55 protein-coding genes, 2 tRNA genes and 5 pseudogenes (2 of these 62 cut by a window edge) are annotated in these 55,136 nt (G+C 62.6%); 36 read left to right on the top strand and 26 right to left on the bottom strand.

The genetic code is table 11. The features are described 5' to 3' along the window. Together putA and AC0V8S_RS19495 are read left to right on the top strand one after the other, a co-directional pair. On the top strand, window positions 1-1,875 hold the 3' portion of the coding sequence (gene putA / locus AC0V8S_RS19490; RefSeq protein WP_475432854.1) for a bifunctional proline dehydrogenase/L-glutamate gamma-semialdehyde dehydrogenase PutA. It extends 1,734 nt beyond the left edge of the window; only the last 1,875 of its 3,609 coding nucleotides appear in the window; its start codon lies off the left edge, out of view; it ends in the stop codon at window positions 1,873-1,875. 48 nt (window positions 1,876-1,923) lie between these two features. Next, window positions 1,924-3,024 (top strand): glycosyltransferase, encoded by a 1,101-nt coding sequence (locus AC0V8S_RS19495; RefSeq protein WP_475432855.1) that lies wholly within the window; start codon window positions 1,924-1,926, stop codon window positions 3,022-3,024. A gap of 43 nt (window positions 3,025-3,067) precedes the next feature. Here AC0V8S_RS19495 and hmuQ read toward each other — a convergent pair whose 3' ends face one another. From hmuQ to AC0V8S_RS19515, 4 genes are read right to left on the bottom strand one after another with little or no spacing between them, the layout of a single operon-like run. After that, the gene (hmuQ, locus tag AC0V8S_RS19500; protein WP_475432856.1) at window positions 3,068-3,382 is read right to left on the bottom strand and encodes a heme-degrading protein HmuQ; all 315 of its coding nucleotides are present in this window, start codon (window positions 3,380-3,382) and stop codon (window positions 3,068-3,070) included. A 53-nt stretch (window positions 3,383-3,435) separates the two neighbouring features. Next, window positions 3,436-4,629, bottom strand: coding sequence for an energy transducer TonB family protein (locus AC0V8S_RS19505; protein WP_475432857.1), 1,194 nt, complete (start codon window positions 4,627-4,629; stop codon window positions 3,436-3,438). Next, window positions 4,545-4,988, bottom strand: coding sequence for a hypothetical protein (locus AC0V8S_RS19510; RefSeq protein WP_475432858.1), 444 nt, complete (start codon window positions 4,986-4,988; stop codon window positions 4,545-4,547). Before AC0V8S_RS19510 ends, AC0V8S_RS19505 begins: the two co-directional genes overlap by 85 nt. 5 nt (window positions 4,989-4,993) lie before the next feature. Beyond that, entirely contained in the window at window positions 4,994-7,186 is a 2,193-nt protein-coding gene (locus tag AC0V8S_RS19515) for a TonB-dependent hemoglobin/transferrin/lactoferrin family receptor (RefSeq protein WP_475432859.1), read from the bottom strand. 199 nt (window positions 7,187-7,385) lie between these two features. Between AC0V8S_RS19515 and hemP the strand changes: the two genes are divergently transcribed. From hemP to AC0V8S_RS19540, 5 genes and pseudogenes are all read left to right on the top strand, one after another. Next, window positions 7,386-7,595 (top strand): hemin uptake protein HemP, encoded by a 210-nt coding sequence (gene hemP / locus AC0V8S_RS19520; RefSeq protein WP_027043821.1) that lies wholly within the window; start codon window positions 7,386-7,388, stop codon window positions 7,593-7,595. A gap of 22 nt (window positions 7,596-7,617) precedes the next feature. Then, the gene (locus tag AC0V8S_RS19525) at window positions 7,618-8,679 is read left to right on the top strand and encodes a hemin-degrading factor (RefSeq protein WP_475432860.1); all 1,062 of its coding nucleotides are present in this window, start codon (window positions 7,618-7,620) and stop codon (window positions 8,677-8,679) included. 29 nt (window positions 8,680-8,708) lie between these two features. Further along, window positions 8,709-9,580, top strand: a pseudogene (locus tag AC0V8S_RS19530) (heme/hemin ABC transporter substrate-binding protein). Between the two features lie 5 nt (window positions 9,581-9,585). Further along, window positions 9,586-10,690, top strand: a pseudogene (locus AC0V8S_RS19535) (FecCD family ABC transporter permease). Window positions 10,691-10,713: 23 nt separating this feature from the next. Beyond that, entirely contained in the window at window positions 10,714-11,505 is a 792-nt protein-coding gene (locus tag AC0V8S_RS19540; RefSeq protein WP_183460332.1) for a heme ABC transporter ATP-binding protein, read from the top strand. Between the two features lie 155 nt (window positions 11,506-11,660). On the opposite strand, the gene rirA is transcribed toward AC0V8S_RS19540, so the two are convergent. Beyond that, complete coding sequence (rirA, locus tag AC0V8S_RS19545) at window positions 11,661-12,122, bottom strand: iron-responsive transcriptional regulator RirA (RefSeq protein ID WP_183460330.1); 462 nt, start codon at window positions 12,120-12,122, stop codon at window positions 11,661-11,663. 309 nt (window positions 12,123-12,431) lie between these two features. On the opposite strand from rirA, the gene AC0V8S_RS19550 reads away from it, so the two are divergent. From AC0V8S_RS19550 to AC0V8S_RS19560, 3 genes and pseudogenes are all read left to right on the top strand, one after another. Beyond that, window positions 12,432-13,727 carry a DUF445 domain-containing protein gene (locus AC0V8S_RS19550; RefSeq protein ID WP_475432861.1) on the top strand — a complete coding sequence of 432 codons (1,296 nt, stop codon included), beginning with the start codon at window positions 12,432-12,434 and terminating at the stop codon, window positions 13,725-13,727. 102 nt (window positions 13,728-13,829) lie between these two features. Then, a complete protein-coding gene (locus AC0V8S_RS19555; RefSeq protein WP_095199857.1) occupies window positions 13,830-14,258 on the top strand; it encodes a phasin family protein in 429 nt (142 codons plus the stop codon). A 259-nt stretch (window positions 14,259-14,517) separates the two neighbouring features. Beyond that, window positions 14,518-15,014, top strand: a pseudogene (locus tag AC0V8S_RS19560) (MaoC family dehydratase). Between the two features lie 201 nt (window positions 15,015-15,215). On the opposite strand, the gene AC0V8S_RS19565 reads toward AC0V8S_RS19560, so the two are convergent. Next, window positions 15,216-16,673, bottom strand: coding sequence for an MFS transporter (locus AC0V8S_RS19565; RefSeq protein WP_475432862.1), 1,458 nt, complete (start codon window positions 16,671-16,673; stop codon window positions 15,216-15,218). 129 nt (window positions 16,674-16,802) lie between these two features. On the opposite strand from AC0V8S_RS19565, the gene AC0V8S_RS19570 reads away from it, so the two are divergent. Beyond that, window positions 16,803-17,693, top strand: a complete 891-nt coding sequence (locus AC0V8S_RS19570; protein ID WP_475432863.1) for a LysR family transcriptional regulator — start codon at window positions 16,803-16,805, stop codon at window positions 17,691-17,693. 2 nt (window positions 17,694-17,695) lie between these two features. Here the strand turns inward: AC0V8S_RS19570 and AC0V8S_RS19575 are convergent, their stop codons facing one another. Further along, complete coding sequence (locus AC0V8S_RS19575) at window positions 17,696-19,114, bottom strand: aminotransferase-like domain-containing protein (RefSeq protein ID WP_475432864.1); 1,419 nt, start codon at window positions 19,112-19,114, stop codon at window positions 17,696-17,698. Window positions 19,115-19,219: 105 nt separating this feature from the next. On the opposite strand from AC0V8S_RS19575, the gene AC0V8S_RS19580 reads away from it, so the two are divergent. Then, window positions 19,220-20,083: a DMT family transporter gene (locus tag AC0V8S_RS19580; RefSeq protein ID WP_475432865.1), complete on the top strand. Its 864-nt coding sequence runs from the start codon at window positions 19,220-19,222 to the stop codon at window positions 20,081-20,083. A 21-nt stretch (window positions 20,084-20,104) separates the two neighbouring features. Here AC0V8S_RS19580 and AC0V8S_RS19585 read toward each other — a convergent pair whose 3' ends face one another. Next, complete coding sequence (locus AC0V8S_RS19585) at window positions 20,105-21,145, bottom strand: zinc-dependent alcohol dehydrogenase family protein (protein ID WP_475432866.1); 1,041 nt, start codon at window positions 21,143-21,145, stop codon at window positions 20,105-20,107. A gap of 114 nt (window positions 21,146-21,259) precedes the next feature. Continuing rightward, window positions 21,260-21,721, bottom strand: coding sequence for a winged helix-turn-helix transcriptional regulator (locus AC0V8S_RS19590; RefSeq protein ID WP_475432867.1), 462 nt, complete (start codon window positions 21,719-21,721; stop codon window positions 21,260-21,262). Between the two features lie 196 nt (window positions 21,722-21,917). Between AC0V8S_RS19590 and AC0V8S_RS19595 the strand changes: the two genes are divergently transcribed. Further along, complete coding sequence (locus tag AC0V8S_RS19595) at window positions 21,918-23,162, top strand: MFS transporter (protein ID WP_475432868.1); 1,245 nt, start codon at window positions 21,918-21,920, stop codon at window positions 23,160-23,162. Here AC0V8S_RS19595 and maiA read toward each other — a convergent pair. Together maiA and AC0V8S_RS19605 are read right to left on the bottom strand one after the other, a co-directional pair. Then, window positions 23,072-23,722 (bottom strand): maleylacetoacetate isomerase, encoded by a 651-nt coding sequence (gene maiA, locus AC0V8S_RS19600; protein ID WP_475432869.1) that lies wholly within the window; start codon window positions 23,720-23,722, stop codon window positions 23,072-23,074. The two genes, AC0V8S_RS19595 and maiA, sit on opposite strands and share 91 nt — an antisense overlap. Before the next feature lie 4 nt (window positions 23,723-23,726). Beyond that, window positions 23,727-24,422 carry a fumarylacetoacetate hydrolase family protein gene (locus tag AC0V8S_RS19605; protein WP_475432870.1) on the bottom strand — a complete coding sequence of 232 codons (696 nt, stop codon included), beginning with the start codon at window positions 24,420-24,422 and terminating at the stop codon, window positions 23,727-23,729. A 225-nt stretch (window positions 24,423-24,647) separates the two neighbouring features. Between AC0V8S_RS19605 and AC0V8S_RS19610 the strand changes: the two genes are divergently transcribed. After that, on the top strand, window positions 24,648-25,331 hold the full coding sequence (locus tag AC0V8S_RS19610; RefSeq protein WP_115142973.1) for a response regulator transcription factor: 684 nt from the start codon (window positions 24,648-24,650) through the stop codon (window positions 25,329-25,331). Between the two features lie 120 nt (window positions 25,332-25,451). On the opposite strand, the gene AC0V8S_RS19615 is transcribed toward AC0V8S_RS19610, so the two are convergent. After that, complete coding sequence (locus tag AC0V8S_RS19615; protein WP_475432871.1) at window positions 25,452-26,792, bottom strand: hybrid sensor histidine kinase/response regulator; 1,341 nt, start codon at window positions 26,790-26,792, stop codon at window positions 25,452-25,454. An 11-nt stretch (window positions 26,793-26,803) separates the two neighbouring features. Beyond that, window positions 26,804-27,940 carry an FIST signal transduction protein gene (locus tag AC0V8S_RS19620; RefSeq protein ID WP_183460305.1) on the bottom strand — a complete coding sequence of 379 codons (1,137 nt, stop codon included), beginning with the start codon at window positions 27,938-27,940 and terminating at the stop codon, window positions 26,804-26,806. A gap of 313 nt (window positions 27,941-28,253) precedes the next feature. Between AC0V8S_RS19620 and AC0V8S_RS19625 the strand changes: the two genes are divergently transcribed. The 4 genes from AC0V8S_RS19625 to AC0V8S_RS19640 all read left to right on the top strand — a co-directional run bounded on the left by AC0V8S_RS19625 (window position 28,254) and on the right by AC0V8S_RS19640 (window position 33,451). After that, window positions 28,254-28,757 (top strand): (2Fe-2S)-binding protein, encoded by a 504-nt coding sequence (locus AC0V8S_RS19625; RefSeq protein ID WP_475432872.1) that lies wholly within the window; start codon window positions 28,254-28,256, stop codon window positions 28,755-28,757. 126 nt (window positions 28,758-28,883) lie between these two features. Further along, the gene (locus AC0V8S_RS19630; protein ID WP_475432873.1) at window positions 28,884-31,235 is read left to right on the top strand and encodes a xanthine dehydrogenase family protein molybdopterin-binding subunit; all 2,352 of its coding nucleotides are present in this window, start codon (window positions 28,884-28,886) and stop codon (window positions 31,233-31,235) included. Window positions 31,236-31,353: 118 nt separating this feature from the next. Continuing rightward, window positions 31,354-32,151 (top strand): FAD binding domain-containing protein, encoded by a 798-nt coding sequence (locus tag AC0V8S_RS19635; RefSeq protein ID WP_475432874.1) that lies wholly within the window; start codon window positions 31,354-31,356, stop codon window positions 32,149-32,151. 277 nt (window positions 32,152-32,428) lie between these two features. Next, complete coding sequence (locus AC0V8S_RS19640) at window positions 32,429-33,451, top strand: acyltransferase family protein (protein ID WP_475432875.1); 1,023 nt, start codon at window positions 32,429-32,431, stop codon at window positions 33,449-33,451. Between the two features lies 1 nt (window position 33,452). On the opposite strand, the gene AC0V8S_RS19645 is transcribed toward AC0V8S_RS19640, so the two are convergent. The 3 genes from AC0V8S_RS19645 to AC0V8S_RS19655 form a co-directional block, all read right to left on the bottom strand. Continuing rightward, window positions 33,453-33,950 (bottom strand): SRPBCC family protein, encoded by a 498-nt coding sequence (locus AC0V8S_RS19645; RefSeq protein WP_475432876.1) that lies wholly within the window; start codon window positions 33,948-33,950, stop codon window positions 33,453-33,455. 61 nt (window positions 33,951-34,011) lie between these two features. Next, complete coding sequence (locus AC0V8S_RS19650; RefSeq protein ID WP_475432877.1) at window positions 34,012-34,500, bottom strand: GNAT family N-acetyltransferase; 489 nt, start codon at window positions 34,498-34,500, stop codon at window positions 34,012-34,014. Beyond that, entirely contained in the window at window positions 34,497-35,255 is a 759-nt protein-coding gene (locus AC0V8S_RS19655) for a copper homeostasis protein CutC (RefSeq protein WP_475432878.1), read from the bottom strand. The genes AC0V8S_RS19650 and AC0V8S_RS19655 overlap by 4 nt, the downstream gene beginning before the upstream one ends. 257 nt (window positions 35,256-35,512) lie before the next feature. Between AC0V8S_RS19655 and AC0V8S_RS19660 the strand changes: the two genes are divergently transcribed. Further along, entirely contained in the window at window positions 35,513-35,968 is a 456-nt protein-coding gene (locus AC0V8S_RS19660; protein WP_475432879.1) for a carboxymuconolactone decarboxylase family protein, read from the top strand. Between the two features lie 99 nt (window positions 35,969-36,067). Here the strand turns inward: AC0V8S_RS19660 and AC0V8S_RS19665 are convergent, their stop codons facing one another. Beyond that, a complete protein-coding gene (locus tag AC0V8S_RS19665; RefSeq protein ID WP_475432880.1) occupies window positions 36,068-36,499 on the bottom strand; it encodes a cupin domain-containing protein in 432 nt (143 codons plus the stop codon). A 140-nt stretch (window positions 36,500-36,639) separates the two neighbouring features. Continuing rightward, window positions 36,640-36,933 carry a hypothetical protein gene (locus tag AC0V8S_RS19670; RefSeq protein WP_475432881.1) on the bottom strand — a complete coding sequence of 98 codons (294 nt, stop codon included), beginning with the start codon at window positions 36,931-36,933 and terminating at the stop codon, window positions 36,640-36,642. A gap of 340 nt (window positions 36,934-37,273) precedes the next feature. On the opposite strand from AC0V8S_RS19670, the gene AC0V8S_RS19675 reads away from it, so the two are divergent. Further along, window positions 37,274-37,399 (top strand): type IV toxin-antitoxin system AbiEi family antitoxin domain-containing protein, encoded by a 126-nt coding sequence (locus AC0V8S_RS19675; RefSeq protein ID WP_244571155.1) that lies wholly within the window; start codon window positions 37,274-37,276, stop codon window positions 37,397-37,399. Between the two features lie 28 nt (window positions 37,400-37,427). On the opposite strand, the gene AC0V8S_RS19680 is transcribed toward AC0V8S_RS19675, so the two are convergent. Continuing rightward, entirely contained in the window at window positions 37,428-37,976 is a 549-nt protein-coding gene (locus AC0V8S_RS19680) for a group I truncated hemoglobin (RefSeq protein ID WP_475432882.1), read from the bottom strand. Between the two features lie 195 nt (window positions 37,977-38,171). Here AC0V8S_RS19680 and AC0V8S_RS19685 point away from each other — a divergent pair. Together AC0V8S_RS19685 and AC0V8S_RS19690 are read left to right on the top strand one after the other, a co-directional pair. Continuing rightward, window positions 38,172-38,264: pseudogene (locus tag AC0V8S_RS19685) on the top strand (DUF768 domain-containing protein); the annotation flags it as partial. Window positions 38,265-38,337: 73 nt separating this feature from the next. Continuing rightward, window positions 38,338-38,584: pseudogene (locus tag AC0V8S_RS19690) on the top strand (hypothetical protein). A 201-nt stretch (window positions 38,585-38,785) separates the two neighbouring features. Here the strand turns inward: AC0V8S_RS19690 and AC0V8S_RS19695 are convergent. The 3 genes from AC0V8S_RS19695 to AC0V8S_RS19705 form a co-directional block, all read right to left on the bottom strand. Further along, window positions 38,786-38,968: a hypothetical protein gene (locus AC0V8S_RS19695; RefSeq protein ID WP_475432883.1), complete on the bottom strand. Its 183-nt coding sequence runs from the start codon at window positions 38,966-38,968 to the stop codon at window positions 38,786-38,788. Between the two features lie 432 nt (window positions 38,969-39,400). Beyond that, window positions 39,401-39,550 (bottom strand): hypothetical protein, encoded by a 150-nt coding sequence (locus AC0V8S_RS19700; RefSeq protein ID WP_475432884.1) that lies wholly within the window; start codon window positions 39,548-39,550, stop codon window positions 39,401-39,403. Between the two features lie 369 nt (window positions 39,551-39,919). Further along, entirely contained in the window at window positions 39,920-40,123 is a 204-nt protein-coding gene (locus tag AC0V8S_RS19705) for a hypothetical protein (RefSeq protein WP_095199884.1), read from the bottom strand. Window positions 40,124-40,406: 283 nt separating this feature from the next. On the opposite strand from AC0V8S_RS19705, the gene AC0V8S_RS19710 reads away from it, so the two are divergent. The 3 genes from AC0V8S_RS19710 to AC0V8S_RS19720 all read left to right on the top strand — a co-directional run bounded on the left by AC0V8S_RS19710 (window position 40,407) and on the right by AC0V8S_RS19720 (window position 42,570). Beyond that, window positions 40,407-40,826, top strand: a complete 420-nt coding sequence (locus AC0V8S_RS19710; RefSeq protein ID WP_475432885.1) for a hypothetical protein — start codon at window positions 40,407-40,409, stop codon at window positions 40,824-40,826. Between the two features lie 2 nt (window positions 40,827-40,828). Next, window positions 40,829-41,362, top strand: a complete 534-nt coding sequence (locus AC0V8S_RS19715; RefSeq protein WP_475432886.1) for a hypothetical protein — start codon at window positions 40,829-40,831, stop codon at window positions 41,360-41,362. Window positions 41,363-41,937: 575 nt separating this feature from the next. Then, window positions 41,938-42,570, top strand: coding sequence for a hypothetical protein (locus AC0V8S_RS19720; RefSeq protein WP_475432887.1), 633 nt, complete (start codon window positions 41,938-41,940; stop codon window positions 42,568-42,570). A 142-nt stretch (window positions 42,571-42,712) separates the two neighbouring features. Here the strand turns inward: AC0V8S_RS19720 and AC0V8S_RS19725 are convergent. Both AC0V8S_RS19725 and AC0V8S_RS19730 read right to left on the bottom strand, forming a co-directional pair. Then, window positions 42,713-42,787 (bottom strand) — tRNA-Asn (locus AC0V8S_RS19725). A gap of 29 nt (window positions 42,788-42,816) precedes the next feature. Next, window positions 42,817-43,137, bottom strand: a complete 321-nt coding sequence (locus AC0V8S_RS19730) for a hypothetical protein (RefSeq protein ID WP_475432888.1) — start codon at window positions 43,135-43,137, stop codon at window positions 42,817-42,819. On the opposite strand from AC0V8S_RS19730, the gene AC0V8S_RS19735 reads away from it, so the two are divergent. Next, window positions 43,022-43,282: a PGPGW domain-containing protein gene (locus tag AC0V8S_RS19735; protein ID WP_475432889.1), complete on the top strand. Its 261-nt coding sequence runs from the start codon at window positions 43,022-43,024 to the stop codon at window positions 43,280-43,282. The two genes, AC0V8S_RS19730 and AC0V8S_RS19735, sit on opposite strands and share 116 nt — an antisense overlap. Before the next feature lie 66 nt (window positions 43,283-43,348). Here AC0V8S_RS19735 and AC0V8S_RS19740 read toward each other — a convergent pair whose 3' ends face one another. Beyond that, window positions 43,349-43,504, bottom strand: a complete 156-nt coding sequence (locus tag AC0V8S_RS19740; RefSeq protein WP_475432890.1) for a hypothetical protein — start codon at window positions 43,502-43,504, stop codon at window positions 43,349-43,351. A gap of 296 nt (window positions 43,505-43,800) precedes the next feature. Here AC0V8S_RS19740 and AC0V8S_RS19745 point away from each other — a divergent pair. The 4 genes from AC0V8S_RS19745 to AC0V8S_RS19760 all read left to right on the top strand — a co-directional run bounded on the left by AC0V8S_RS19745 (window position 43,801) and on the right by AC0V8S_RS19760 (window position 47,376). Further along, window positions 43,801-43,874 (top strand) — tRNA-Cys (locus AC0V8S_RS19745). Between the two features lie 91 nt (window positions 43,875-43,965). Then, window positions 43,966-44,634, top strand: coding sequence for a protein-L-isoaspartate O-methyltransferase family protein (locus tag AC0V8S_RS19750; protein ID WP_475432891.1), 669 nt, complete (start codon window positions 43,966-43,968; stop codon window positions 44,632-44,634). 183 nt (window positions 44,635-44,817) lie between these two features. Next, window positions 44,818-46,194 carry a TolC family outer membrane protein gene (locus AC0V8S_RS19755; protein ID WP_280515938.1) on the top strand — a complete coding sequence of 459 codons (1,377 nt, stop codon included), beginning with the start codon at window positions 44,818-44,820 and terminating at the stop codon, window positions 46,192-46,194. A gap of 318 nt (window positions 46,195-46,512) precedes the next feature. Continuing rightward, window positions 46,513-47,376, top strand: coding sequence for a PopZ family protein (locus AC0V8S_RS19760; RefSeq protein ID WP_475432892.1), 864 nt, complete (start codon window positions 46,513-46,515; stop codon window positions 47,374-47,376). A 59-nt stretch (window positions 47,377-47,435) separates the two neighbouring features. Here AC0V8S_RS19760 and AC0V8S_RS19765 read toward each other — a convergent pair whose 3' ends face one another. Continuing rightward, entirely contained in the window at window positions 47,436-48,068 is a 633-nt protein-coding gene (locus AC0V8S_RS19765) for a bleomycin resistance protein (protein WP_475432893.1), read from the bottom strand. Window positions 48,069-48,235: 167 nt separating this feature from the next. Here AC0V8S_RS19765 and AC0V8S_RS19770 point away from each other — a divergent pair, with 167 nt between their 5' ends. The 6 genes from AC0V8S_RS19770 to ilvD all read left to right on the top strand — a co-directional run. After that, window positions 48,236-48,553, top strand: a complete 318-nt coding sequence (locus tag AC0V8S_RS19770) for a zinc ribbon domain-containing protein (protein ID WP_183460275.1) — start codon at window positions 48,236-48,238, stop codon at window positions 48,551-48,553. 116 nt (window positions 48,554-48,669) lie between these two features. Next, the gene (locus tag AC0V8S_RS19775; protein WP_475432894.1) at window positions 48,670-51,453 is read left to right on the top strand and encodes a valine--tRNA ligase; all 2,784 of its coding nucleotides are present in this window, start codon (window positions 48,670-48,672) and stop codon (window positions 51,451-51,453) included. Between the two features lie 356 nt (window positions 51,454-51,809). Continuing rightward, window positions 51,810-52,391 carry a hypothetical protein gene (locus AC0V8S_RS19780; RefSeq protein WP_475432895.1) on the top strand — a complete coding sequence of 194 codons (582 nt, stop codon included), beginning with the start codon at window positions 51,810-51,812 and terminating at the stop codon, window positions 52,389-52,391. Next, complete coding sequence (locus AC0V8S_RS19785; protein ID WP_475438659.1) at window positions 52,312-53,031, top strand: outer membrane protein transport protein; 720 nt, start codon at window positions 52,312-52,314, stop codon at window positions 53,029-53,031. Before AC0V8S_RS19780 ends, AC0V8S_RS19785 begins: the two co-directional genes overlap by 80 nt. Window positions 53,032-53,427: 396 nt before the next feature. Continuing rightward, entirely contained in the window at window positions 53,428-54,693 is a 1,266-nt protein-coding gene (locus AC0V8S_RS19790) for an OmpP1/FadL family transporter (protein ID WP_183460263.1), read from the top strand. 291 nt (window positions 54,694-54,984) lie between these two features. Beyond that, window positions 54,985-55,136, top strand: the start of a protein-coding gene (gene ilvD, locus AC0V8S_RS19795) for a dihydroxy-acid dehydratase (protein ID WP_095199892.1). 1,573 nt of this gene lie beyond the right edge of the window; only the first 152 of its 1,725 coding nucleotides appear in the window; the start codon lies at window positions 54,985-54,987; the stop codon falls past the right edge of the window.

Raw genomic sequence — 55,136 nt, forward strand, 5'->3', positions numbered from 1 at the left:
CAGGTCGCGATCGCCGTGCGCATCGCGGTGGAAGCGCAACCGGCCTGGGCAAAGCGCCCCGTTGCCGAACGCGCCGCCATCCTCAACCGTGCCGCCGATCTCTACGAAGCCAATGCTGTCGAGTTCTTCGCGCTCGCCACGCGCGAGGCTGGCAAATCGTTGGCCGACGGCGTGGCGGAAGTGCGCGAAGCCGTCGACTTCCTGCGCTACTACGCCGCCGAGGCGGCAAACGCCGAGATAGGCACGCAAGCGCGCGGCGCCATCGTCTGCATTTCGCCGTGGAACTTTCCGCTCGCCATCTTCACTGGCCAGATTGCGGCGGCACTCGTCACCGGCAATTCGGTGATCGCCAAGCCGGCCGAGCAGACGCCGCTGATCGCCTTCCGCGCCGTCGAACTGCTGCGCGAGGCCGGCGTGCCGGAAGACATCATCCAGCTTCTGCCCGGCGACGGCCCCTCGGTGGGCGCGCCGCTGACGGCTGACCCGCGCATTGCCGGCGTCTGCTTCACCGGCTCGACCGAGGTCGCCAAGCTGATCGAAAAGCAACTGGCCGAGACCGCGGCACCCGACGCCATGCTGATCGCCGAGACCGGCGGCCTCAACGCCATGATCGTCGATTCCACCGCGCTGCCCGAGCAGGCGGTGCGCGACATCCTGGCCTCGGCCTTCCAGAGTGCCGGCCAGCGCTGCTCGGCGCTGCGCGTGCTCTATGTGCAGAAGGATGTCGAGAAGAAGATGCTGGAGATGCTGAAGGGCGCCATGGAAGCGCTCAACATCGGCGATCCCTGGCGGATTTCGACCGATGTCGGTCCGGTCATCGACGATGAGGCGCAGGCTTCGATCCGCGACTATTGCACGAAGAAGGGCCTCGAAGGCCGGCTGATCGCCAAGCTCGAGGCGCCAAAGGATGGCCGCTTCGTCGCGCCGCATGTCTTCCGGGTCAAAGGCATCGAGGAGATGGACCGCGAAGTGTTCGGGCCGGTGCTGCATGTCGCCACCTTCGACGCCGATGAAATCGACGCGGTGATCGCCGCCATCAACCGCAAGGGCTATGGCCTGACCTTCGGCCTGCACACCCGCATCGAAGGCCGCGTCCAGCATTTCGTCGATGGCATCCATGCCGGCAACATCTATGTCAACCGCAACCAGATCGGCGCCGTTGTCGGCTCGCAGCCCTTTGGCGGCGAGGGTCTGTCCGGCACCGGGCCAAAGGCCGGCGGGCCGCATTATCTGCGCCGCTTCCGCAAGGGGCCGGAAGCTGGCACGGAAGTTGGCGAGGGCCACAAGGTGACGGCGACCGAATTGGCCGACAATCTGCCCGATCCAACGCTGGGTGGCTGGTCGACCCGCCCGGACCGGATCGCCATCCTGAGGAAGCACCTGCGCGGCAAGGGCGCGGCGGCAATCGGCGCTGCCGCTGCAATCGATTTCGGTCAGGTCGACCTGCCCGGACCGACCGGCGAGGCCAACACGCTGTCGCTGTCGCCGCGCGGCCGGGTGCTGTGCCTGGGGCCGGATGCCGACACGCTGCTTGCCCAGACGATCCAGGCGCTCGCCGCCGGCAATGCGGTGCTGGCCGTGGCACCGGGCGCACCGGCGGCTCTCTCCGCATTGACCGGCAAGGGACTGCCTTTGGCTGCGATCGACGGACGCCCCGATCCGGTCGAAGCGCGCTCGCTGCGCGTCGACGTCGTCGCTTTCTCCGGCACGCCGGAGGCGGCGCGCATCGTGCGCAAGGTCATCGCCGACCGGATTGGCCCGATCGTGCCGCTGGTCAGCGAGGTGCTCAACCCGGCCGCCTATGCGCATGAGCGGGCCGTCTGCGTCGACACGACTGCCGCGGGCGGCAATGCCAGCCTGCTCGCTGCGGCATAAAGACTATTCACACCTCGCTTGCCTTGTGTCGAGTTGCCGGGGATAAGCATGGGCGGCAATTCGAGCGGGGCGACCGATCAGATGGAAGACAAGTCCCCACCGTTTGAGCTGCCGCGCGTGGCGGTGGTCATCACCTGCTACAATTACCGGCCCTACGTCGAACAGGCGATCCGCTCGGTGTTGGCCCAGACCTACCGGAACTGGGACTGCGTCATTGTCGACGACGCCTCGACCGACGGCTCGGCCGACCATATCCGCCAGCTTCTGGCAGCCATAGACGATCCGCGCCTGCGCCTGCTGGCGCGTTCGCAAAATGGCGGGCAGATCTCGGGATTCCGCGATGGCTTTGCCGCGACTGACGCGCCTTTCGTGGTATTTCTCGATTCCGACGATGCGTGGCTGCCGGATTTTCTCCTGGCGCATCTGTCCGCCCACCTCAACGCAACATATTCGGCCGCGCTGTCGAGCTCCGATGTGTTCCTGGTCGACGGCAGCGGCACCTTGCTGAGCAGCACTTTCCTTCCCTTGCGCAAACCGCGCTCCGGGCCCGATGGCGATGGCGTTGCCATCGCGCCTGGTGGCCAGCTTGCCGGCATAGCGCCCGGGATTGCCTACGCATCGGAGCATCCAATGACTTATTTCGCGCCTGCGACAACCGGCTGGCTATGGTCACCATGCTCGGCGATCATGTACCGGCGTGGCGCGCTGGAACCGGTCTTGTCCTTCCCGTTCAAGGCCAAGATGGGGGCGGACTATCTGACGGTCACATGTGCGCATCTGGCCGGCGGCAGCCTCATCCTGTCCGAAGGCCTCAGCCTCTATCGCCTGCACGGGTCGAACATGTCCTCCACCGGCATTGCCTTTGCCGGCGGCCATGTACCGCAGACGCCTGCCCACCGAGCCCACAAGAGCATATTGGCGGCGGATGTCGTCGACTATGTGTTGGAGAATTCAGCCTGGCTCAGTGATGTCAACGGGCGCAGTTTCATACCCGCATTCCTGACGCAGCATGTGCGTCAGTTCAGGGAGCTGGCCGATGATCCGCGGCTGATGCGATACCTGACCCGGGGACGGCCCTGGCAGTGGCTGCGCATGCATGTTGGCCACTGGCTGCGTCGGCTGGGTGGGCGCGGTTCGACGCGATCATGACGAGGATGCCCGAGGTTCTCGCATTTGCTCGGGCAAAGCCACGTCAGGCGCCCTCGACGACGGAAAAGCCCTCGAATTGCGGGTGGCCGAGATAGTGGACCTTCGTCGTGCCGACATTCCTGTGCGCGGCGCGGAAGTTTTCCGATTTGGTCCAGGCGACGAAATCATCCTGGCTCGCCCACACCGTGTGTGAGGCAAACAGCGTGTAGCCTTCGGTCTCGTTGACCGGGCCGCGCAGCAGGTGGAATTCCCGAAAACCCTTCATCTCGGCAAGGCTGGAATCACGGTTCTTCCACACGGCCTCGAAATCGGCTTCCGAGCCTTTCTGCACCTTGAAGCGGTTCATGGCGATGTACATGGGGTTCCTTTCGGCTATTCGCGAGCGTTGATGTTGGGTGGTTGCTTGATCGGTCAAGGCGAGAAGGGGCCGATTGGCGCTTTGAACCGCCAGCTCATCAGCCCGGTCTCGGGAGGAATCGGCGGGAACGGTGCCTGTTTTCGCACCAGTTCCAAAGCGAATTGATCGAGTTCGGCCGAGCCTGAGCTTTTGGCAAGCTGCAGGTCGGCAATGTTTCCATTGGCCAGCACGACAAATGCCACCAATGCGTTGTTGCGGGCTGTCGTCTGCGCAGATTTCGATACGCGGCGATTGGCGCGAGCCAACTTGCTGGCTACCTCGCCGCTATAGCGGGACGCCGCCGCGTTCCCGGTATCGGCTCGCTTTCGGCCCTTGCTCGCAATTGCCGCCTTGGTTTCGTTGCCGTCCGCTGTGCCGCGCTCCTCATATGCTTCGCTTGCAGTTGCCGGGACGGCTGTCGGAGTTGGCCTTGCACTGGGGATCGGTGGTTGCTCGGGAATGGCGACAGGCATCTGGGCGCTCTCAGCCTGGACACTCGGCTCTGCCGACGTTTCGGCCTTGGCAGCCACGCTCTGGTTATCAGGACGCGGGGTTGCCGCCACCAGTATGTCCGGCGTGACCGCTGGCTGTTTGACAGCTTCCGGCAAAGGCTTGGCTGCTTCCTGGGTGGGTTCGGCAGCTTGCTTCACAGCTTGCCGCTCAGGCTGCGAAGGTTTTGTCGGTGGCCTCGGTTTCGGCTCCAGCGTGACATTGATTGCCGCCGGATCCTTGTCCAACGCACTGCCGGCCACCTTGTCTCCGATCTGATCGCTGCCTTCCGATTGCACCGCATCCCTGGAATTGAATGGGCTGGAAGGCGAGATCAGAAAGAATGCCGCCGCAGCGCCATGGAGCAGGCCGGAGACGACGATGGTAGCGGGCCATTTGCCGTTACGGGCCGCTGGCCGTGCGACTGCAAGCGGCTCGGCCGGCGCTATCGCCAGCTCGCTGCCAGCGTCGGGGAGGGGGCTGATTTCCTGCATGTCGCGGGCCGGAAATTGCAGCGACCAGCGGGCAAAAGTCAAATCAAGATCGTTTGCCCCGCACGGCAGCAGACTGGAGCCGGCCAGAGGCCAGGCCACGGCATTTCCTGTGAATGCGGGATGCAGTCCCAACGCCGGTCTCAGACGCCGAAAGCGATGCCGGTCTTGGTGTCCGTCTTCAGCTTGCGCATGCAGGCGGCCGGTTCGACGCCGGTGCCGGCACACTCGGTCGCGCTGTTGATCAGCACACGGCTGACCTTGGTGCAGTCGGTGCCGGCGAGATCAAAGCGCGTCACCTTGGTCTTGCCTGCCGGCAAGTCCTTGAAGTCGAGCACGGTGAGCCGGTCGACGACGCCGGCCGCGTTGAACAGCGCGATCTCGAACGCCGCCTTGGAGAGGTCGGCGCCAAGATTGTTGTTGACCAGGAAGGTCAGCCGGCAGCCCTTGTCGGAAGGCTGCGCGGCATTGAGTTCCAGGGTCAGCGCGGGTACCGGCGCGGACCCTTCAGCCCACGCCGGAACCATCGCCAGCGACACCGCAAACGCCGAGGTCAGCAGACGAAGGGATGTCGTCAAGCTCGTCATGATCATCAGCCTCCAAACCGCATGGTTGCCGCCAGTTTCAACGTTATGCTTGGCTCATAGACCGCGATTGTCGTGCTGCCGTTGAGCGGATTGGCGTATTTGACGTCGAACAGATTGTCGGCGCGGAAATCGACCTTCAGATTGTCGGTCGCCTGATAGCTGGCGAAGGCATTGACCAGCGTGTAGTCCTCGGCCACCGCATTGCCCTTCGGCTTGCCGTTGTACTGCACTTCGCCGCCGACGGTCAGCTTGTCCTCGAGGAAGCGCAGGCCGAGTTGGGCGGTGACCTGCGAAGAGGGGATAGTGGCGAGATCGGCTTCCACACCCTTGTAGGAAATGGTGTGGCCATTCGTGATCGAGGCCGAAAGTCCCGCATAGCCCCATCCGGCGTCGTAGACGCTTTCAAACTCAAAGCCGCGGATCTTGGCCTTGGCGAAATTCTGGTACTGATAGCAGATCGGAATGCCTGGGCCGAACGGGCAACCGCTGCCAGGAGCGAACGGCGACAATGTCACGCCTTCGATATAGTCGTCGACGTCATTGTTGAAATATGCCGCCTTGACGCGGAGCGCGTCGCCAGCCTCCAATATATCGTTCTGCTTGTAATTGATGCCGAATTCGGTCGTCTTGCCGATCTCAGGTCGCAGGTTCGGATTGGGCAGGAATGGGAAGGTGACACCTGCCGGATGGTTGCCGCTGATCAGCGTCTCCGTGAGGGAGGGCGAACGGTAGCCCTCTGCGTAAGTGCCATAGAATTGCAAGCCGGCAAGGCTGGCGTTGTCGAAGGGCGAGACGCCGACTGTGATGCGCGGCGACAACCGGTCGCCCGATGTATCGTGGGTGTCATCCTTGAGGCTGTAGCTGTCGTAACGCAGCCCGGCGATCACCTCGAGCCAATCCCAGGTGAGTTTATCCTGGACATAGGCGCCGGACACATTCCGCTTGCCCGACGGCGTGTAGAAACTGTCGCCACCGGCGGTGCCGCCAGTCTTGACGTCGTCATTCACCCAGTCGCCGCCATAGGTCAATTCGTGCGCAACGCCACCGGTCTCGAATCGTGAGGTGTTCCAGATGTCGATTGCGGCCGTGCCGACATCGAAAGTCGATGTCGAGCCTGCTGGCAGCACCACCGGAAGACCTGTGACCGGATCGAAGCGGTTTTGCGGAACGAGGCTGGTCAGATCGAGATTGGTCTTGTTGTAGGAGTTGTTGATGTGGAGATCGAGCCAGCTCTTGTCTTCGTCAGTGACGTTGTAACGCGCCGTGAATGTGTTCGACTTCAGGTCGACATCGTTGACCGGCACACCGCCGCTGGTTTCGTCCCAGCTGTCGCTTGAGCCGACCCAGCCCAGCTTCAATTCACTGTTGTCGGTCGGGCGGATGGTGGTCTTGAGCAGGCCGCTCAGCACGTCGAAGCCGGTGCCGTTGACGGTGTCGCCGCCGCCATCCTTGTAGTCGTCATAGTTGCGGTAGACGATGTTGCCCAAGACGTCCCAGTTCTCGTTGACGCGGTAGGCGCCGGTGGCGCTTGTGGTCCAGCCCTTGCCATTGCTCTCGTAGCGTCCGGTTACCGAAGCGCCCCACGTTTCCTCCGGCTTGAGGAAGTCTGCGGCGTCCTTGGTGTCGAAGAAGACGACGCCGCCGATGGCGCCGGAGCCATAGGTGTTGGCGACTGGACCGCGGATCACATCGACGGATTTGATGAGCTCGGGATCGATGTAGAAGGTCGACTGGGTGCCGTGGTCGGAGCGCTGGAAATCCTGGCGCGCGCCGTCGACGATCACCGCGACGCGGCCGAAATCCTGCAGGCCGCGTATGTTGATGCTGGTGCTGACGCGCCTGGCGTCGGCTTGTGCTGCGACCCCGGGCACGCCGAAGAGCATTTCGTTGGGTGTCGTTGCCATGCGGCGGTCGAGCTGTTCCTTGTCGAGATGGCTGGCCGAGGCCAGCGATTCGATCGCCGTCTCGCCGGTGCGGCTGAGCACCAGGATCTTGTCGAGCAGCGTCGCACCCGCGGAGGTCGCTTTATACTGGTCAGCTTTCTTCGATTGATCCGTCTGCTCGCCCGCCGGTTGCGTTGCTTGTTGGGCATGCGCCGATGGCGCGGACAGGGCGATCGCCGCCACGCTTGCCAACAAAGCCGCCACACCGCTCGCCGCCGACCGGCCGCGCCATTCCCAGTTTACCAACAACCCCATGCCCCAACTCCAGATTCCAGGTTTCGTGCTGGCTGGCCCGTGGCTCGCTGGCATTTTTGATCGTGTCCGGCGTGTTAAATGTTGACTCATTTAATCCGGTATTGCACTGACTAGTAAACATGATTATTCAAGTCAAGAAATGAATCGGATCTTCGCAACGCCTAGCCAGACGCCCGGCACAGGAAAGGGATCGACCCAGATGAACACCCACAATCCCAATGACTTTCGCTACCGCGTCCGCCGTTCCGACGAAGCCCCCGTCACCCGTTTCGACCGGGTTCCGCTGGCGGTCAGAACATTGTCCAGCAACACGCTGTTCCAGGGCGAGCATGAGATCGGCATCGAACATCATGGCGCTCTCTACCGGCTGAAGATCACCCGTCAGGGCAAGCTCATTCTCAACAAGTAAGGCAAGGCAGTAGGGACGAGACATGGACCAGCGCGTAAAACCCGCCCCGCATGAAATCCGGCGGGCACGGACGGAAAATCCGAAAGCGCGCGAGCGTGACCTGGCCGCCCAGCTCGGTATTTCGGAAGCCGAACTGGTCGCCGCGCATTGCGGCGACGGCGTCGTGCGCATCGAGCCACGGGTCAACGATCTCCTGACCGGCCTCGAGGCCGTCGGCGAGGTGATGGCGCTGACCCGCAATGAAAGCGCCGTGCACGAGAAGATCGGCGTCTATGACAAGGTCGTCACCGGCAACCACAATGCCATGGTGCTTGGCGAGAATATCGACCTGCGCATCTTCCCAAAAGTCTGGGCTCACGGCTTTGCCGTGGAGAAGCGCGACGGCGACGAGATCCGCCGCAGTCTGCAGTTTTTCGATGCGGCGGGCGAGGCGGTGCACAAGGTGCATCTGCGGCCGGCCTCCAGCCTCTATGCCTACCAGAAGCTGGTCGCCTCGCTGGAATCGTCCAACCAGGAGCCGACGGTCGCCATCTCCGGGCAAGCCTTAGACGATGAGGGCGAGGCCACGGCGACGACCGCCAACCTCGACGATCTGCGCGACCGTTGGAGCCGGCTGACCGACGTGCACCAGTTCTTCGGCATGCTGAAGACCTTGAAGCTCAGCCGCCGTCAGGCGGTGCGCATGGTCGGAACGGACTATGCCTGGCTGCTCGACAATGACGCGGTCCGCGCCATGTTCCATCACGCCGCCGAAGGCGAGATGCCGATCATGTGCTTTGTCGGCAACCACGGCTGCATCCAGATCCATTCCGGCCCGGTCAAATCGATCAAGCCGATGGGGCCGTGGATCAACGTGCTGGACGAGACCTTCCACCTGCACCTGCGCACCGACCACATCCATGAAGTCTGGGCGGTGCGCAAGCCGACCAAGGACGGCCATGTCACCTCGCTCGAGGTGTACGCCGCCAATGGCGAGATGATCATCCAGTTCTTCGGCAAGCGCCACGAAGGCGAAAGCGAGCGCGACGACTGGCGATTCCTGGCCGAGGACCTGCCGCGCATCCCAAGCCCGACGGCAGCCTGAGGAGAACGACAATGGGCTGTTTTTCCAGGATGGTCGCCGGCCCGATGGTCGGCCTCGCTTTGGCTTTCACCGCGCTGCAGCCGGCTGGCGCCACAGAAGGCGTCTCCGTTTTTCCTGATCCGTCGAAGATCGCCGCCATAGGCGGCTCGATCACCGAAATCGTCTATGCGCTTGGCGAGGAGAAGCATCTGGTGGCGCGTGATTCCACCAGCCGCTATCCCAAGGCGGCGTTCGCTCTGCCCGATGTCGGCTATATGCGCGCGCTGTCGCCGGAAGGTGTGCTGTCGGTCAATCCGACCGGCATCCTGGCGCTGCAGGGCAGCGGCCCGAAGGAGGCCGTCGATGTGCTGAAGAAGACGAGCATACCCTTCATCGAAGTGCCGAGCATTTTAGCCACGAAGGCATCCTCGAGAAGGTCCGCATCGTCGGCAAGGCGCTCGGCGTCGATGCCAGGGCCGAGCTGCTGGCCAAGGAACTCGATGCCAAGCTGACGGCCGCCGAGAAACAGACGGCCTCGATCAAGCAGCGCAAGCGCATCCTGTTCGTGCTGTCGATACAGGGTGGCAAGATCCTGGCGGCCGGCAGCGATACCGCGGCCGACGGTATGGTCAAGCTGGCGGGCGGGGTCAACGCGGTCGAGGGCTTCTCCGGCTACAAGCAGATGTCCGACGAAGCGATCATTACTGCCAGGCCTGACGTGATCCTGATGATGAGCAATGCCGGGCTGCCGGTGTCGGACGACGAATTGTTCGGCAACCCGTCTGTTGCCTCGACGCCGGCCGGAACCGCGCGCAAGCTGATCCGCATCGATGGCGGCTATCTGCTCGGCTTCGGGCCGCGCACGGCTGAAGCCATCCACGAGCTAGCCGTCTCGCTCTATGGCGCTGAAGTCACGGACTGAGCGTCATGGTCGATCAATCGATCGCCGGCCCGGTGAAGGTGATGGCGAATGCATCCGAAGGCGACCGCTCGGGCCGCGCGCGCATCGTCATCCTGCTGCTGTGCCTCGGCCTCGCGGCCGCCATGCTTTTGTCGCTGACGTCAGGGGCATCGGATGCTTCGGCCGTCAACGTCCTCAGCGACTGGCTGCTTGGAGCCGTCCCGAATGATGCGGCGCTGAGCGCCCGTGACAGCCTGATCGTCTACGACATCCGCTTGCCGCGCATCATCCTCGGCATGCTGGTCGGCGCGGCGCTCGCGGTCTCGGGTGCCGTCATGCAGGGGCTGTTCCGCAACCCGCTGGCCGATCCCGGCCTGATCGGTGTTTCCGCTGGCTCCAGTCTCGGCGCGGTGGCCGTCATTGTGCTTGGCGCCACGGTGCTGGCGCCGGTGACGACCATGTTCGGTACGCTCGCGCTGCCGCTGGCCGCCTTCTTCGGTGGTCTCGCCACGACGCTGGTGCTTTATCAGGTCGCGACGCGACGCGGGCAAACCTCGGTTGCCACCATGCTGCTCGCCGGCATAGCGCTGGCGGCCCTTGCCATGGCCCTGACAGGTGTCCTCATCTTCATGGCGGACGATCGCCAGTTGCGCGACCTGACGTTCTGGTCACTCGGGTCGCTCGGCGGCGCGACATGGGCGAAGATCGGTTCCGTCGGGCCGATCATCATACTGGCACTGGCGGCGATGCCGTTCCTGGCGCGCGGCCTCAACGCGCTGGCGCTGGGCGAAACGACCGCCGGCCATCTCGGCATTCCCGGTACAGCGGTTGAAATACACGGCGATCATCGGTGTCTCGGCTGCGGTCGGTGCGTCTGTCGCCGTCAGCGGCGATTGTCCGGACCGATCAGCAGGCGCAGCAGATGCGGCACGACGATGCCGACGAAGCCGATACCGCTATCTGCTGCCGGCCTCGGCGCTGCTCGGTGCCTCGCTGCTGCTGTTGGCAGACGCGGTCGCCCGCACCATCGTGGCGCCGGCGGAATTGCCGATCGGCATCGTCACCGCGATATCAGGCGCGCCATTCTTCCTGTGGATCCTGCTGCGCAAGCGCGGCGTGGTCGATCTCTGAGATCTGGGACCTGTGAGGCTTTGATGATCGAGGCAAGGGATGTTTCCGTTGATATCGCCGGCAAGCGTATCGTCGGCGGTGTCGATTTCGAAGCGCGGCCCGGCGAAGTGGCGGCCATCGTCGGCCCCAACGGTTCCGGCAAGACGACCTTCCTGAAGGCGTTGTCGGGCGAGCTTGCCTATACCGGGCGCGTCACCCTTAACGGCCGCGATCTCTCGGCCATGAAGCCGGTCGAGATTGCCGTGCATCGCGCGGTGCTGCCGCAGGCGACGACACTGTCGTTTCCCTTCACGGTGCGCGAGATTGTCAAGCTCGGCCTTGTCGGCGGCCGCTCGGGTGCCTTGCCGGGCGAGGATGCGCGGCTGCCGGAGCGGGCGCTGGCCCGCGTCGACCTCGACGGTTTTGCCGGACGTTTCTACCAGGAGCTTTCGGGCGGCGAGCAGCAGCGCGTCCAGCTAGCGCGCGTGCTGTGCCAGGTTTGGGCGCCGGTGCTCGACGGCAAGCCGCGCTATCTGTTCCTCGATGAGCCGGTCTCCAGCCTCGACATCAAGCACCAGCTGATCATCATGAACATCGCCCGCGACTTCGCCAGAAGGGGCGGCGGCGTGGTCGCCATCCTGCACGACCTCAATCTGACTTCCATGTATGCCGACCGCATCTTCGTCATGCATCGCGGCCGGCTGGCCGCGACCGGTTCGCCGCAAGACGTGCTGAGCGATGAGCTGATCGAGAAAGTGTTCGACTGCCGGCTAAAGGTCGGCGTGCTGCCGGCGGGCAATATGCCGTTCGTGCTGCCGCAATCGTCGGTCGGTTGATATTCAGGTGAGGCCGGCCTGCGAACGGCGGCTTCCTGCGCTTCCGGTACTCACGTGCCCGAAAGTACGCTCCGTTCCGGTTCTCGGAACCAACCGTTCTCGACTCGGCCTGACCTGAATCTCAACCGACCGAGCCTAAGATGACACGGTAGGGATCAGGCGGCTGGGGCGCGGCGCTCCAGCATGTCGATGCCGAGCAGGTTGCGCACATTCGGCCTTGCCGCCACCATATCGGCAACGGTGTAGCGGGAAAGCACGGCGAAGAAGGCGTTGAGCGCCTCGCGCAGCGCCGAATTCAGCGCGCAGCTGTCGACCAGCGGGCATTCGGCGGCATCGTTCTCGAAGCATTCGGCCATTGCGAAGCTTTCCTCGGTGACGCGCACGACGTCGAAGAGGCTGATCGCTTCGGCTGCGCGGCCAAGCCGGACGCCGCCATTCCTGCCGCGCACCGTTTCCACCAGGCCATGCTCGACCAAAGGCTGCAGGATCTTGAACAGGAACAGTTCCGACACCGAATAGGCGGCTGCAATTTCGGGGATACGGCTCAACCGGTCATTGTTGGCGGCACAATACATCAGGATGCGCATGGCATAATTGGTCTGGCGTGTAAGCCGCATTTTGTCCTCACTAGGCGCCGGCGCGGTGCAACCACGCCAGATTCCTGCACTTTGCTGGCGCGGCTCTGAGCCGGGATTTCGGATTCGCCGCACTGGCCTCGACCGAATATGGCCTATACCTTGGAACAATTCCAGACTAGCCTCGCATGATAGATGAATATTCTCGTCAACTTTATGTGCGCAACCCGGCAAAACGTCGGGAAAACCCGCGGTCACGGGTATTTTCGCGGTCGAGGCACTAGATAGGTCCGAGATCGCCCCCGAGATCGACCAGAGGTCGACCAGAGTTCGACGAGGAGCAGTTCATCCATGTCACAATCGGCTCCGTCCCTGGCGCCTGTCCGTTTCGATGCCGACGCGGCCGCCAAGCTCTCGGCGTTGCGCCGCACCAAGTTCATCGCCGCCGCCGCGCTGGCGCTTTGCGTGCTGGTGTTTGCCTTGGCCAAGTCGTTCGAGACCTCCCATCCATGGCTGGGGTTTGTCGCTGCCTTCGCCGAGGCGGCGACCATTGGCGGCCTCGCCGACTGGTACGCAGTGGTGGCGCTGTTCAGGCGGCCGCTCGGGCTGCCGATCCCGCACACCGCCATCATCCCGGAAAACCAGAACCGCATCGCCGACAACCTCGGCCGCTTCATCGAGGCCAATTTCCTGGCGCCGGAGCCGGTGCGGGAAAAACTCGCCGAGGTCGATTTTGCAGCACTCGTCGCTGACTGGCTGGCCGACGCCGAACGTGCCGCCGGCCTGTCGCGTTTCGTCGTGCGGCTGGTGCCGCAGACGCTGGCCGCGGTCGAGCAATCCGGCCTGCGCGGCTTCGTCACCAGCCGCATGCTGGAGCAGATCGAAAAGGTGCCGCTGGCGCCGCTGGCGGCTGAACTCTTGTCGGCGCTTACCGACGACCGCCGCCACCAGAAGCTGTTCGACGAGTTCATCAAGGTCGTCGGCCGCTTTCTCAACGACGAACAGGCGCTGGCGACGATGCGCGAAAAAATCCGCGAGGAACTGCCTTCGCTGTTCAACCTGTTTCGCGCCGACGCCTATCTCCTGAAGAAGATCGTCGCCTCGGCGGGCTCCTTGCTCGACGAGGTGCGGGCCGATCCCGACCATCCGATGCGGGCCGAGTTCGACCGTTTCGCGCAAGGCTTCGTCGAGCGGCTGCGGACGTCCAAGCAATATGCTAAGCGCGCCGAGAAGATGAAGCGTGATTTCCTCGCCCGACCCGAAGTCAAGGCATTGGCGGGCGACATATGGGAGAGCCTCAGCCTATTCATCGAGCAGGACGCCAAGGCGCCGAATTCGGTGATCCGCGCGCATCTCGCCAACATGTTCGTCGAGGTCGGCCGCCATCTTGCCGGCGATGCGCAGATCCGGGCCGACATGAACCAGGGGTTCGTCGTCGCGCTCGGCTCCTTCGTCGAAAGCCAGAAGAGCGGCGTGTCGAAATTCATCGCCGACCAGGTCAAGCGCTGGGACCTGGCGCAACTGACGCGGCTGATCGAGATGAATATCGGCCGGGACCTGCAATATATCCGCTTCAACGGCATGATCATCGGCGGGCTGGCGGGTATCGTGCTCTATACGATCGAGCTGCTGCTCCCGGTCAATTGATGCGCATCGAGCGCCGGGCCTGTGTTCGAAATGGACAGGCGGCAGCCGAGTGCTATGCTCCCTGCGAGGGCGCCGCATCCGCGGCAAAGGGGAGAAGACAGCATGGCAAAACAAACGGAATCCGATTCCTTCATGGACATGTTCGGCAGATTCGGCCGCGACCTGAAGGTGCCCAATGTCGATGTCGAGGCGATCCTTGCCCATCACCGCAAGAACCTCGAAGCCTTGGAGAAATCGGCGCGAGCCGGCGCCGCCGGCGCGACCTCGCTGTTATCGAGGCAACGCGAAATGCTGCAGGACACGCTGCGCGAAATTGCCGACATGGCGCAGAGCTATCGGGCGCCGGGTAACCCACAGGAGCTGATGGCCAAGCAGACGGAGTTCGCCAGGAAATCCTTCGAGGTCGCGCTCAAGAATGCTGGTGAAGTGGCTGAACTGGCTCGCAAATCCGGAACCGAATCGATCGAAATCCTGCGCGCGCGCATCAAGGAAGCGATGGAGGAAATCCGCGCCGGCTACGGGCAGAAATAGGTTTTCGTGGCCAGTCGTTCCGCCTTCGGCAGGACATACGGGTTTGCAATTCCGCGACCTTGCGCATAGTTGCATCCGCGCCACGCGATAAGCTCCCGGCAAACTCGGAAGGTTGGAAAATCCGAATTCGCCCTGCCATTGCATGGCGAGGCGTGGCACGATTCAGCCGGAATACGGCGGAACGGATTCGCGCAAAGCGAATTGACAGGGGCCGTCCGTTCGTGGTCCGGAGGCGCTGCAAGCGATCGGGAAAGCAGGAATGAACGAAGTACGGCCTAAAACGCCGCCGACCTACGAGCAGTTGAGGACGATGTCCGGGCAGGAGCTTGGCGTCTCGGAATGGACCACTGTCGACCAGGATCGTATCAACAAGTTCGCCGAATGCACCGGCGACCACCAATGGATCCATGTCGACCCGAACGGGCGCGGCGGCAAAGCCCGTTCCGCACGACGATCGCGCATGGCTATCTGACATTGTCGATTATCGGCGCCCTGGCGCTCGGCATGGGCATTGTGCCGGAAAACACCCAGGCCGCCTTCAACTATGGCTTCGACAAGGTGCGTTTCCTTGCGCCGGTCAAGGTCGGCGCGCGCATCAGGCTGCGCACGGTGCTGCTTTCCATGGAAGACAGAGGCCCCGGCCAATACCTGATGAAGGCAGCCAACACCGTCGAGATCGAAGGCGAGGAAAAGCCGGCACTGACGGCCGAAACGCTGGTCATGCTTTATGAGCGCCGCAAACGGGCAGGGGCCTGAGAGACTGTTTGGAAATTCTACTCCGGCGGCCATCTGATGGCGTTTTCTGCGCTTCCGGTGCTCACGGACCTGAATGTCCGCTCCGCTCCGGTTCTCGAAACCACCACCATATGACTCGCCAGAGCGAATTTCGAAACAGTCTCGGAGAGGTGTGCAACCGGATTTCACGCTTCGATCGCCTATCGCCAAACAGGTGGTGCCTTACGAAACATTGGGTTCTATGCGGGCAGCGGCGCGGGCCGAGAGCAGGGCGAGGATCAGCGCGACCAGCACCAGCGCCGTTGCCGTCTGAAAAGTGACCTGCATGCCCCGGGCGGCGGCCACGGAAGTCAGGATCTCCTGCCCAATGCCTCGCTGCGCCGCGGCCGATGCGACCGCGAATATAGCCCCCATCAGGGATGCGCCAGTGATGAGGCCGAGATTGCGCGACAGGTTGAGCAGGCCCGATATGACACCGCGTTCGCCGGCGCCGACACCGCTCATGACGGCCGCATTGTTGGAGGTCTGGAACAGGGCGTAGCCGAAGCAGGTGACGGTGATCGGAACGACATAGCTGGCGATGCCGAGTTTCGTCATGGCGAGCGAGAGCAGGAATGTGCCCGTGGCGAGGCTGGTCAGGCCGGCGACCATCATCCTGTGAGCTCCGAAGCGGTCGGAAAGCCGTCCGGCCAGCAGCGCCGACAGGGTCGAGACGAGCGGCCCGGTCGAAAGCACCACACCGACCATCGCGGCATCCAGCCCCAGTCCACGCGACAGATAGAACGGTGCGACCACCAGGGTCGCCATCATCACCGTGGCGACGATGAGGCTCATGGCCAGGCTGGCGCTAAGCTGCGGATCCCGGAAACTGGCGAGTTGGACCAGCGGGTTCTTCACCCGCTTCTGGGCGACGGCGAACAAACCGATGCCGAGAGCGGTCGCGGCTAGCAGGCCGATGTTGAGCGCACCGAATTGGCCCCGGCCAAGCGTCATGGCCAGCGCATAGGCGGCCAGCGTCAGGGCCAGCAGCACAGTGCCAATCGCGTCGAACTTGCCTTGAGCAGCCTGCGCGCTCTTATTGCCGGCAGGCAAGGCACGCCAGGCGAGGGCGAAGGTCAGCAGGCCCAGCGGCACATTGACCAGGAAGATCGCCCGCCAGCCGGGGCCGGCGATCAGCAGACCGCCGAGCGAAGGGCCGAGTGTCGTGCCGATCGCCGACATGGCGCCGAGCAGGCCCATGGCGCTGCCGGTCCGTTCCTTGCTCACCGTCTCGGCGACAAAGGCCAGAGTCAGCGCCATCATCAGCGCCGCGCCAAGCCCCTGCACGGCGCGTGCGGCGATCAGCAGCCACAGCGTCGGCGCCAGGCCGCAGAGCACCGATGCCGACGTGAACAGCGCGATGCCGCCAAGCAGCAATGGCCGGCGTCCGAACATGTCGGCCAGCCGCCCGGCGCTGACGATCAACGTGGTGATGGCAAGGAGATAGGCCAGAACCACCCATTGCACGGCCTGGAACGATGCGGCGAACGTCTGCATCAGCGCGGGCAGCCCAACGCTGGCGATGCTGGTTCCGAGCGACGACAGCAGCGTGGCGAGCGACAGGCTTGCCAGCGCCCAGCCGACCGATTGATTCTGTTGCGGGGCTGATATCCCGTCCCGATTTTGCACGGCGACTGCCATGGCGATCTCCTTTCCGTTCGCTCCGAAAACGGAGCCAATGGAGATCTAATCTTCCGGCTGATATGGCGGAAGGCGCAGCATTTGCATCATATCCGTGCATGAGACGCCGCATCATGCTATGAGCCGGCGATGACGCCGCCCGACCTCAATCTGCTGTTCGCTCTCGACGTGCTGCTGGCGGAAGGCAGCGTGGCCCGCGCCGCGCGCCGTCTGCGCCTCAGCCCCTCGGCGATGAGCCGCACGCTGGCGCGGCTGCGCGAGGCAACGGGCGATCCTTTGCTGGTCCGTGCCGGCCGCGGCCTGGTGGCGACGCCGCGCGCGGAAGAATTGCGCCGGCAGGTCGGCCCTGTCGTCCAGGAGGCGGAGGCGCTGCTGCATCCCGCCGAATTGCTTGATCCCTCGATCCTGGACAGGGTGTTCACGCTGCGCACCAATGAGGGCTTCGTCGAAGAGTTCGGGCCTCGTCTGGTCGCCCGCATCGAGGCCGATGCGCCAGGGGTGCGGCTGCGTTTTGCGCCGAAGTCCGACAAGGATGTGATGTCGCTGCGCGACGCGGCGATTGACCTCGAAATCGGCGTTGCCGGCGAAACCGGACCCGAAGTGCGCATCCAGGCGCTGTTTCGCGACCGTTTTATCGGCGCCGTTCGAGCCGGCCATTCCCTGAGCGAGGGTATTGTGACGCCCGAGCGCTATGCGGCTTGCCGGCACATCAGTGTTTCGCGGCGTGGCCGCGAGAAGGGACCGATCGACGAGACTTTGGGCGCGCTCGGCTTGCAGCGGACGGTCGTGTGCATGGTCTCGGGTTTCTCGGCAGCGCTCGCCATGGCGCGCGCCTCGGAGCTGATCGCCAGCGTGCCCGAGCGGCACACCGCCGGCGCGCGCGCCGGCATGCACAGTTTTCCGCTGCCGGTCACGACCGTGGAAGTCACCATTTCGATGCTCTGGCATCCGCGCCTCGATGCCGACCCGGCGCAACGCTGGCTGCGTGACTGCGTGCGGGAGGTCTGTGCTAGTCGCTGAGATCAGCGCGCCATCGCCGCCTCAAGCACCTTGAAAATCCGCGCGTCTTCGCACTGGGCGACGTTGAAGCGCAGGAAACGGCTGGCCGTCTGGGACAGGCTGAACGCATTGCCGGGTGCCAGCACGACATTGTCGGTAAGCGCGCGGCGTGCGACTTCGGCCGCGTCAACGCCATCGGGCAGGCTGCACCAGAGGAACAGGCCGGCCGGCTGGTCGATCCACGGCGTGATGCCGATCGCCTTCAGGCGGGTGCTGGTCTCGGCCATGGCGCGCGCAAGCCTGGCGCGCAGCAGATCCATATGCTTGCGGTAGCTGCCGTCCTTGAGCAGCGTCAACACCAGTTCGGCGGCCAGCCGTCCGCCGCCGAAGGTGGTAGCGATCTTGAGGTCGGTCAGGCCCTCGATCCAGTCGCGGGGTGCGGCGATGAAGCCGCAGCGCACCGACGCCGACAGCGTCTTGGAGAAACTGCCGATCTGGACGACGCGGCTCAGGCCATCGAAGGCCGCCAGCCTCGGGGCAGGGGTGTGCTCGAAATCGGCGAAGATGTCGTCCTCGACGATGGTCAGGTCCGACTGGTCGGCGAGCTTGAGCAAACGATGCGCGGTGACCGGCGACAGGATCGCTCCGGTCGGATTGTGGATGGCGGAATTGGTGATGTAGAGGCGCGGCCGGTGCTCGGCGAGCGCCTGCGCGAACAGGTCGATATCTGGCCCCGATGGCGTGTAGGGAACGCTGACGACCTTGGCGCGGTGGGCGCGCAGCAAAGCGTGGAAATTGAAATAGCAGGGGTCGTCGACCAGCACCGTGTCACCGGGTTCGATCAGGAACCGGCACAACAGGTCAATGGCCTGCGTGCCCGATTCCGTCAGCATGATCTGTTCGGGCGAAACTTCGATGCCGTGCCCGGCCATGCGCCGCGCCAGCAACTGCCGCAGCGGTGGCAGGCCAAGCGGCGTGCCGTAATCGGCAAGCGCGACATCATCGGCGCGCGCCACCGTGCGCAGTGCGCGGCGCAGGCCGGCCTGCGGCATCCAGGCGGCCGGCAGCCAGCCACAGCCGGGTTTCAACACCTCGTCGCCGGCGTCCAGCGACTGGCGCGAGACCCAGAGCGGGTCGACGGCACGGTCGAGCCGGGGACCGATCTCGGCCAGCGACAGCGGCGCCAGCGAGCCGGCGGCATAAAAGCCCGAGCCCGGTCGGGAGCGGATCGTGCCTTCGGCGGCGAGCCGCTCATAGGCTTCGACCACGGTGGACTTAGACACCTGCATGGATTGAGCGAAGGCGCGGATCGAAGGCAGTCGGGCTCCCGGTGTCAAGTTGCGCGCGGCGATCCGCTGGCGGATGGTCGCCATGACAGTCTCGACCAGAGTGGTCGTGATGAGTGCGGGTGCATCGTCCTTTTCCAAAGCGAAGTTCGTCATCTGTACTGCCCAATCGTCCATTACAGTTTCGCCAAATTGTACCCCATTGTCTCTGGCTGCGCCATGGCATCTGCCCGATAGAGGGCGAAAGACATGGAGTCTGGAATGGACAAGACCGCGAGCGGCTGGCTGAACGGATTTATCGGCGTGTTGATCTTCAGCGGCTCGCTGCCGGCGACACGTGTGGCGGTGGTGGATTTCGATCCGACATTTCTGACGTCGGCCCGCGCCGCGATTGCCGGACTGCTTGGCCTGGCGATGCTGCTCTTGTTCCGGCAGAAGCGCCCGGAGCGGGGCGATCTGGTGTCGCTGGCGATCGTGGCGCTGGGCGTGGTGGTCGGCTTTCCCTTGCTGACCGCTCTGGCGCTCAAGCACATCACCTCGGCCCACTCCATCATCTTCATCGGCCTGCTGCCGCTGGCGACCGCGATCTTCGGCGTGCTGCGCGGCGGCGATCGTCCTCGTCCGGCATTCTGGCTGTTCTCGTGCATTGGCAGCGCGCTCGTCGCGGGTTTCGCGCTGACGCAGGGCGTAACGGCCTCGCCGGTCGGCGATGGCCTGATGCTCGCCGCCGTCGTCGTCTGCGGGCTGGGCTATGCCGAGGGCGCCGCGCTGTCACGCAGGCTCGGCGGTTGGCAAGTGATCTGCTGGGCGCTGACGCTGTCGCTGCCGATCATGCTGGTACTGACTTTTGCAACGCTGCCGCCGTCCTTTGCCGCCGTCGGCTCCCACGCCTGGATCGGTCTGGCCTATGTCTCGCTGTTCAGCATGCTGATCGGCTTCGTGTTCTGGTATCGCGGCCTGGCGCAAGGCGGCATTGCCGCGGTGGGCCAGTTGCAACTGCTGCAGCCCTTCTTCGGCCTGGCGCTGGCGGCGACGCTGCTGCACGAACAGGTCAGTCCGCTGATGGTGGTCGTCACGCTCGGCGTGGTGGCGTGCGTGTTCGGGGCGAAGAAGTTTGCGAGGTAGTTCGGGAAGCGACTGCCGCGCCTAGAACTTCGTCACCACACCGATACCAATGCCCTCGAAACCGCCCATCGCCATCAGCGCCGCGGGCGCCTCGTCGAGGCTGATCTTCTTGCCGACCAGCAATTCGGGCTTGAGCTTGCCGTTGCGGATCATGTCCATCATCGCCTGGTAGCGGTAGGCCTGCATGCCGTGGCTACCGAGGATTTCGAGCTCGAAGGCGATGATCTTGTCCATAGGCACTTGCGGGCGGGCATGTTCGCCCAGCATCAGGCCGACCTGCACATGGCGGCCGCGCCGGCGCAGATTGGCGATCGAGTTGAACGAGGTGATGGGGTGGCCGAGCGCGTCCATCGACATATGCGCGCCGCCATTGGTGATCTGCTTGACCGCCTTGACCACATTCGGCGTCGTGGACGCATTGATGGTGGCGACGGCGCCGATCTTTCTGGCGAATTCCAGCTTCTCGTCGGTGAGGTCGATGGCAATCACATTCGCGCCCATGGAACTGGCGATCATGATCGCCGACAGGCCGACGCCGCCGCAGCCATGCACCGCCACCCATTCGCCCGGCGTCACCCGGCCTTGGTCGACGATGGCGCGAAACGAGGTGACGAAGCGGCAGCCGAGGCTGGCGGCGGTGGCGAATTCCATGTCTTCCGGCAAGCGCACCAGATTGGTGTCGGCATGCTCGATACCGACATATTCGGCGAACGAGCCCCAGCCGGTGAAGCCCGGCTGCGTCTGGTGCTCGCAGACCTGATGGTTGCCCGAGCTGCATTCGAAGCAGCGGCCGCAGCCGACGGCAAACGGTACTGTCACACGGTCGCCGGCCTTCCAGCGGCTGACCTGCTTGCCGGCGGCGACGACGACGCCGGCCAGCTCATGTCCTGGGACGTGCGGCAAGGTGATGCCGTCATCATGCCCCATCCAGCCATGCCAGTCGCTGCGACACAGCCCCGTCGCCTCGACCTTGATGACGACGCCATCGGCAGCCGGCTTCGGATCGGGGACGGTCTGGATCGTCGGCGCTTCGCCGAATTTCTCGAAGACGACGGCTTTCATCGGTAACTCCACCTAGGACGGCATGTGCTACCCGAAACGATAGCCGATTCCCCGGCCGGTCAAGCGGAAATCGATTCCGCCAGGCTGACCAGTCCGCCGAACCGGCCAGGGCGGTCAGCTGTTTTCCCGATTGCGGAAATCGGCGAGTCGGGTGTCGCCGGGAGCCAGCAGCCGCCCGTCTTCGGCATGCACTTCCAGGCGCCCGATCGGCCGGCCACTCTGCGTGTCGACCATGAAAGTGTAGGGCTCGCCCGGTCCGGAGAAATAGGTCTCGCCCCATTGCCGCAAGGCGACCAGGACATAGAACAGGCCGCGCCCCTTTTGCGTCAGCACATATTCATGGTGCGCGCTGCCGTCGGGCGCGGGAACCGTTTCCAGTATGCCGTGCGTGACCAGATTGCGCAGCCGTGCAGACAGGATGTTCTTGGCGACGCCGAGGCTCTTCTGGAACTCGCCGAAGCGGCGCAAGCCGTCGAAGGCGTCGCGCACGATGAGCAGCGACCACCAGTCGCCGATCGCGTCCAGCGGTCGCGCAATGAGGCAATCCGCTTCGTGGTGACTCGTTCGTTTCACCATGGCAATCGTTGGTCCAGATCAATCATATCGGTTGCAAGATAAAACTGTTCTGTCTATCCAGCAAGTGGTTTCAAGTTGAAACCTATTTGCGGAGAGCGACATGAACATGCAGGTGGTGAACAGCGCAACGTCAAGCGCGGAGCGGTCCGATGGGCCGCCACAGTTAACACCAGCGTCATCACCGGGACTGTCGGGAATGACAGCACTGGTCTTCGCCATTGCCTGTGGGCTGAGCGTCGCCAATGTCTATTTCGCCCATCCGCTGCTCGACGCCATGGCGCATGATTTTGCCATCGCGCCGGCCTCGGTCGGCATCGTGGTGACGGTCACGCAGATCGGCTATGCGCTTGGCCTGTTCTTCATCGTCCCCCTTGGCGACTTGTTCGACCGCCGCAAACTGATCGCTGGGCAAGCGGTACTTTCCGCGGTGGCGCTGATCGCGGTCGGGATTGCGCCGAGCGCGGCGATGCTGCTGGCAGGCCTCGCAATCGTCGGGCTGCTTGCCGTGGTGGTGCAGGTGCTGGTGGCTTATGCCGCCGACCTCGCCTTGCCGTCCGAGCGGGGGCGGGCGGTCGGCACCGTCACCAGCGGCGTCATAACAGGCATCCTGCTTGCCCGCTTCGTCGCCGGTGTCGTCGCCGACTTCGCCGGCTGGCGCTGGGTCTATCTTGTCTCGGCGGCGCTGACGCTGGTCATGGCACTGGTTCTCTTCCTCGTCCTGCCGCGCCACGAGGCGGAGCGGCCACGCACATCCTATCCGCGCCTGCTGGGTTCGGTGGTGCTGCTGTTCGTGCAGGAGCCGCTGTTGCGTGTGCGCGCTGTGCTCGCCATGCTGATCTTCGCCAGCTTCAACGTGCTGTGGGCGCCGCTGGTGCTGCCGCTGAGCGCTGCGCCATTTTCCCTCTCGCATACCGAGATCGGGCTGTTCGGGCTGGCCGGCGTCGCCGGCGCTCTCGGCGCCCGCTGGACGGGTGGCCTCGTCGATCGCGGGCGCGGCCAACTGGTCACCGGCTTCAGCCTGCTGCTGATGATTGCGGCCTGGCTGCCGATCGCCTTCATGGGCCTGTCGCTGGGGCTGCTTGTCGCCGGCATCGTCGTGCTGGACCTGGCAATACAGGCCGTCCATGTCACCAACCAGAGCTTGATTTTCTCGCGCCGGCCGGATGCGCGTAGTCGGCTGGTCGGCGGCTACATGATCTTCTATTCGCTCGGCAGCGCGCTCGGCTCCATCGCCTCGACCATGGCCTATGGCGCGATGGGCTGGAGCGGCGTCTGTGTGCTGGGCGCCGGCATTGGCCTGCTGGCGTTGCTGTTCTCGGGCGCTGACGCTACGCGTGGGCCGGTAGAGGCTCACTCCGCGTCGATCTGGTTCTGCGGCGCGGCTTTCTGGAAAGCCGGCAGTGCCATGCAGGCGGCGTTGATGCGGGTGATCGTCGGGTAGGGCGTCAGGTCGACGCCGAAGCGGGCGTTGCTGGTGATCTGCGCCGCCAGGCAGATATCGGCCAGCCCCGGCGCCTCGCCGTGGCAGAATGTTCCGGTCTCAGGCGATGACGCCAGGATCTTCTCAAGCGGTTGAAAACCTTCGTTCACCCAATGGCGGAACCAGTTGGTGATGTCCTGGTCACCGGCGCCGAACAAAGTGCGCAGCGAGGTCAGCACGCGCAGATTGTTCACCGGATGGATGTCGCAGGCGATCATCTGCGCCAGCATTCGCACGCGCGCCCGGCCAAGCGCGTCCTTCGGCAGCAGCGGCGGCGTGGGCTGGATCTCGTCGAGATATTCGATGATCGCCAGCGACTGCGTCAAAAGCGTGCCGTCGTCGAGCACCAGCGCCGGCACAAGCCCCTGCGGATTGACCGCGAGATAGGCCGGTTCCAGATGCTCGCCATGGCGCAGATGATGCGGGACGTAATCATAGCTTAGCCCCTTCATCTCCAGCGCGATCCGTGCCCGATAGGAAGTGGAGGAGCGATAGTAATTGTGCAGGATGAGTTCGCTCATGCGCTCAGTTCGGCTGGCCAATGGTCACTTCGATCGTGCCGATGCCGTCGACGCCGCCGGTCATCGTCTCACCCGACTTCACGGCGCCGACACCGGCCGGCGTGCCGGTGAAGATCAGGTCGCCGGCCTGCAATTCTACGCCCTCGCTGCAAATCGAGACAATGTCTGCTATCGGCCAGATCAGCTCGGTGAGGTCGGCGTCCTGCCGGACCTTGCCGTCGACGGCGAGCCAGATGCGGCCTTTCGTCGGGTGGCCGGTCTTTTGTGTCGGGACCAGCGGGCCGCAAGGGGCGGAACGGTCGAACGCCTTCGACCAGTCCCAAGGCCGCGCCGCCTTCTTGGCCTCGTCCTGGAGATCGCGGCGGGTAAGGTCGATGCCGACGCCATACCCCCAGACATGCTCCAGCGCCCGCTCGCGCGCGATGCGGAAGCCGGGTTTGCCGATCGCGGCCACCAGTTCGATTTCATGGTGCAGATTGGCCGTCAGCGGCGGGTAGGGAATTGCGGTGCCGGAATCGACCACCGCGTCGGCCGGCTTGGTGAAGAAGAAGGGCGGATCGCGCTCATCATTGCCCAGTTCGCGCGCATGCGCCGCATAGTTGCGGCCGACGCAGAAGATGCGCCGCACGGCAAAACGCTCGGCCGACCCGCTGATGGCGACGGAAGGCGTTGGCGGCACGGGGAGGACGAAGGCGGTCATGGCGGTCTCTGCGTTGCATGTCGGGTTGCTGGCGGCACCTTCGACCGATTTCGGGGACCGGGCAAGGCGTCGCATTTCATAAAGCACGGGCTTTGCCGAGGCTGTATAAGGAATTCAGGGTTCCCATCACTTTTGCAGCGGCCTATCACTGGCGATAGACTATTTGCCAATAATCCGGCCATGGTTGCGGGGCTATGGTGTGGCCGGTAAACCGGAACGAGCCACATGACAGCATCCAACGATCGCGCCCGGTTCCTGATCATCGACGACCATCCGCTGTTTCGCGAGGCGCTGCACAGCGCCGTGCAGATGGCCTATCCGGAGGTTGACACGGTCGAGGCGCGCTCGATCGCCGAGGCGCTCGATCTCTTGGCCGATGCCAAGCCTTTCGACCTTGCGCTGCTCGATCTCTCAATGCCCGACGTGCACGGTTTCGACGGGCTGCTGCAGCTCAGGACCCGCTATCCACGCCTGCCGGTGGTGATCGTGTCGGGGTATGAGGAGCCGCGGATCATCTCCGAGGCCTTGTCTTATGGCGCTGCCGGCTTCATCCCGAAATCGGCGCGCAAGAGCGACCTGGCCGCCGCCATCCGTTCGGTGATGGATGGCGCGATCTATGTGCCGGAAACCTATGAAGGCCAGCCGGCCGACGCCGACAGCATCGACCGCGCCGACATGGTCCAGCGCCTGTCCAAGCTGACGCCACAGCAGCTGCGCGTGCTGCAGATGCTGCGCCAGGGCCTGCTCAACAAGCAGATCGCCTACGAGTTGCAGGTCGGCGAGACCACGGTCAAGGCGCATGTCTCGGAGATATTGCGCAAGCTCAACGTCTATAGCCGCACGCAAGCGGTGATCGAGGTTTCGAAGCTGGATAATGCGGAGCTGTTCAGGGATCAGGCGGGGTTTTGATCTTACCTCCCCCTTGTGGGGAGGGTCGATCCGCGAAGCGGAGCGGGGTGGGGGAACTTGGCGCCGCACCCCACCCCGGCGCTCCGCGCCGACCCTTCCCATCAAGGGGAGGGTAAGCCCCTAAGCCAGCAAATGCGCCAGCAGCGCGCGCAGCTGCGCCGGCTTCAGCGGTTTGCGCATCAATTCAATGCCGCCGGCGCGGGCGGCCTTGGCGACGGCTTCGGAACTGTCGGCGGTGACGATCAGTGCCGGCACGGCGCGGCCGAGATAGTCGCGGACTTCCGATATGGTAGCGGTGCCGAGATCGCCGCCGTCGAGATGCTGGTCGGCGATGACGATGTCGGGCACCCAATCGGTGTCGCCGAGCAGGTCGAGCGCATCGTCGGTCGAGGTCGCGGCCCGCACCAGGCACTGCCAGCGCTCGAGCAGGAAGGTCATGGCTTCCAGCACCTCGATGTCGTTCTCGACCAGCAGCACTTTGGTGCCGAACAGGCCGTAGCCGCGCGACCGTTCCAGGCTGGTGGCGCTGGCGATGGCGTCGGCGGGCGCGCCGATGCCGACGGGGACATCGATGTGGAAGATCGTGCCGCGCCCGACCTTCGACGAGAAGGTCACGGGATGGCCGAGCGCACCGGCCATGCGGCGTACGATGGCAAGCCCGAGCCCGAGACCGTTGCCGTCACGTTCCGAACCGGCCGGTGAGGTGCCGCGATGGAACTCCTCGAACACCGCCTCGCGCTGGTCCTCGGGAATGCCGCAGCCGGTATCGGCGACATCGATGCGGATGGTGTCGCCGCGATGCCTGGTGCCGACCAAGACGCCGCCGGAACGGGTGTAGCCCAGCGCGTTGGAAAGGATGTTCTGCAGGATGCGGCGCAGCAGCGTGCGGTCGGAGCGGACCACGGCATTGACCGGCCGGAATTTCAGTGACAGCCGCTTCATTTCCGCGACCGGCTGGAAATCCGAGCGCAGCGACGAGAACAGCGCCTCCAGGCTGACGTCGCCAATGTCGGGCTGCACCACGCCGGCGTCGAGCTTGGAGATATCCAGCAGCGTGCGCAGCAGGTCCTCCATCGTTTCCAGCGAGCGCTCGACTTGGCGGACAAGCTTCCTGCCTTCGTCGCTGGTCTGCACCTCGGCGAGCGCCGAGACGGAGAGATGGGCCGCGTTCAGCGGCTGCAGCACGTCATGGCTGGCGGCGGCGAGGAACCTGGTCTTGGACAGGTTCGCCAGTTCGGCATTTTCCTTGGCGGCACTGAGATCGATGTTGGACTGCTCCAGCCGCCGCAGTGTCGAATGCAGCTCCTCGGTGCGCGTACGCACGCGGTTCTCCAGCGAGATCGCGGTCTGGAACAGCGAGAAGGCATTGCCTTGCTGGTCCATCGACCGCTCGACGCGGCTGACCAGGGCGGCGTTGATCTTCTTCAGCTTATCGAGGTCGTTTATGTCCTTGAGCGGCATTCTGCGGCCCCCTATTCCGCCGCTTGCCGTTCGCCGAAGGCGATGCCGGTAAAAGTCTGGTTCAGATGCATCGACCGGTATTGCTCGCCATAGGTGCCGAAGCCGACGACATTGTTGACCCGGTAGAGTTCCGAAATGTCGCGAAAGACCTGCCGGTTGCGTGCATCGAGCCGGCGCAGCACGCAGTCGAAGCCGAGGATCAGGTCGATGCCGCCCAGCCTGTCCTCGACCTCGCGCAAGGCCGCGCGCGTCGATTCCACCATGTCCTTGGGCTGGGCGATCGACAGCACGACACCATCGTCGATGGCGCAGAAGAACGACAGCGAGCCATCCGCGTGCATCCGCTGGATCGAGCGGCAGTAATATTCGCCGCCCACCTTCACCACCACCGGATGCGAGGCGAAGCTCAGCGGCGTCAGGGTCTGCGGCATGATGCCGACGGAAGCTGCATATTCCTCGGCAGCATTGGTGGCGTTGAACTCGCGCACGATGCGGTGATCGGCGTCGGACGCTGTCACCACCAGCTTTTCGTCGGTCGGAACGAAATTGTCGGTCTTGAAGACATGGAACGGAATTTCCGTGGCGATCAGCACGATGATGGCGCTGTCCGAGGTGACCCTGCCATTCGAGATCAGGCGCGTCGTCTCGAATTTCAAATCGTCGCCGGCCGAGCCGCCGAGCAGCGGTATGTCGTCAAGACCCCAGTGGATGGCCGAACTGACCGCTTCCTCGGCATAGGACAGGCCGTCGATGAAGCAGAGCGCGAAGGTGTTCCTGGTCCGCTCCCCGCCCACCCGGACGTGCAGCGCGCGCCGCAAGGCCTCGACCTCGCCGGTGATCCTGTCCATGCCCGACGAGGACAAATTGTCGACCATGGCGCTGACCGCGGTAAAGGCGGCCGAGGGGAGCAGCATCGCCAGCATATGGCCTTCCTCGAGCCCTTGTGGCGTGATCTCGCCGGCGGTGGAGCAGCCGGCATGGTGGAGCCCCGGCGCGTAGGCCGAGAGCGCTCGCGACAGGGCGCCGGCCTCGACAAGGCTCTGGGAAAAGAACACGAGGGCAAAGCCGGCGTTGATTGCGGCGGCCTCGCTGGCTACCGCGCGTGCGAAAACATCCGGGTCGGGCTCGTCCGTGGTCAGCGCCGACAAGCCGCAGGCGTAGCGCGTCCGTGAACTGGTCAGCGGCGTTCTCCCGCGTTTCCTCCGACGCTGTTTTTATGCGCTGTTTTTACAAGGCTTCTGGCGCGCGGGCGTCGAAGGATATTGTTGCTTCCAATAGGCGTTTTGGCAATGGGGCGAGGGGAATGCACCTTTGGGCCTTGGCCATGACCGAAAGTACAATGATACGCCTTTTCCGTCGCGCTGTTTTTTGTGCGTTGTGCGGTGTACGAATAACGCATGGCCGAAGTGCCAGCGGCGCGTCGGCAGCGTGATGACCAAGGTTGATACCCAGGGAGGGACCATGTCGGACGTTTCGTTGATGGTGAACGGCAAGCGAGTCAGCGGAGCTGCCGAGGATCGAACGCTGCTGGTTCACTTCCTGCGCGAGAATCTCGGCCTGACCGGCACGCATGTCGGCTGCGACACCTCGCAATGCGGGGCCTGCGTCGTCCATGTCGACGGCAAGGCGGTCAAGTCCTGCTCGATGCTCGCGGTCCAGGCCTCAGGGTCGACCGTCGTGACGATCGAAGGTCTCGCCAACGGCGCCGACCTGCATCCCGTGCAGGCCGCGTTCAAGGAACATCACGGCCTGCAATGCGGCTTCTGCACGCCAGGCATGATCATGACGGCCACCGACATGATCAACCGCCATCCCGAAGGCCTCGACGAGGCGACGGTGCGGGCCGAGCTGGAAGGCAACATCTGCCGCTGCACCGGCTACCACAACATCGTCAAGGCGATCCTCGCTGCATCGAAGACGATGTCGAAGGGGGCCGCCAAGGCCAAGGCGAAACAAGCTGCATGAGGAACGAAGCGAGTAGCGAATAGTGAGTAGCGAATAGTCAGTTTTCTCTGGCCGAGCTCCAACTCACCATCATTCACTACTCGATATTCGCTACTCACTATTCGCTATTTCTGGGAGGAATTTCTGATGGGCATTGAAGGTGTTGGCGCTCGGGTCGCGCGCAAGGAAGACAAAAGATCCATCACCGGCGCCGGCCGCTATGTCGACGACATGGTGGTTCCCGGCATGAAGCATGCGGCCTTCGTGCGCAGCCCGCACGCGCATGCGCAGATCAAGAAGATCGATGTCAAGAAGGCTCAAGGCATGCCCGGTGTCATCGGCGTGCTGACCGGCAAGGAACTCAAGGCCGACGGCATCGGCAACCTCATCTGCGGCTGGATGATCCATTCCAAGGACGGTTCGCCGATGAAGATGGGCGCATGGTCGCCGCTGGCCTTCGACAAGGTGCGCTATGTCGGTGACGCCGTCGTTATCGTCGTGGCCGAGACCAAGGGCCAGGCGCGCGATGCGGCCGAAGCGGTCGAGATCACCTACAAGGAATTGAAGGCCGTTGTCGACGCGACCAAGGCGCTCGAAAAGGGCGCGCCGCAGATCCATCCCGAGGCCGAGAACAATCTGATCTTCGACTGGGAGATCGGCGATGCCAAGGCGACCGATGCGGCGATCAAGGCGGCGGCGCATGTCACCCGCATGAAGATCGTCAACAACCGGCTGGTGCCGAACGCCATGGAGCCGCGCGCGGCTCTCGGCCACTACGACAAGGCCGAGGACCATTACACCTGCTGGACGACATCGCAGAACCCCCATGTCGCGCGGCTGGTGATGAGCGCCTTCTACAATGTCGCGCCGGAAAACAAATTGCGCGTCATCGCGCCGGATGTCGGCGGCGGCTTCGGCTCCAAGATCTACATCTACCCGGAAGAGATCGTCTGCCTGTGGGCATCGAAGAAAACCGGCGTGCCGGTCAAATGGGTCGCCGACCGCACCGAGAGTTTTCTGTCCGACGCGCATGGCCGCGACCATGTCTCGACGGTGGAAATGGCCTTCGACAAGAACAACAGGATCACCGGGCTGAAGGTCGACACGATCGCCAATCTCGGCGCCTATATGTCGCTGTTCTCGTCCTGCGTGCCGACCTATCTCTACGCGACGCTTTTGTCGGGCCAGTATGACATCGCGGCCATCCACGCCAATGTGCGCACCGTCTACACCAACACGGCACCCGTCGATGCCTATCGCGGGGCAGGGCGGCCGGAAGCCACCTATCTCCTGGAACGCACGATGGAAGCAGCGGCACGGGAGCTCGGTGTCTCGCCAGCCGAATTGCGGCGCAAGAACTTCATCACCTCCTTCCCGCACCAGACGCCGGTGATCATGAATTATGATGCCGGCGACTACGGCGCCTCGCTCGATGCGGCGATGAAGACGTCGGACTATGCCGGCTTTGCCAAGCGCAAGGCCGCGGCGGCCAAGCAAGGCAAGCTGCGCGGCATCGGCATGAGCTGCTACATCGAGGCCTGCGGCATCGCGCCGTCGGCCGCGGTCGGCTCGCTCGGCGCTGGCGTCGGCCTGTGGGAATCGGCGGAAGTGCGGGTCAACGCCGTCGGCACGATCGAGGTGCTGACCGGCTCGCACAGCCATGGCCAGGGCCACGAGACGACCTTCGCGCAACTGGTCAACGAGCGTTTCGGCGTGCCGATCGATCCGGTTTCGATCGTCCATGGCGACACCGACAAGGTGCAGATGGGCATGGGCACTTACGGCTCGCGCTCGGGGGCGGTCGGCATGTCGGCGATATCAAAGGCGCTCGACAAGGTCGAGGCCAAGGCCAAGAAGATCGCCGCCCACCTGCTCGAGGCCGACGAGGGTGACATCGTCATCGAGAACGGCGCACTGAAGGTCGCCGGCACCGACAAGAACGTGCCGTGGTTCCAGGTGGCGCTTGCCGCCTATACCGCCCACAATCTGCCGGCAGGGATGGAACCCGGGCTGAAGGAAACGGCCTTCTACGATCCGTCGAACTTCACCTTCCCGGCGGGTTGCTACATCTGCGAGGTCGAGATCGATCCGGAGACCGGAACCACCGAGATCGTCCAGTTCGTGGCGGCCGATGATTTCGGCAACATCATCAATCCGATGATCGTCGAAGGCCAGGTGCATGGCGGCATCGCGCAAGGGATCGGCCAGGCGCTGCTGGAAGGTGCCCATTATGACGCAAGCGGACAGCTGCTGACGGCGAGCTACATGGATTACACCATGCCGCGGGCGGGCGACCTGCCGTCATTCCAGGTCTCGACCTCGAACACGCCATGCCCGGGCAATCCGTTGGGGATCAAGGGCTGCGGCGAGGCCGGCGCCATCGGCTCGCCACCGGCCGTCATCAACGCCATCACCGACGCCATCGGCATTGCCGATATCGCCATGCCGGCATCGCCGTCCACCGTCTGGGCCGCGATCCGCGCCGCGACGAAATATTGATCAGCGAATAGCGAATAGGGAGTAGCGAATAGGGAAGGGAGAGGGCGGTGCGATTGGACGGTTCCTATTCGCTATTCGCTACCCCCTATTCGCTCTTTCCCCAAAGGGAGAAAGACAAATGTATTCAGTCAACTATCACCGTGCCGCCTCGGTCGCTGACGCCGCCAAACTCGTGAAGAGCGGCGACGCCAAGCTGCTCTCCGGCGGCATGACGCTCATCCCCGCCATGAAGACGCGGCTGGCGGCTCCTTCCGATCTCGTCGATCTGTCACGCATCAAGGATCTGCAGGGCATCAAGGTGTCGGGCAAGACGGTCACCATCGGCGCCGCCACCACGCATTTCGACGTCTCCAATCACGAGAAGCTGCGCAAGGCCTGTCCGGCGCTTGCCCATCTGGCGTCGCTGATCGGTGATCCGGCGGTGCGCCACAAGGGTACGATCGGCGGCTCGATCGCCAACAACGATCCGGCGGCGGATTATCCGGCCGCACTTCTGGCACTGGGCGCCACCATCGTCACCAACAAGCGCGAAATACCGGCCGACAAGTTCTTCAAGGGGCTGTTCGAAACGGCATTGAAGGATGGCGAGATCATCACGGCAGTCTCCTTCACGGCTCCGGCAAAGGCTGCCTACGAAAAATTCCGCAACCCGGCCTCGCGCTACGCGATCGTCGGCGTGTTCGTGGCCAAGGGCAAGGACGGCGTCAGCGTTGCCGTCACCGGCGCCGGCGACGACGGCGTCTTCCGTTCGAAGGAGATCGAGGCAGCGCTTGCCAAGAGCTTTGACGCTGCCTCGCTCAATAGCGTGAAAGTGCCGGCGAAGAACCTGATGAGCGACATCCACGCTTCCGCCGACTACCGCGCCAATCTGATCACGGTCATGGCCAAGCGTGCGGTGGCGGCAGCCAACGCCTGACGCCTGCTAGCAGTTGTGGACAAGGAAAGGGCCCTTAGCGGGCCCTTTTTCGTCTGTGGCGGCCGGTATCCGCCCAATTCCCTATGGAATCGCCGCAGCCCACCATCCCTTTGCTTGAAGCAATTCCGGTCCGTGCTCGCCTGCAAACTGCATCGGCGGCAATCTCGCACTTGCACAAACATATATTGCACTGCAGTATGGGTTGGGGCGGGAATGCGAGCCGGGTTCGGACTGCGTACCGCCGTGCCCGTTCGCATGCCAATGCGAAGGGATCGGCATGTCCGAAATTTCCGCCACCGAGATGGTTCCGTCCCGATCCGTCGTCGACAGATCGGCCAGGACAAGGTTGGCCTATCTCGACGGCTGGCGCGGCCTGTCGATCGCACTGGTGCTGATCGGCCATTTTTTCCCGGTTCCCGGAATCAATCTCGGCGTGCTCGGCGTCGAATTCTTCTTCGTGCTCAGCGGCCGGCTGATGGGCGAAATCCTGTTCATCGAACGCTATCCGCTGAAGAAATTCTTCAAGCGCCGTTTCTCGCGCATCTACCCGGCGCTTCTGGTGTTCGTCGTCATTGCCATGGTCGCGCTCTCCGGCACGTTCATCGCCTACAAATGGAAGGCGGCACTGACGGCGCTGACATTCACCTACAATTACGCCGGAATTCTCGTCACCCGCGCCGGGGCGCTCGACCATATCTGGTCGCTCTGCGTCGAGGAGCATGCCTACATCATCCTGGCGTTGATCAGCGCGCTCGTCTCCAGCCGCAACCGCGTCATCCCGCTGCTGTTGGCGCTGGCCTTGCTTGCCATGGCCAATGGCGCGGTGTCGTACTGGGTCTTCAAGCTGGACTACGAGGCCACTTACTGGCGCACCGACGTGCACATCGCCTCGATCCTGCTGTCGGCTTCGATCTGTCTGCTTAAGGCCGAAGGCCGGCTGCCGGCGGTGTTAAAGGGCCCCTATGTCGCCCTGGCGGCGGCTGCGGTTGCGGTTCTGTTGTTCATCGACCCGGTGCCGACGCCGATCCACTATCTGCTGGCGGTGCCGCTGCTGGCGCTCGCCGTCAACGCGCTCGATTTCAGCACGCCAATTTTTTCCAATTTGCTGTCGTCCTGGCCGATGGCGACGTTGGGCCTGTGGTCATACTCGCTCTATCTGTGGCAGCAGCCCTTCTACAAATTCGTCTATGAGCAAGGCAGCAACCCATGGCCGATGCTGGCCGCGGTCTTTGCCTGCGCGCTTTGCAGCTACTACCTCATCGAGCGGCCGGCGCGTGAATGGTTGAACCGCAACTGGTGATTCAGGACTTATCACGCCGAGACACTGTTGTTCCGAGCCTCAGATAGCGCCGCAGGCCGGCTTCGCCGCGCGGTGTTGTCCAGCGATGGTTCCAGGCGAAGGCCGGCCGCAGCAGCGGTGCCAGGAATTTGAGGATCGGCCGCTCGACCGTGACCTGCCAGGTCAGCTGGACATGGGTGCCGCTGCCCGACGGCGACAGTTCGGCCCGCCACAGCCCGTCGAAGTCGCCAAAGGTTTTCACCACGACCAGCCGGCCAGGCTCGAGTTCGGCGACCTCGATGATGAAGTTCAGTTCATAGGGCAGGGCGCCACGCGCCCGTGCCCTTGCCCGTGAGCCGACCGATGGCTTGCCCTTGCCGCTGATCGGCACCACTTCCTTGTAGACATCGCCCCACCACAGCGGCAGCAATTCGGCATCGGAGAGCACATCCCACACTTGCCGAGGCGTGCCCTCGGGAATGTCCCAGCTTTCGTCGAAGCGGAAGACGTTGCTTGGCATCGCGGTTCCTCCATTTGGTGGAACGCTTATATTAGGGGCGTCTTCTTTATGTGGCCAGCAATCAGGCGACGATCTGCTTGACGTAATAACGCACCGCTTTCTTGCCGCCATGGATCACCGCGTCGCCGACCTCAGTGAAGCCCAGCGCGGCGTGGAAGGCATCCGAGGCGGGGTTGGGCGGATCGGCGTTGACCTCGCAGGTGACCAGCGTGTGGCCGGCGCGCTCCGCATGCTCGAACAGGTCCTGATAAAGCCGGCGCGCATGGCCGCGGCCCCTTGCGTGCGCCGCCACGACGACGCGGTCGACATAGATGAAGCGTTCGTAGCGTTCGCAAAACCAAAGGAAATTCGGGCTGTCGTAGTTGGCCTCCTGGTCGAAGGTCATGATGAAGGCTTCGAGATCGCCAATGCGCCGCGCGTAAAAAGCCTCGCCGAGCAGGAACGACAGCCGCTCGGCTTCGAGCCAGGACAGTTCGGCGGCATGTTCGTTGTTGAGCGCCAGTATGTCCGCTTCGTCGCTCTGCGCTATGCGGTCTATCGGAGTGGTCATGCCTTGGCCGCCGTGATCGTTGCCGCCACCAGCGGTGTGTCGGTCAATGTGTTGCGGTATTCGCGGTCGAGATCGGAGCCGCCCATGCCGACCTTGGGATTGCGGTAGCGCATGACGCTCGGCACGTCCTTCAGTGCTGCAAAATGCATTTCGGCCAGCCCGGTTTCTTTGCGCACCTCGGCGATATTGCCGAGATCGAGCCCGCCGCAACCGAGGATGATGATGCGGTCGCCGGCCTGCCGCACCAGATCCGCCAGTAACGGCAGGCCTTCAATCGCGGTGTCGCGCTGGCCGCTAGTCAGCACGCGGCCGACCTTGCAGCGGATCAGCGCTTCCAGCGCCTCCGTGGGATCGCGCGTCATGTCGAAGGCCCGGTGGCAGGTGACGTTCAGCGAGCCGGCGGCCTCGGTCAGCTCGCCCATGCGCTTCTCGTCGATGGTGCCATCGGCGTTCAGGCAGCCGAACACCACGCCGGGCACGCCGAGTTCGCGGAGTGCCGCGACATCGGCGAGCATCGAGCGGTATTCGGTCTCGCTGTAGAGAAAGTCGCCGCCGCGCGGCCGCACCATGACGTGAAACGGCACGGTCGCCTGGTCGAGCGCCGCGTGTATCGTGCCGAGGCTCGGCGTGATGCCGCCTTCGACGAGGCTGGCGCAGAGTTCGATCCGGTCGGCCCCGGCCGCCTGCGCGGCCAGCAGGCCATCTATGCCTTCGACACAGATTTCGATCAGCGGCGGGCGGGTTTGTGTGGTCAAGGGGTCTCCATGATGTTGCGCAAAGCCCTAGCACCGGGGCGGCTGGCGCGAAAGCGTGAACGGCGCACCGCCATTTGGACCAGACGACATTTCCCGGCTTGACAGTATTATAACTGAATGGTTATGAGTTAACCCATAGCTAGCGGGTTATTGATTGACCGTTGGCGGCGCGGCGGCAGCCGAAAAATCCATCAGCTAATAACCCGGAAGCGCTGCCTCCGGGCTCGGCAAAACACGCCCTCGAAAGGAGAAAGATCATGCAAGCGAGAATCAAGAACCCAGTGATGCTCATCCCAGGCGCCCTGCAGGCGCTGCTGGCGCTGGACAAGTCGACGGAGGCGGCTGATGTGCCTTATGTGACGCGCAAGCTGATCCATCTGCGCGCCAGCCAGATCAACAATTGTGCCGTCTGCGTCGACATGCATGCGCGCGAACTGAAGACGGCCGGCGAGAAGGACGAGCGCATCTTTGCGCTCGCCGCATGGCGCGAGACGCCTTACTTCACCGACGCCGAGCGGGCGGCCCTGGCATTGGCGGAGGCCGGCACGCGGCTCGCCGACCGCCCTGACGCCGTACCGGACGATGTCTGGGACGAAGCCGCCCGGCACTATGACGAAAAGGCGCTTGCCGCTTTGGTCGTCCAGATCGCCCTGATCAACGCCTTCAACCGACTGAACGCGACGACACGACAGATGGTCGGCGCCTGGGGTTGAACGCTGGGTTCCGCGTTTGGTGCAGGGCGATTGCTCGAACGGGAAGGCGGGGGCGGCACACGGCCTCCCGCCTCCTGGGTGCGAGCGCAACCTAATTGGCTACTGGCGCAATTCGGTGTTCTTGGCGCCTTCCTCGACCTGATCGATCACCAGGAGCTTGACCGGACCGTCGCCGATATTGGTGGCCTGATGCCATTGCCCGATCATTTCGATGATGAAATCGCCCGTCTTGTAGGTGTTGCTGTTGCCGGTCTCGACATTGGTGACCTTCAGCGTTCCGGCCTCGACATAGGCGTAGCGCGGGAAGGGGTGCCGGTGCACCGGCAAGGTCGCGCCCACCGCGATGTCATAGGTCGACACCAGCACCTGCACATTCTTCTGCGGCAGCGTGATCGGCTGGCCGGACGCGGTGGTCGTGCGCGATGCCAACGGGGTGACGACGACAGGCGTGCTGCTGCTGTCGAGTGCCAGAGCGCAGTTTGCATAAAGTGCAGCCGCGGCCAGCAGCGCTGATACCAGGATTTTGCGCATGATTCCTCCCTGAACGGACGCATCTATCGCGCGACGGACAACCGCGCGCAAGCACTGCAAGAGGTGCTGGCAGATACTTTCAGTCTCTCTGCTGAAGGCTGGCGGACGTTCTGTGCGAGGCTCCGCCGCGAATCCGCCGATTAGTTCGGAACTTCGGCCGAGGGCTCATCGCATCGATAGACCATGCATTGACCGCCACTGGTCGGAACATAGGCAACCATCGGCACGGAAGGCGCGTCGCACTCATTGCCGAATTGGCGGACGTAGCGATCATAGGTGTTCGGCCCGGTGCTCAGCACCGCTGCATGCTGGCTCTGGATCAATGCCTGGGTCTGCGCGCAGGTCATCTTGCGCGTGTCCGGCCGGGCGCTGGCAAAGCTTGTAGCGGCAACCGTCATCGCAGCGGCGCAGAGCGAAATCTTGCGTATGGGCATGGCGGCATCCTTGCGAAACATCGGATCAGCAAATTCGCATCTTGTGATGCGGTTCCGCAATGGTCGCGCTGTCACGATGCAGCGAGCCAAGTTACCATAAACACCGGCCGACAAACGGTAACCGTTCCGCCGAAAAACTCTCAGACGCTTGGAAATGTTGGCTCCCCGGGTCGAATGAAACCGCGAACTACGTGCTGCCGATCCCCTCGATGCTACGCCAGAACCTTCCGTCGAGATTCGCAAACGCGACCGCGAGCGAGCTGAGCGCGTCCGATTGGCCGGCGGGCCTAAGCCATCCCTCCGAGAGCGCGCTGTCGCATTTGCCCGCGAAAAGGGTGAAGTGCGGACGCGCGACTTGACTGAGATCGGAATTCCCCGCTGCTATCTGGCCCGCATGTGTGGTGAGGGGCTGCTCATCAAGGTTTGCTACGGAACCTATCGCGCCACAGATCGCGAGCCGGCATGACTCGGGATCGCCGCATGCACCGGCGGCTTCAGCCCCGTTTGTAGCCGGCGGTAACCTCATCCTTGTGGGCGGCGAAGGCTGCCAGGACCTCTGCCTTCTCGGGCTTCGGAACCTTGAAGTGGTCCAGCGTCCGCCCGAGTTCCGCTGCGACCTCATCGAACTCGGCGGGAGAGATCCGCAAGTCCCGGTGGGCCTCTTCAAGACCGAGCGGCGTCGTGCCGGGCTTGGTGGCGACGAACTTGAAGGGGCCACCGGAAACGTCGCAGACCCACAGTGTGCGCATAAACTCGAGGCCGGGCAGCCTGCCAAGGTTCTTGGTGTGCCATTTCCGCAGCTGTGGGTTCTTGGACTTCTGGCCGACTATGGGGTTTTTCACGACTGCATCGCTAAAGTGGTCCACCACCGCTGCGATGGCGAACACGCCTCCCAGCCGCTCGTAAAGACTTTTCTCAGGCGTGGTTTGCTTGGCCTGCGCTTGCGCGCTGTCTGTAGCCAATACGGCCGTCGATGCGGCGGCTACCGCCAGTCCTGCGACGACACTTCGTCTTGTGAAAGAGGTCGAAACAGCCGTTTTCATCTCTGGGGTCCTTCGAGTTGAGCCAGAGCAAGCCGCAGCCTGTCTGGCGGCTTCAATGAAGTATGTTCCTACTTTGCCTTAACCCGGCACCGTCTGAGGAATTAACGAAGCCTCCGCCCGAATTATTCCGATTAATCGCATTCCCGCCGTCGAGATGTGTCAACGATGAAGACCCACGCCACGCTTCGCTGCTGGATCAAGCGCGGCGAAATCGACGAGGAGGTGGACAGCCTCTATCGAACGATCCTCGACGCGATTGTGCATTACGACCCCGGTCTGCCCGAATAGGCCTTGCCATCTAGATCGAGGCGAGGAATATAATCCTCCCGTTGCGGCGAACCCCTCAAAACGGAGTCGCCAAATGGCCAGTTCAAAACCGTCAAAGCAGTTATCGCCGGCAGAAATCGAGAGCTTTCTGGTGGCAGCGGAAGCGCTGCACACGAGCATTATCAAGCCGTTTATATCGCCACATTGCGACCACTACCGGGCAACGCGGACCCTGCATGAGGTGCTGTTGAAGGCCGTGCGGGAACTGACCGGGAAGGAAGTCGAGTTCATTCAGTCAGTGGAACACCACGGGGCCGGTGCGGCCCCCTACGGCTGGGTAGCCAACGCAGGCAGCCGGATATATCTTTCAGCCGGCGGAACGTTTGTAGCCGTCCCGGTGTTATCACCATGGTCCCCGCATAGGGATCATAAAGGGCCTTGCCCCCTCTTGGCCCTAGTTCGAGTCCGCTGTCTCCCCGGCAGCGGACCCGACCCATTCAGGTGATCGCCGGCATCCCTCAAAACGCAAAATGCCCAACGACTTAACTGCCTCCAGCTCGACTGAATACAACCGTGCCATCGTCTTTGCGAACTTCCACCGCCACGATACCGGACTTTCGATCTGGAAAGGTCAATAGCGCGTGGTCCCGTGCCGCTTTCTCGGTATCGAAGGGCGTCTTCTCCACGATGCCCTTTTTCCCGTACCAGATCACCGTGTAGGCCACAGCTGCGACGCTCCTTTCTCCAGGCGCTTGATTTTGCTGGCCAGCAATTCAAAGGACGCGTCTAGCCCCTTGACGGCGGCGTGAAGGGCAGCAGTAGCCGCTGCCAGATGGTCTTCAGGTTTGCCATTGTCGTTCGCTAGATCGGTGCGTTGAGGCAGCGACATGAGGGAACTATGCGCCTAGTCGGGGTGTCAGTCTACGGGGTCGGCGAGGGCGCCAAGATCGAGGAGATCAAGCCCAAGAATCGCTAGATCCTGCAGTGAATGGAGGGGTGGGTCATTTTGCCTCCTGTCCCATTTCAGGACTAGGGTGCTGGCATCGCTCTTGCTTCGGAGAAGGTGCCGGCTAATCCCGGCCCTGATCGCGTACCTGATCAGGTAGTAGGCTCGCCGGGCTTGAGGTGGTTGGGGTCTTCGCCCGGCGGGTTTTCTCTTAGGCCTTTTGTTTTGTGGCCCTGTATTCGGCTTCCCACGGCAATGCGTCAAAGTCCGGCTTGTGGTTGCCGGAACGGTAGGCGTCCTGGCCGATATAGCTGCATTTGCCGCTCTCCAGGATGCAGGCAAGGGCGGACTTCCTGGGCATCGGTAAAGGCCTACTGCTCTTTCCATGCGAGAAGATGTCCCACGGAGGGTCACGCGTGTCGCCGTTCATTGTGATGAAGGCAACAGGGACGCGCGATTGCAGCGGCCCGGCGCGCACTTGTTGGGCAGTAGCGCGCCGGGCCTAACCGGCGAGGCTTCGAGGGGCGGGCGCCGGCTGGCGAATATATGTGCCAATGCTAATATATAAGAAGCATGCGAATGAAGGAACCAAAGGCAAAGGCCAGCAGATGACCGACAAGCCGGCCACAACCTACGTCGTAAGCGTGTTCGAGAAACCGCATTGGCGCACCATCCTCACCACCAAGGACAGAGCCAGCAGTCATCGGGCCTTGCGTACGTTGCGGAAAGGCTAGCGCGCCGACTGTTTCTTGGCCTGTGCGGCGATAGCGCAGAGGAAGGCCAATGCGGCGGCATCGCATGCCTCCCGTGATGGCCCCTTTGCGAAAAGGACTGCGTCCGCGGCTGGTATTGTCAAACCATGCTTTCTGGCGAATGAGGCGACTTCGTAAGGCTGATTTTCTGGTTGATTGCCGGCGTCGAAATCGTAATCCATAGATTGAATTCCTCCCAGTTCGCGACCTTTTCCCTCTCCGTCTGAGGTAAAATTAACTGCCGGGGTGTCGCGCGAGTCTAGCAACTGAGGATTGCGTAAATCGATATAACTCCGAAACCCGCCTACGTCTTGTTGTTTCCAAGCATCTAAGGACGCGGGATCCTGCTACAATCCCCCATGGCCGTTCGAATGGCGGTTGTCCTGGCACTTATTTTCGCCTTCGCTTACGGATTCGCAAAACTCGTGGAACGTTATGGCGGTTTGGGCGATCGGCCCTCTCCGTGTGCTGGAAACCCTGATTGCACACACCCGAAGGTGCCATCTCCTGAGCCTAAGCCTTCCTAAGCCTCACCCCAGCGCCGCCGCCATTTTCGGGAATGAACTCGACGCCAGCCGATTCGAGGGCTACGCGCATTTTGTCCACGCTGCTGACTCGTGCATCCTGCCCAGCTTCGAGACGGTTCACAGTATTGCCTCCAACGCCTGCCGCTTTGGCAAGGAAGCGGCGGCAAAGGCCCTCATCGACGCAATCGACGGCATAATGGCGCAGACGGAAGCGACCATGGCCGGCGTGATGATCAAGGCCCCGGCGTTGGCGGCGTGGGGCCTCGTCCAAGACCGGCAACGGTTATTGACGCCACAGGCGGCGGCGTGGGGGCCGGCGCTTGGTGCATCGGTCGTTCGCATGGCAGGGGAGGCATGACCATGGCTGACGCAATAAACAAGGTAACCTTCACCGGCCTGGAAAGCCAGATCTGCGACGCGTTCAACATGGTCGACGTTCTCATGGACATGTGCGAGACGCATTTCTGCAAGTCCGGCGATGACAACATCATCGTCACCAGCACGGAAGCAGCCCGGCTTTTCTTCATCGCCTGTCAGGCAGAGGCGATTACCCACAAACTGAAGAAGGCCTATTACGAGGCTTGGGACAACGGACGGGGCGAGGGTGGTGCGCCCGGTATTGGTCAGCTCGGCGCCCTGATCGCTGCGCACACAGCGGCTCTGGCTGACTACGATGCGATGCCGGATGAAGACACCAAGTCAGCGGCCTTCAGGCGCGCTAGTGCGGCGGTCACCAAGACGCGCCAAGCCCCGTTCGCCCATCGGCCTGTCAACATCGCTGAAGCCACGCGCAAAGCCGAGTTCATGGCGTCGTGCAGGACGTTCATCGAATGGGACGACTTTGACCAAGTCAACTTGATCAACGCTCTGACGCCGGGCGGGGGAGCGCATTAACGGCACAGACACGATTCGCAAGGCAATCGGCCCGCTGCCTCACGGTGGCGGGCTTTTGCATGCGACTGCGGAAACTGATCCAGAGCCCGGTCGCGGGAGGAACGAGTCGGCCAGCCTTCGCGTTGTTCACGATCGAACCGATGGAGGTAACCGTGAGGAAGCTGATACTCGCGTCCGTGCTCGCGATTGCTGGCACGGCCGCTGTAGTCGAACCGACGCAAGCGCAATTTCTCTTTCGCCCTTTGGGGGCTATAACGGTGACTTTTTTGGTGGCTTCGGAGGATCTCCGCCCCCTATCGCCACTATTACAACCGAGATTACTATGGTGACCAGTACTATGCGGAGCAATATCGCCCGTACTATCGATACCATCACCGGCACTATTACCGGCACTACCGGCACCACAGGCATCACCACCATAGGCACTACTACCACTATTGAAATACGACGACCTGTCGCATTTGGCCCGCTGCCTCACTGTGGCGGGCTTTCCGCTTTGTAGGGGCTAATAGCGGGATCAACGGGCATAATTCAGCCGCTCAACTTGTGCCGCGCGTAGGCGAGTGCCATCATCCTTGATGGCTCGCGACCCAATTAAAGTCATTGAGGCAAGGCGCCGTTACAACGCCAAGCACCGCGAAGAACTCCTAGCGAAGGGACGTTCTCCTGCTGCGTTGGAAAAACAGCGGAAACGGCGTGCCGAGAATCCAGAGAAAGCGGCCGAACATAGACGGCTGTTCAAACTGAGGCATCCAGACCGCGTCAAAGCCGGCTGGAAAGCCTATCGCGTGGCCAACAGCGAAAAAATCGCGGCGTACCAAGCAAGCTATTCAGTCGAACATAAAGCCGAGATCCTAGCTACCAAGCGCGTATATTGGGTGAAGAACCGCGACAAGGTCGAAATGTGGCAGGAGCGGCGCAAGCTCAGGGAACGATCCATAAATGCCATTCGCCACAATCCAGAGGATGTCATTCGGGTTGTGAGCAGGGCAGTCAGCGCAGCGCTCCCACGCTTCATGCGCGATGATGTCATCAACGCGATGCTCGAAGCGGTGCTATTGGGTGATCAATGTCGGCATTCGCATGAAGGATTACGTCAGGGGGTACAACCGAGAATACGACACGTTCAAAATGCTTTCACTCGACGCGCCCATGGGAGGGACGGACCTCAGGCGAATCGATTTGCTGGAAGCGCCGGCTTCATATGAGCCCGAAGAGGACGAGGAAGACCCGGACAAAGTGATGCTCAAGGGTGGATATTCCCGCTGGTGAGCTGTTCGCCGCGTGCCTATTGCGTGCCATTCTCCGATGGAGATGGGGAGCGCAGATTCGCTAAGCTATTGGAAATATTGGCTCCCCGGGCCGGATTCGAACCAGCGACCAACCGGTTAACAGCCGGTTGCTCTACCACTGAGCTACCGGGGAACGGAGGCTCTTTGAGCAAGTGGCGCAGCCTATAGCAAACACCTTTCGGCTTTGCAAAGAAGCATTTCGCTTTTTTCCGAGACTTTTTCGCTCAGGCGTTTCTCGCAATCGGTCGGCTCCGTCCTCATATTAGCCGTCTTGGCGATGGGCGCGGAACCGAAATGGCGGTCGCGGCTTTCGTAAACAGGCATTTTCGAGTCACGAGACAAGCGACCATACAGGCAGCCATTGGCGATGACGGCAGCAGGCGAAAACCGGATACCAGCACGAAAGATCTCGATTTTCGGGCGCGATTTCGCCATGCCGCAATCGCGCGGCCTCAGAATCACGATCGGCATTCTTTTGACCATCGGCGGCATTCTCGGCTTCCTGCCGATTCTCGGCTTCTGGATGGTCCCGATCGGATTGTTGGTGCTTTCCTACGAATTCGCCATGGTGCGGCGCCACCGGCGCCGCTTCGTCGTCTGGGGGGAGCGGCGGCGGCGACCAAATTGAGTGACAGGCGCCAAGCCGCATCGCTGACCGCGCCGTCCTTCGGCCGCGTTATGCCCTTGTTCGGGTTCAGGATTTTTGTGTATCGGCTTTTCGGCCCGCACTTCTCTCCAGATCCTCGCGGATTTCCTTGAGAACGGCGGCAGCCGAGGCAAGGCGCGCACGGTCGCGCGGCGAAAGCCTGGCAGTGCCGTCTATCGCAAGGCAGTCGATGGCATGGCGCAACAATTCCTCGCATCCCGATCGCGACAAGCCGTCCCAGGCATTCGTTGCGTTGTTTAGGCTTGCCAGCCGCATGGCGCAGTCCTCCTCGTTTCTCAACGGTGGCCGGGGCGTGGAGTTTCTCATGATCTCCTGCTATACTTAACGCTCTGCTAATATGTGTTGTGGCCAATATGGCTGCGACGCTTGATTCGGAGGGTTGGATTCTTGCAGAGGAAACCGCGTGGAATGCGTGGTGGCCGCTTGACGCCATTTTCGCCGCAACCTATTGGAACCGGGTGGAACGCCGGGAGCAACGAGGCCTCGTGGCGGAGTGGTTACGCAGAGGACTGCAAATCCTTGCACCCCGGTTCGATTCCGGGCGAGGCCTCCAATGCCCCAGGCTCCCGCGCGCAAGCGCCGGAGCCTGAAGTTCCAGTCGAAATGAGCCGCGGTTCTGGCGCGGCAGGCAGATTGGTTGGGACATGAGCGCTGATTTCTCCGAGCTTCGGGTCAAGATGGTCGATGGCCAGGTTCGCACCACCGATGTGACCAGCGCTCCGCTTCTGGAAGCCTTGCTTTCCGTGCCGCGCGAGGTTTTCGTCGGCGACCGCCAGCGCGATCTCGCCTATATCGATGGGGACATCCGCATTGCCGACGGCACCGGTGGCGCGCGTTATCTCATGGAAGCATCGCCACTGGCCAAACTGATGCAGCTGGCCGAGATCAACCCAACCGATTCGGTTCTCGATGTCGGGAGCGGCAGCGGCTATGCCTCGGCCGTATTGTCGCGGCTGGCGAGATCAGTCGTGGCGCTCGAAAGCGATTCGGCCCTAGCGCAAACCGCCGCGTCGACCCTTTCCGGCCTTGGCTGCGGCAATGTGACCGTGGTCCAGGGGGCGCTGGCGCAAGGTCATGCGGCCAAGGCGCCCTACGACGTCATCTTCATCGGCGGCAGTGTCGAGAACGTGCCGGCGCCGCTGCTCGATCAACTCGCCGAAGGCGGCCGACTCGTCGCGGTCGAAGGGCAGGGCAATTCCGGCGTGGCGCGACTTTTTTTTAAGGCTGGGGGGGTTGTAACCGGGAGACGGGCATTTAATGCGGCAATTAAGCCACTACCCGGCTTCGAACGTGAGCATGCCTTTGAATTCTGAATGATTTGTGCTTGCAGCAAAGGCTTTGTCATGGTCGCTTGGACTTGAACAATCGTTGCTGATCTCAGACTGGGGGCACTTTGGGACCGAGCGACAGGGAACATAAAGACACGCCACTCCGGCTCCTTTAACGAGAAGCTGGCGCGGCGCGGTTCCCATGGAAAACGAATGAGGGATATACCCGTGCCGTCTGTATCCAAGACCCTTTTTGCCGCCATCCTCGTTTCCGCGACCGCGCTGTCGCCCCTGACCGCCTCGGCGGAGACCATCACCGGCGCGCTCGCCAAGGCCTATCAGTACAATTCCACGCTGAATTCGTCCCGCGCCGGTGTGCGCGTCACCGACGAAGGCGTGGCCATTGCCAAGTCCGGCTGGCGCCCGACCATCAACGGAACTGCCGATGCGAATTATGTGAACACGCGCGTCAGCGGCGCCAACAGCAAAACGGGGTCGGCCAGCGTCGGCATCGTCATCAACCAGACCCTGTTCGACGGTTTTCAGACCAGGAACAATGTGGCGGCCGCGGAAGCCCAGGTGAAGGCGTCGGTGGAGAGCCTGCGTAACACCGAGGAGAACACGCTGTTCAATGCGGCCAGCGCCTATATGGACGTGATCCGCGATCGGCAGATCGCCGTACTGACCGAACAGAACCTGCAATTCCTGACCGAGCAGGCGCGCGCCGCGCGCTCGCGTTTCGAGGTTGGCGAGGGCACGCGCACCGACGTTGCGCAGGCCGATGCGTCGCGCGCCTCGGCCGTAGCTTCTCTCAGCGCCGCCCGCGCGCAGGCATTGGCCAGCGCCGCGCTCTATCACCAGATCGTCGGCGACGAGCCGGGCAAGCTCAAGCCGGCTGCGCCATTGGCGAAGCTGTTGCCGTCGAGCCTCGCTTCGGCGATTGCCATTGGTTCGGCCGAACATCCGGCCATTCTCTCCACCCAACATCTGGTCGACGCGGCCGCGTTTTCGGTGAAGTCGGCGGAAGGCGCCCTGTTGCCGCAGCTTACCGCCTCTGCCGGCATCTCGGATGACTATCTCAATCGTAATCCGAACATCGGAACGAACGGCAATTCGACCTCGGCCAATATCGGCGCGACATTGACCATTCCGATCTATTCGGCCGGCCGGACCTCGGCGGTCGTGCGCCAGAACAAGGAATCGCTGGGCGAGGCCCGCATCCAGGTCGATGTCAGCCGTGATCAGGTGCGCCAGGCCGTTGCCACCGCATGGTCGCAATACACAGCCGCGCAGCAGAGCGTCTCGGCCAACAAGCAGGTGGTCGACGCCGCGCAACTGGCGCTGAACGGCGTCATCGAAGAGCGCAATGTCGGCCAGCGCACAACGCTCGACGTGCTCAACGCGCAGGCCACCGTCATCACAGCCAAGATCAACCAGGCCAATTCCGAACACGATGTGGTCGTGGCGAGCTATGCCATACTGTCGGCGATGGGTCGCCTGTCGGTCGACCGGCTTGGCTTGGCGGTGACCAAATACAAGCCCGAAGAGCACTACAACGCCGTCAAGGACAAGTGGATCGGCGTGCGTACGCCGGATGGCCGCTAAGGCCGGTTCATCGTTTCGCGGAGCGTCGAACCGCTCTAATTCTTGGTACTGGCGCAATTGCCAGGAAAAGCCGTTTCACACTTTTCCTGGAATTGCGCCAGGCGCACTGGCGAGTTGACCTGCCTCGGCCCTCTTGAGTGGGACCTTCTTTGAAACTGGTCCTGCTTCGGCTTCATGCTCTAATCTGTTGAAATCCCACATGTCCCCAGATTGGGGATTCTCGTGCGGCGATCCGTCGGTTACGCTGTCGCCATGATTCGAATCCGGCTTGTGTCGGAGCGGAAACCCACAGGGGTCACAAGGGCGGCGGATGTGACGATGGCCACGGCAAGCAGCGCACAGCGCGAACCTTCCATGGAAGAGATACTGGCTTCCATCAGGAGGATCATCGAGGACAGCGACAACGGTCGCAAGCAGCCGGGCGAGGCCGAAGAGTTGCGGCAGGATCTGGAGCCGTCGCCAAGCGAGGCGCCGGCCGCCGACGTCGATGCGTTTCGTGCCGAACTGCATGCCGCCCCTGAAGTCAGGAAGCCCGTCGCGCTCGCGGAAGTCCAGGCGCCTTCGCCCGAGCCCGCGCGCATGGAAGCGCAGACGCGCGCCGATCCTGTGCCGGTCAAGCCGGCGATGACGCTTGCCGAGGTCAGCGCCAGGATCGCCGCCGAGCCGGTGCCTGTCGTCAGGACCGATGCGCCAATGGTCCCGAAGGCTGGGGTCCCACAGGCTGACGCCCCGGTAGCCAGCGCGACAAGCGACGCCATCGTTGCCGATTGGCGGCGCGAGATCGCGGCGGTCGGAGAGCAAGCGAAAGCGATACCGGACAGGAGCATCCGCAAGCCGGTCGCCCAGCCCGAGGCGCCGGCGAACGAACCGGTGGTGGAGGCTGCGTTCGAGCAGCCTCCTTCAAGCGGCGCTCCGGCAGGCACCGCCCAGGCACGTGCGGCGGCAAGCGAAGCGCCCACGGCGCGTCCGGCAATCCTTTCCGAACACACGGGCCGTCAGGTCGCAGCCGCCTTCGGCGAGCTGTCCGATGCCTTTGCCAGCCGCAGCAAGAAGACATTCGACGAGATGGCCGAGGAGATGCTGCGGCCGATGCTGCAGGACTGGCTGGACAACAATCTGCCGACGCTGGTCGAAAGGCTGGTGCGCGAGGAGATCGAGCGCGTCGCGCGCGGCGCGCAGTAATCTCCTCCAGCGATCACTCTCGAAACGCCGCCCGTGAGGCGGCGTTTTTGTCGATGAGGTCAGCCCGCGCTGGTCGCGAAGCAGATGAGGTTGGCGTCGGGATCCTTGACGATGAACGTGCGGGCGCCCCACGGTTCGGTCCGCAATGTCTGGTGGAACGGGGCCGTGGCCGCCTGATACTCCAGAAACAGAGCCTTGATGTTGTCGACAACGATCGTCGCCGCCAGTAGGTCATCAGTCGAATTGGCGGCGAGTGGAGGCTTGTCGACGTGGCGCAGGTTGAGCCGTGCGCCATCGCGGATGATTTGGGCGTAGAAGGGTGGCTCGCCATAGGTGAAGCGCGTCTCGAAGCCGAGCTTTTGCCGGTAGAAATTACAGGCCGCTACGATGTCGCAGACAAAGAGCTGTGGCTCGGCAAAGGCGAGATGCGGTTTTGCGGCGTCTGTTGCTGCATGATCGGTCACGGTTTGAAGGCCTTCCTTCAGCGCCTGCCAGCTCTCGAAACCTGACTTCCTGGCGACGAGTTCCTGGGCATCGGCAAGCTTAAAGCTGTGATCGAGGATCTGGCTGTCGCTGAAATGGCGAAAACGCGGCAACAGCCATCCAATCACAGCGGCGACGGGATAATACCGCTCGCGGTGCCATTTGAGATAGAGCTTGGCCTGTTTCTTGTGGTGTTCGAGGGTCGGCATGGGCGCATTGCGGGGTTGAGGTAGCGTAGGCGGGCAATGCCCCTCCGGCCGGAAGCCGATGCGCCCTACAGCAGCCTTGGCAGGATATTGCCGCCAGGCTGCGAGGTCAAGGATATCGCCCTTTCAAAGCCATATCCGATTGGTATCCTTGGCCGATGGACCGAGAGTTGACGTACAGCTACCGATTGCGGGCGATGGTTCCGATGCTGACCGACGATGAGTATCGGGAGGTCGTCGGCGACCCGGCAACTCTATATTTTCAGGTAAAGAGATTCATCTCCAGGCACGGCCAGTGGACAGAAATGAAGCATCCGGCGGCCGATCGCTATCGCGAGCGGACCGGAGTAACACTTCATCATACTTTCTGGCTCCTGCATGTCCGCCGTTCCGACTACGGCCCCGACTGCCCAGCCTGCGGAAAGCCCTACCGGACACCAAGGGCGAAGTTTTGCGCCGAGTGCGGGCACGACCTTCCGTTGAAATGAACACGGGCACGCCTATTTGCTTCTCATGAAGCGAGGCGGCCCTTGCGGTTGACTTGGCCAAGACCTTCCGATTTACACCGAACCAGCAAAATCCCGACAGCGCGGACCATTTTCCCATGCTTGAAAAGACCTACGACGCAAAGACCGTCGAGCCGAAGATCGCCAAAGTGTGGGAAGAGGCCGACGCGTTTCGCGCCGGCGCCGGCGCCGAGGAGGGGGCCGAGGCCTTCACCATCGTCATCCCGCCGCCCAACGTCACCGGCTCGCTGCATATGGGCCACGCGCTCAACAACACGCTGCAGGACATTTTGGTGCGCTTCGAGCGCATGCGCGGCAAGAACGTGCTGTGGCAGCCGGGCATGGACCATGCCGGTATCGCCACGCAGATGGTGGTCGAGCGCCAGCTGATGGAAAAGCAGATCCACCGCCGCGATCTCACGCGCGAGGAGTTCATCGAGAAGGTTTGGGAGTGGAAGGCCGAATCCGGCGGCGCCATCTTCAACCAGCTGAAGCGGCTCGGCGCCTCGGCCGATTGGTCGCGCGAGCGCTTTACCATGGATGAGGGCCTGTCCAAGGCCGTGCTCGAAGTCTTCGTCACGCTCTACAAGGAAGGGCTGATCTACAAGGACAAGCGCCTTGTGAACTGGGATCCGAAACTGCTGACCGCGATCTCCGATCTCGAGGTCGAGCAGCAGGAAGTCAACGGCAATCTCTGGCACTTCCGCTATCCCGTGGAAGGCGAGACCTTCGACCCCGAAAATCCGAAAACCTTCATCACCGTGGCGACCACGCGCCCGGAGACGATGCTGGGTGATACGGCGGTGGCGGTGCATCCGGACGACGAGCGGTACCGGCATCTGGTCGGCAAGAACGTCGTCTTGCCGATCGTCGGCCGCAAGATACCTGTGGTGGCGGACGAGTATTCCGACCCCGAAAAGGGTTCGGGTGCGGTCAAGATCACGCCGGCGCATGATTTCAACGATTTCGAGGTCGGCAAGCGCCACAAGCTGCCGGCCATCAACATCCTGACCGTCGAAGCCGCCATCAAGCTGAAGGACAATGAGGACTTCCTCGCCGGTCTCGATGTGACGCCGGAGCGCCAGGCTGTGTGGGACGAACTCGACGGCCTCGACCGTTTCATCGCGCGCAAGAAGATCGTCGACCTAATGGAAGCCGGCGGCTTCCTCGAAAAGATCGAGCCGCATCGCCACGCCGTGCCGCATGGCGATCGCGGCGGCGTGCCGATCGAGCCGTTCCTGACCGAGCAGTGGTATGCCAATGCAGCCGAACTCGCCAAGCCGGCGATCGCCTCGGTGCGCGAAGGCCGCACCAATTTCGTGCCGAAGAACTGGGAGAAAACCTATTTCGACTGGATGGAAAACATCCAGCCCTGGTGCATCTCGCGCCAGCTGTGGTGGGGCCATCAGATTCCGGCCTGGTACGGACCGGATGGGCGCGTCTTTGTCGAGAAGACCGAGGAAGAGGCGCTGGGTGCGGCGATCGAGTATTATCTGGCGCTCGAAGGCCCGTGGAAGGCCTGGGTCGAGGACAAGCTGGAAAACTTTAAGCCGGGCGAGATCCTGACCCGCGACGAGGATGTGCTCGACACCTGGTTCTCGTCGGCGCTGTGGCCGTTCTCGACGCTGGGCTGGCCGGATCAGACGCCGGAGCTGAAAACCTACTACCAGACCGACGTGCTGGTGACCGGCTTCGACATCATCTTCTTCTGGGTTGCCCGCATGATGATGATGGGCCTGCATTTCATGGATGAGGAGCCGTTCCACACCGTCTATGTGCATGCGCTGGTGCGCGACAAGAACGGGCAGAAGATGTCGAAGTCGAAAGGCAACGTCATCGACCCGCTCGACCTGATCGACGAGTTTGGTGCCGACGCGCTGCGCTTCACGCTGACGGTGATGGCGGCGCAAGGCCGCGACGTGAAGCTCGACCCGGCGCGCATCGCCGGCTACCGCAATTTCGGCACCAAGCTGTGGAACGCGACGCGCTTCGCCGAAATGAACGAAGTCGCGCGCAATGACGATTTCTGGCTGAACGATGCCAAGCTGGCGGTCAACCGCTGGATCCTGACGGAGCTGACGCGGGCCGCGCGGGAGATCACGGACGGCATCACCTCATACCGCTTCAACGAGGCGGCTGGTGCTGCCTACCGCTTCGTCTGGAACCTGTTCTGCGACTGGTACCTGGAGCTGCTGAAGCCGGTATTCATGGGCTCGGACGAGGCGGCCAAGGCCGAAAGCCGCGCCTGCGTCGCCTTCGTGCTCGACGAGATCTACAAGCTCTTGCACCCGATGATGCCGTTCATGACGGAAGAGCTGTGGGCGCAGACGGCGGGCGAGGGCAAGGAGCGCGGCTCGCTGCTTTGCCATGCGGCATGGCCGTCGCCGGACTTCGAGGACGCGGATGCGGCCGCCGACATCAACTGGCTGGTCGATCTCGTCTCCGGCATTCGCTCGGTGCGCTCGGAGATGAACGTGCCGCCGGCGGCGATCGCGCCGCTGGTCGTGGTCGGCGCCAACGATGTGACGCGCGAGCGCCTGGTTCGCGAGGACTCGGCGATCAAGCGGCTGGCGCGCGTCGGCGACATCTCGCTGGCTGACACGGCACCCAAGGGCTCGGCGCAGATCGTCCTCAACGAGGCAACCATCTGTCTGCCGCTCGGCAACCTGATCGACCTCGCCGCCGAGGCCGCCCGGCTGCAGAAGGAACTGGCCAAGGTGACCGAGGAAATCGCGCGCCTGCACAAGAAGCTGTCCAATGAAAGGTTCGTTGCCAGCGCGCCGGCCGAGATCGTCGACGCCGAGCGCGAAAAGCTCGCCGAATACCGCGATGCGCAGGACAAGCTTTCGGTGGCTTTGACCAGGGTTCGCGACGCCGGCTGAGGCGGCAGGATTCGTCTTGCTCGGCTGCCTTCAGCGGAGGTGTTTTGCCTCGAAAATAGGCATTCCGCTGCGTTAATTTTGACGTAAACGGAAACTTTAGCCCCATTGTTGCCATAATGTAACAATGGGGGCGTAACCTCTGAAAGCGGCTGTTTTTTGAGCCGTTTTGGGCTTTTTTTCTTCATTTTCTAGTCCGGCAAACCAGCTTCGGGCCGTTTTTAGCCTTACGGTACGCCTGTGCATTTTGTCGAAAATGCGTTTGGCGAACATGTACATGTACGCCCCATGAATTCGTTGTTGCGCCGTTAACCTGAATTGGTTCTAGCTTGATGCACTCGAATTCGGGGAGGACATTCATGACTATTCTGCGACTGAAAGCGCTGCTGGGGGCGGGGTGCTATTCGCTTGCTTTGATCGGGACGGCACATGCCGGCGGTTTCGACCGCGGCGGCGTCAATATCGACCAGTTGTTCGATGCTGCCCCATATTCGTTCGACGCTGGTGTCACCTACGTGTCGCCACAGCGCAAGCTGAAGAATGTGCAGCGCCTAGATGGTTCAGGTCTGTCGACGTCAGAAGTAGACGTCGGTGGTGACTACGCTGTGCCTCGAATCGGAATCAAGGCCAACATATTCGAACCCGTGGACTGTCTCGCAAGCTATTCTAAGCCCTACGGCGCTGACGCGGATTACGGAACGAACAACGCATATTCGACAACCGCATCCAAATACTCGGTCAAAACGAACGATTACGGCCTCACCTGCTCCTATAAATTCAACGTCGGGAAAGGCGCTTTAAGATTCCATCGGCGGCGTTTCCTACCAGGATGTCGATGCATTCTTGTCACGTCAGACGCTGTTGGCTTTTGGCAACACGGGCCTAGGGAAATTCCACCTTACGGACTCGGCATGGGGATGGCGCGCGGGCACCGCTTATGAAATCCCTGACATCGCTCTGCGTGCGAGCCTGATGTATTATTCGAGCTACAAATATGACGGACTTTCCGGAACCGTCGATACGACAGGCTTTAGCGGAACGTTTCCGGCGAATATCGTACCGGGGTCCACTGGAATATATCCAGTGTCCGCCTCCGCCGAGATACCCCAAGCTCTCGAATTCAAGTTGCAGAGCGGTATAGCTCCAGGCTGGCTTGCCTTTGGCTCGGTGCGTTGGCAGCAGTGGAGCAAGCTTGGCATTATTCCGATCAGTGGCGTGCGCAGCCCCGTGACAGGTGCTCCTTCGCCCGTTTCCTTCGATTTGCTCTATCGCGATGGCTGGACGATTTCGGGCGGCATCGGTCACAAGTTCACTGACCAGCTATCTGGCCTGGTTTCGCTGACTTGGGATCGTGGAACCTCGACAGTCTCCGGTTATCAATCCGACACATATGCCTTGGCGACCGGCATTTCCTACTCGCCGAACGACAAAGTGGAAGTCAGGCTTGGCGGCTCGATCGGCGTGCTGACCAGCGGATCGTCAACTTTCCCTGGCGTTGGTGATACGGCAAATGCCGTGACCTATACCTATGGCAATGATCTGCTCTTGGCAGGCTCAGCTTCGGTCAAGATCAAATTCTAGGGTTCTAAACATTCGGACGAAAAGGCCGGGCACGCGCCCGGCCTTTTCGTTTGCCCGATCGGCCGATCCGCGAGTGCCAACGCTGTTCTAAACCGGCATTCCGTAGCGTCACGGTTGACGTTAACGGAAGTTTTCGCCGCATTGTTGCCATAATGTAACAGCGGGCAAATTAGCTATTGAAGATGTTATTTTTGGGCTGGTTTCGTCTGATTTTCCTGGGTTTTTGGCTGGGCATTGGGCGCAGACAGGCATTTCGGCTCGACGGCATTGATGGCCATACATCGGGAAATGCATTTTCTCAAAAATACGTACGTGTACGCCTCTTGAAATCATTGTTGCGCTACCCACGCAAATTGGTTCTTGCTTGAGTTGTAGTTGGGTTCGGGGAGGCGATTCATGTTCAATCTGCGTCTTAAAGCGCTCTTGGGGGCGGGGTGTTTTTCGCTGGCTTTGATCGGGACGGCGATGAGTTCGGCGCATGCCGGCGGTCTGGAACGCGGCGGTTACGACATCGATCTGCTGTTCGATCCTGCCCAAGTCACGGGTCAGGTCACCGGCACCTATGTGATGCCGCAACGCAACCTCAAGAACGTGAAGGACACCGACCCGTCTGACGGCCCCCTTAACCTTATCCCGGGCTTCTCCAACAGTGCTCGCGATACCGAAAGTTATTGGGTGCCGAGCGTCGGTATCAAGGCGGGTATGGGCCCCGTCGATTGTCTCGTCGACTACGGCCAGCCGATCGGTGCGTCCAGCAACCCAGGTCGGAACTGGGCCGGCGCGAACAGCAATGTTGACACCGAGGTGAAGAGCGAGGCCGTGGGCGGAACCTGTTCTTACAAGATGGATCTCGGCAAAGGACAGTTTCGTTTCATCGGCGGCGTGTTCCACGAAAATGTTTCTGGCTTCAAAGAACAATTGGTGGCTCCCATTCCCGGTGCGGGCATAGGGCGCCTTGACCTCGAGGGAGACGGCTGGGGATGGCGAGCCGGCGTTGCCTATGAGATTCCGGATATCGCCCTGCGCGCCAGCCTGGTCTATAATTCGGCGGTCAAGCTCGACAATTTGGATGGAACGCTGGATTTGACTCAGGTGCCTGCGGCCCTCAATCCGTTCAATCCGTATTTGGGCAAGGTAACGAACGTTAGCGGTTCCTCGGAAGTTCCGGATTCTCTGGAGCTCAAGCTTCAGTCGGGCATAGCTCCCGGCTGGCTGGCATTCGGATCCATAAAGTGGATGAATTGGAGCGAGCTGCAGAGCATTCCGTTTTGCCCGACCGGCACGGCTTCCTGCACCACAACCAGCTCTTCAAAGCTTACCTCGCTTGATTTGCTCTATCGCGATGGCTGGACGGTTTCCGGCGGTATCGGCCACAAATTCAACGATCAGTGGAGCGGTGCGGCGGTTATCACCTGGGATCGCGGAACGACGACCGGCCTGAGCGCCCAGACCGATACCTGGACGCTCAGCGGTGGCGTGGCCTACACGCCCACTCAGAATATCGAACTCCGTTTCGGTGGAGCGATCGGCGTGCTGACCAGTGGATCGATACATACGGCCGTAAGCTCAGATGACGGCCTGGTCTACGACAATGGCTATACCGCCGACTTCGGCAATGACCTTGTCACGGCGCTTTCGACTTCATTGAAAGTCAAATGGTAACCGACTGAAATTGAACGAAAAAAGGCCGGGCGTCGCCCGGCCTTTTTCGTTTGTGCAGGCATTGCCGCTGGCCCCGGTATCCAAGCTGCGTTGCATATAAGCCGCACTGGTGCCACCTCGTGCGATTGTGACGTTTTGGCAACACTTTCTGAACAACCCCTGCGCTACAAATCCGCCTGAGGAAATTGCCCATTTCCCGCCATAAACCCGGCGCACCTCGAAATGGTCTCGGGACACGCGCCAAAAGGCTCGGCGATGGGACAGGCCGCACCGCCCGCGGCAAGGATGAGAATGGACGCCAAGGTCATTTCAAAGGCTAAGCTCCCTAGCCGCCACGTGACTGTCGGTCCGGCGCGTGCGCCGCACCGTTCCTATCTCTATGCCATGGGGCTTTCCGCCGCCGAGATCGCGCAGCCGCTGGTCGGCGTCGCCTCCTGCTGGAA

It is taken from the genome of Mesorhizobium oxytropidicola, assembly GCF_056174625.1.

Bases quoted from the DNA above. Each gene is read 5' to 3' on its own strand.
- AC0V8S_RS19495 (WP_475432855.1), top strand. From the start codon at position 1,924: ATGGGCGGCAATTCGAGCGGGGCGACCGATCAGATGGAAGACAAGTCC.
- hmuQ (WP_475432856.1), bottom strand. From the start codon at position 3,382: ATGTACATCGCCATGAACCGCTTCAAGGTGCAGAAAGGCTCGGAAGCC.
- AC0V8S_RS19510 (WP_475432858.1), bottom strand. From the start codon at position 4,988: ATGACGAGCTTGACGACATCCCTTCGTCTGCTGACCTCGGCGTTTGCG.
- AC0V8S_RS19515 (WP_475432859.1), bottom strand. From the start codon at position 7,186: ATGGGGTTGTTGGTAAACTGGGAATGGCGCGGCCGGTCGGCGGCGAGC.
- hemP (WP_027043821.1), top strand. From the start codon at position 7,386: ATGAACACCCACAATCCCAATGACTTTCGCTACCGCGTCCGCCGTTCC.
- AC0V8S_RS19525 (WP_475432860.1), top strand. From the start codon at position 7,618: ATGGACCAGCGCGTAAAACCCGCCCCGCATGAAATCCGGCGGGCACGG.
- AC0V8S_RS19540 (WP_183460332.1), top strand. From the start codon at position 10,714: ATGATCGAGGCAAGGGATGTTTCCGTTGATATCGCCGGCAAGCGTATC.
- rirA (WP_183460330.1), bottom strand. From the start codon at position 12,122: ATGCGGCTTACACGCCAGACCAATTATGCCATGCGCATCCTGATGTAT.
- AC0V8S_RS19550 (WP_475432861.1), top strand. From the start codon at position 12,432: ATGTCACAATCGGCTCCGTCCCTGGCGCCTGTCCGTTTCGATGCCGAC.
- AC0V8S_RS19555 (WP_095199857.1), top strand. From the start codon at position 13,830: ATGGCAAAACAAACGGAATCCGATTCCTTCATGGACATGTTCGGCAGA.
- AC0V8S_RS19565 (WP_475432862.1), bottom strand. From the start codon at position 16,673: ATGGCAGTCGCCGTGCAAAATCGGGACGGGATATCAGCCCCGCAACAG.
- AC0V8S_RS19570 (WP_475432863.1), top strand. From the start codon at position 16,803: ATGACGCCGCCCGACCTCAATCTGCTGTTCGCTCTCGACGTGCTGCTG.
- AC0V8S_RS19575 (WP_475432864.1), bottom strand. From the start codon at position 19,114: ATGACGAACTTCGCTTTGGAAAAGGACGATGCACCCGCACTCATCACG.
- AC0V8S_RS19580 (WP_475432865.1), top strand. From the start codon at position 19,220: ATGGACAAGACCGCGAGCGGCTGGCTGAACGGATTTATCGGCGTGTTG.
- AC0V8S_RS19585 (WP_475432866.1), bottom strand. From the start codon at position 21,145: ATGAAAGCCGTCGTCTTCGAGAAATTCGGCGAAGCGCCGACGATCCAG.
- AC0V8S_RS19590 (WP_475432867.1), bottom strand. From the start codon at position 21,721: ATGGTGAAACGAACGAGTCACCACGAAGCGGATTGCCTCATTGCGCGA.
- AC0V8S_RS19595 (WP_475432868.1), top strand. From the start codon at position 21,918: ATGACAGCACTGGTCTTCGCCATTGCCTGTGGGCTGAGCGTCGCCAAT.
- maiA (WP_475432869.1), bottom strand. From the start codon at position 23,722: ATGAGCGAACTCATCCTGCACAATTACTATCGCTCCTCCACTTCCTAT.
- AC0V8S_RS19605 (WP_475432870.1), bottom strand. From the start codon at position 24,422: ATGACCGCCTTCGTCCTCCCCGTGCCGCCAACGCCTTCCGTCGCCATC.
- AC0V8S_RS19610 (WP_115142973.1), top strand. From the start codon at position 24,648: ATGACAGCATCCAACGATCGCGCCCGGTTCCTGATCATCGACGACCAT.
- AC0V8S_RS19615 (WP_475432871.1), bottom strand. From the start codon at position 26,792: ATGCCGCTCAAGGACATAAACGACCTCGATAAGCTGAAGAAGATCAAC.
- AC0V8S_RS19625 (WP_475432872.1), top strand. From the start codon at position 28,254: ATGTCGGACGTTTCGTTGATGGTGAACGGCAAGCGAGTCAGCGGAGCT.
- AC0V8S_RS19630 (WP_475432873.1), top strand. From the start codon at position 28,884: ATGGGCATTGAAGGTGTTGGCGCTCGGGTCGCGCGCAAGGAAGACAAA.
- AC0V8S_RS19635 (WP_475432874.1), top strand. From the start codon at position 31,354: ATGTATTCAGTCAACTATCACCGTGCCGCCTCGGTCGCTGACGCCGCC.
- AC0V8S_RS19640 (WP_475432875.1), top strand. From the start codon at position 32,429: ATGTCCGAAATTTCCGCCACCGAGATGGTTCCGTCCCGATCCGTCGTC.
- AC0V8S_RS19645 (WP_475432876.1), bottom strand. From the start codon at position 33,950: ATGCCAAGCAACGTCTTCCGCTTCGACGAAAGCTGGGACATTCCCGAG.
- AC0V8S_RS19650 (WP_475432877.1), bottom strand. From the start codon at position 34,500: ATGACCACTCCGATAGACCGCATAGCGCAGAGCGACGAAGCGGACATA.
- AC0V8S_RS19660 (WP_475432879.1), top strand. From the start codon at position 35,513: ATGCAAGCGAGAATCAAGAACCCAGTGATGCTCATCCCAGGCGCCCTG.
- AC0V8S_RS19665 (WP_475432880.1), bottom strand. From the start codon at position 36,499: ATGCGCAAAATCCTGGTATCAGCGCTGCTGGCCGCGGCTGCACTTTAT.
- AC0V8S_RS19670 (WP_475432881.1), bottom strand. From the start codon at position 36,933: ATGCCCATACGCAAGATTTCGCTCTGCGCCGCTGCGATGACGGTTGCC.
- AC0V8S_RS19680 (WP_475432882.1), bottom strand. From the start codon at position 37,976: ATGAAAACGGCTGTTTCGACCTCTTTCACAAGACGAAGTGTCGTCGCA.
- AC0V8S_RS19700 (WP_475432884.1), bottom strand. From the start codon at position 39,550: ATGCCCAGGAAGTCCGCCCTTGCCTGCATCCTGGAGAGCGGCAAATGC.
- AC0V8S_RS19705 (WP_095199884.1), bottom strand. From the start codon at position 40,123: ATGGATTACGATTTCGACGCCGGCAATCAACCAGAAAATCAGCCTTAC.
- AC0V8S_RS19715 (WP_475432886.1), top strand. From the start codon at position 40,829: ATGGCTGACGCAATAAACAAGGTAACCTTCACCGGCCTGGAAAGCCAG.
- AC0V8S_RS19735 (WP_475432889.1), top strand. From the start codon at position 43,022: ATGACGGCAGCAGGCGAAAACCGGATACCAGCACGAAAGATCTCGATT.
- AC0V8S_RS19730 (WP_475432888.1), bottom strand. From the start codon at position 43,137: ATGGTCAAAAGAATGCCGATCGTGATTCTGAGGCCGCGCGATTGCGGC.
- AC0V8S_RS19750 (WP_475432891.1), top strand. From the start codon at position 43,966: ATGAGCGCTGATTTCTCCGAGCTTCGGGTCAAGATGGTCGATGGCCAG.
- AC0V8S_RS19760 (WP_475432892.1), top strand. From the start codon at position 46,513: ATGGCCACGGCAAGCAGCGCACAGCGCGAACCTTCCATGGAAGAGATA.
- AC0V8S_RS19765 (WP_475432893.1), bottom strand. From the start codon at position 48,068: ATGCCGACCCTCGAACACCACAAGAAACAGGCCAAGCTCTATCTCAAA.
- AC0V8S_RS19775 (WP_475432894.1), top strand. From the start codon at position 48,670: ATGCTTGAAAAGACCTACGACGCAAAGACCGTCGAGCCGAAGATCGCC.
- AC0V8S_RS19780 (WP_475432895.1), top strand. From the start codon at position 51,810: ATGACTATTCTGCGACTGAAAGCGCTGCTGGGGGCGGGGTGCTATTCG.
- AC0V8S_RS19790 (WP_183460263.1), top strand. From the start codon at position 53,428: ATGTTCAATCTGCGTCTTAAAGCGCTCTTGGGGGCGGGGTGTTTTTCG.